The sequence below is a fragment of the Qipengyuania sp. NPDC077410 genome (assembly GCF_044543405.1).
Classification (GTDB): Bacteria; Pseudomonadota; Alphaproteobacteria; order Sphingomonadales; family Sphingomonadaceae; genus Qipengyuania; species Qipengyuania pacifica.
Genome location: NZ_JBITWB010000002.1, coordinates 56,089 through 102,628 on the forward strand (window position 1 = coordinate 56,089; position 46,540 = coordinate 102,628).

General features: G+C 58.8%; 50 protein-coding genes (1 of these 50 cut by a window edge). 35 read left to right on the forward strand and 15 right to left on the reverse strand.

Annotated features, from left to right (window positions below):
- The 5 genes in view from ACIGGE_RS08195 to ACIGGE_RS08215 are tightly spaced (at most 39 nt apart) and all read left to right on the forward strand, a layout consistent with a single transcriptional unit that may run on beyond the window.
- Positions 1-34, forward strand: the 3' portion of a protein-coding gene (locus tag ACIGGE_RS08195) for a hypothetical protein (protein ID WP_397490003.1). 350 nt of this gene lie to the left of the window's left edge; the window shows 34 of its 384 coding nt (coding positions 351-384); its start codon lies beyond the left edge, outside the window; its stop codon occupies positions 32-34.
- Positions 34-498 carry a DUF411 domain-containing protein gene (locus ACIGGE_RS08200; RefSeq protein ID WP_397490004.1) on the forward strand — a complete coding sequence of 155 codons (465 nt, stop codon included), beginning with the start codon at positions 34-36 and terminating at the stop codon, positions 496-498. The genes ACIGGE_RS08195 and ACIGGE_RS08200 overlap by 1 nt, the downstream gene beginning before the upstream one ends.
- A 39-nt stretch (positions 499-537) precedes the next feature.
- On the forward strand, positions 538-2,898 hold the full coding sequence (locus tag ACIGGE_RS08205; protein WP_397490005.1) for a heavy metal translocating P-type ATPase: 2,361 nt from the start codon (positions 538-540) through the stop codon (positions 2,896-2,898).
- Positions 2,899-2,900: 2 nt separating this feature from the next.
- Positions 2,901-3,317 carry an ion channel gene (locus tag ACIGGE_RS08210; protein WP_397490006.1) on the forward strand — a complete coding sequence of 139 codons (417 nt, stop codon included), beginning with the start codon at positions 2,901-2,903 and terminating at the stop codon, positions 3,315-3,317.
- Positions 3,318-3,944 (forward strand): DUF305 domain-containing protein, encoded by a 627-nt coding sequence (locus ACIGGE_RS08215; RefSeq protein WP_397490007.1) that lies wholly within the window; start codon positions 3,318-3,320, stop codon positions 3,942-3,944.
- A 375-nt stretch (positions 3,945-4,319) separates the two neighbouring features.
- Here the strand turns inward: ACIGGE_RS08215 and ACIGGE_RS08220 are convergent, their stop codons facing one another.
- The 5 genes from ACIGGE_RS08220 to ACIGGE_RS08240 are packed head-to-tail and all read right to left on the reverse strand — an operon-like array spanning position 4,320 to position 9,652.
- Complete coding sequence (locus ACIGGE_RS08220; protein WP_397490008.1) at positions 4,320-5,909, reverse strand: PepSY-associated TM helix domain-containing protein; 1,590 nt, start codon at positions 5,907-5,909, stop codon at positions 4,320-4,322.
- Positions 5,909-6,196 carry a hypothetical protein gene (locus tag ACIGGE_RS08225; RefSeq protein ID WP_397490009.1) on the reverse strand — a complete coding sequence of 96 codons (288 nt, stop codon included), beginning with the start codon at positions 6,194-6,196 and terminating at the stop codon, positions 5,909-5,911. The genes ACIGGE_RS08220 and ACIGGE_RS08225 overlap by 1 nt, the downstream gene beginning before the upstream one ends.
- Positions 6,193-6,486, reverse strand: a complete 294-nt coding sequence (locus tag ACIGGE_RS08230; RefSeq protein WP_397490010.1) for a hypothetical protein — start codon at positions 6,484-6,486, stop codon at positions 6,193-6,195. The genes ACIGGE_RS08225 and ACIGGE_RS08230 overlap by 4 nt, the downstream gene beginning before the upstream one ends.
- Positions 6,483-7,361, reverse strand: coding sequence for an alpha/beta hydrolase (locus ACIGGE_RS08235; protein WP_397490011.1), 879 nt, complete (start codon positions 7,359-7,361; stop codon positions 6,483-6,485). The genes ACIGGE_RS08230 and ACIGGE_RS08235 overlap by 4 nt, the downstream gene beginning before the upstream one ends.
- A gap of 14 nt (positions 7,362-7,375) precedes the next feature.
- Entirely contained in the window at positions 7,376-9,652 is a 2,277-nt protein-coding gene (locus tag ACIGGE_RS08240; RefSeq protein ID WP_397490012.1) for a TonB-dependent siderophore receptor, read from the reverse strand.
- 203 nt (positions 9,653-9,855) lie between these two features.
- Here ACIGGE_RS08240 and ACIGGE_RS08245 point away from each other — a divergent pair, with 203 nt between their 5' ends.
- Positions 9,856-11,526 carry a sulfatase gene (locus tag ACIGGE_RS08245; RefSeq protein ID WP_397490013.1) on the forward strand — a complete coding sequence of 557 codons (1,671 nt, stop codon included), beginning with the start codon at positions 9,856-9,858 and terminating at the stop codon, positions 11,524-11,526.
- A 244-nt stretch (positions 11,527-11,770) separates the two neighbouring features.
- On the opposite strand, the gene fixJ is transcribed toward ACIGGE_RS08245, so the two are convergent.
- Together fixJ and ACIGGE_RS08255 are read right to left on the reverse strand one after the other, a co-directional pair.
- Positions 11,771-12,394, reverse strand: a complete 624-nt coding sequence (gene fixJ / locus ACIGGE_RS08250; RefSeq protein WP_301642871.1) for a response regulator FixJ — start codon at positions 12,392-12,394, stop codon at positions 11,771-11,773.
- A complete protein-coding gene (locus ACIGGE_RS08255; RefSeq protein WP_397490014.1) occupies positions 12,384-13,931 on the reverse strand; it encodes a nitrogen regulation protein NR(II) in 1,548 nt (515 codons plus the stop codon). The genes fixJ and ACIGGE_RS08255 overlap by 11 nt, the downstream gene beginning before the upstream one ends.
- An 81-nt stretch (positions 13,932-14,012) precedes the next feature.
- On the opposite strand from ACIGGE_RS08255, the gene ACIGGE_RS08260 reads away from it, so the two are divergent.
- From ACIGGE_RS08260 to ACIGGE_RS08280, 5 genes are read left to right on the forward strand one after another with little or no spacing between them, the layout of a single operon-like run.
- Positions 14,013-14,702, forward strand: a complete 690-nt coding sequence (locus ACIGGE_RS08260) for an alternative oxidase (RefSeq protein ID WP_301642869.1) — start codon at positions 14,013-14,015, stop codon at positions 14,700-14,702.
- A 28-nt stretch (positions 14,703-14,730) separates the two neighbouring features.
- Positions 14,731-15,090, forward strand: a complete 360-nt coding sequence (locus ACIGGE_RS08265) for a histidine kinase (protein ID WP_301642868.1) — start codon at positions 14,731-14,733, stop codon at positions 15,088-15,090.
- 1 nt (position 15,091) lies between these two features.
- Positions 15,092-15,436, forward strand: coding sequence for a DUF1971 domain-containing protein (locus ACIGGE_RS08270; protein WP_301642867.1), 345 nt, complete (start codon positions 15,092-15,094; stop codon positions 15,434-15,436).
- Entirely contained in the window at positions 15,423-15,923 is a 501-nt protein-coding gene (locus ACIGGE_RS08275; RefSeq protein ID WP_301642866.1) for a group III truncated hemoglobin, read from the forward strand. Before ACIGGE_RS08270 ends, ACIGGE_RS08275 begins: the two co-directional genes overlap by 14 nt.
- The gene (locus ACIGGE_RS08280) at positions 15,916-16,392 is read left to right on the forward strand and encodes a hypothetical protein (RefSeq protein WP_301642865.1); all 477 of its coding nucleotides are present in this window, start codon (positions 15,916-15,918) and stop codon (positions 16,390-16,392) included. Before ACIGGE_RS08275 ends, ACIGGE_RS08280 begins: the two co-directional genes overlap by 8 nt.
- Positions 16,393-16,432: 40 nt before the next feature.
- Here the strand turns inward: ACIGGE_RS08280 and ACIGGE_RS08285 are convergent, their stop codons facing one another.
- The gene (locus ACIGGE_RS08285; RefSeq protein ID WP_048884282.1) at positions 16,433-16,915 is read right to left on the reverse strand and encodes an MgtC/SapB family protein; all 483 of its coding nucleotides are present in this window, start codon (positions 16,913-16,915) and stop codon (positions 16,433-16,435) included.
- Positions 16,916-17,099: 184 nt separating this feature from the next.
- A complete protein-coding gene (locus tag ACIGGE_RS08290) occupies positions 17,100-17,579 on the reverse strand; it encodes an Lrp/AsnC family transcriptional regulator (RefSeq protein ID WP_146029793.1) in 480 nt (159 codons plus the stop codon).
- Positions 17,580-17,721: 142 nt separating this feature from the next.
- On the opposite strand from ACIGGE_RS08290, the gene ACIGGE_RS08295 reads away from it, so the two are divergent.
- The 8 genes from ACIGGE_RS08295 (at position 17,722) to ACIGGE_RS08330 (ending at position 25,193) form a co-directional block, all read left to right on the forward strand.
- The gene (locus ACIGGE_RS08295) at positions 17,722-18,666 is read left to right on the forward strand and encodes a DMT family transporter (RefSeq protein WP_301642864.1); all 945 of its coding nucleotides are present in this window, start codon (positions 17,722-17,724) and stop codon (positions 18,664-18,666) included.
- Positions 18,667-18,758: 92 nt separating this feature from the next.
- Positions 18,759-19,082 (forward strand): META domain-containing protein, encoded by a 324-nt coding sequence (locus ACIGGE_RS08300; RefSeq protein WP_301642863.1) that lies wholly within the window; start codon positions 18,759-18,761, stop codon positions 19,080-19,082.
- The gene (locus ACIGGE_RS08305; RefSeq protein ID WP_301642862.1) at positions 19,079-20,815 is read left to right on the forward strand and encodes a mechanosensitive ion channel family protein; all 1,737 of its coding nucleotides are present in this window, start codon (positions 19,079-19,081) and stop codon (positions 20,813-20,815) included. Before ACIGGE_RS08300 ends, ACIGGE_RS08305 begins: the two co-directional genes overlap by 4 nt.
- 85 nt (positions 20,816-20,900) lie before the next feature.
- Positions 20,901-21,593 (forward strand): META domain-containing protein, encoded by a 693-nt coding sequence (locus tag ACIGGE_RS08310; RefSeq protein ID WP_397490015.1) that lies wholly within the window; start codon positions 20,901-20,903, stop codon positions 21,591-21,593.
- A gap of 423 nt (positions 21,594-22,016) precedes the next feature.
- Positions 22,017-23,459, forward strand: a complete 1,443-nt coding sequence (locus tag ACIGGE_RS08315; RefSeq protein WP_397490016.1) for an FMN-binding glutamate synthase family protein — start codon at positions 22,017-22,019, stop codon at positions 23,457-23,459.
- A gap of 395 nt (positions 23,460-23,854) precedes the next feature.
- The gene (locus ACIGGE_RS08320) at positions 23,855-24,157 is read left to right on the forward strand and encodes a hypothetical protein (RefSeq protein WP_301642859.1); all 303 of its coding nucleotides are present in this window, start codon (positions 23,855-23,857) and stop codon (positions 24,155-24,157) included.
- 158 nt (positions 24,158-24,315) lie between these two features.
- Positions 24,316-24,528: a DUF2945 domain-containing protein gene (locus tag ACIGGE_RS08325; protein ID WP_301642858.1), complete on the forward strand. Its 213-nt coding sequence runs from the start codon at positions 24,316-24,318 to the stop codon at positions 24,526-24,528.
- A complete protein-coding gene (locus tag ACIGGE_RS08330; RefSeq protein ID WP_301642857.1) occupies positions 24,528-25,193 on the forward strand; it encodes a DUF488 family protein in 666 nt (221 codons plus the stop codon). Before ACIGGE_RS08325 ends, ACIGGE_RS08330 begins: the two co-directional genes overlap by 1 nt.
- Here ACIGGE_RS08330 and ACIGGE_RS08335 read toward each other — a convergent pair.
- The 5 genes from ACIGGE_RS08335 to ACIGGE_RS08355 form a co-directional block, all read right to left on the reverse strand.
- The gene (locus tag ACIGGE_RS08335) at positions 25,148-25,357 is read right to left on the reverse strand and encodes a hypothetical protein (protein WP_301642856.1); all 210 of its coding nucleotides are present in this window, start codon (positions 25,355-25,357) and stop codon (positions 25,148-25,150) included. The two genes, ACIGGE_RS08330 and ACIGGE_RS08335, sit on opposite strands and share 46 nt — an antisense overlap.
- Before the next feature lie 77 nt (positions 25,358-25,434).
- Positions 25,435-25,836: a PRC-barrel domain-containing protein gene (locus ACIGGE_RS08340; RefSeq protein ID WP_301642855.1), complete on the reverse strand. Its 402-nt coding sequence runs from the start codon at positions 25,834-25,836 to the stop codon at positions 25,435-25,437.
- 59 nt (positions 25,837-25,895) lie between these two features.
- Positions 25,896-26,630 carry a uroporphyrinogen-III synthase gene (locus tag ACIGGE_RS08345; protein ID WP_301642854.1) on the reverse strand — a complete coding sequence of 245 codons (735 nt, stop codon included), beginning with the start codon at positions 26,628-26,630 and terminating at the stop codon, positions 25,896-25,898.
- Positions 26,623-27,594 carry a DMT family transporter gene (locus ACIGGE_RS08350; protein WP_397490017.1) on the reverse strand — a complete coding sequence of 324 codons (972 nt, stop codon included), beginning with the start codon at positions 27,592-27,594 and terminating at the stop codon, positions 26,623-26,625. Before ACIGGE_RS08350 ends, ACIGGE_RS08345 begins: the two co-directional genes overlap by 8 nt.
- 32 nt (positions 27,595-27,626) lie before the next feature.
- Positions 27,627-28,631 (reverse strand): rod shape-determining protein, encoded by a 1,005-nt coding sequence (locus tag ACIGGE_RS08355; RefSeq protein WP_301642852.1) that lies wholly within the window; start codon positions 28,629-28,631, stop codon positions 27,627-27,629.
- A 272-nt stretch (positions 28,632-28,903) separates the two neighbouring features.
- Between ACIGGE_RS08355 and rnk the strand changes: the two genes are divergently transcribed.
- Positions 28,904-29,326: a nucleoside diphosphate kinase regulator gene (rnk, locus tag ACIGGE_RS08360; protein WP_397490018.1), complete on the forward strand. Its 423-nt coding sequence runs from the start codon at positions 28,904-28,906 to the stop codon at positions 29,324-29,326.
- A 100-nt stretch (positions 29,327-29,426) separates the two neighbouring features.
- Here the strand turns inward: rnk and ACIGGE_RS08365 are convergent, their stop codons facing one another.
- The gene (locus ACIGGE_RS08365; RefSeq protein WP_397490019.1) at positions 29,427-29,561 is read right to left on the reverse strand and encodes a hypothetical protein; all 135 of its coding nucleotides are present in this window, start codon (positions 29,559-29,561) and stop codon (positions 29,427-29,429) included.
- A 598-nt stretch (positions 29,562-30,159) separates the two neighbouring features.
- Here ACIGGE_RS08365 and ACIGGE_RS08370 point away from each other — a divergent pair.
- The 15 genes from ACIGGE_RS08370 to ACIGGE_RS08440 all read left to right on the forward strand — a co-directional run bounded on the left by ACIGGE_RS08370 (position 30,160) and on the right by ACIGGE_RS08440 (position 46,313).
- Positions 30,160-31,377, forward strand: a complete 1,218-nt coding sequence (locus ACIGGE_RS08370) for an NnrS family protein (RefSeq protein ID WP_397490020.1) — start codon at positions 30,160-30,162, stop codon at positions 31,375-31,377.
- A complete protein-coding gene (locus ACIGGE_RS08375) occupies positions 31,374-31,823 on the forward strand; it encodes a hypothetical protein (RefSeq protein ID WP_301642848.1) in 450 nt (149 codons plus the stop codon). The genes ACIGGE_RS08370 and ACIGGE_RS08375 overlap by 4 nt, the downstream gene beginning before the upstream one ends.
- 23 nt (positions 31,824-31,846) lie before the next feature.
- Positions 31,847-32,572 carry a Crp/Fnr family transcriptional regulator gene (locus tag ACIGGE_RS08380; RefSeq protein ID WP_301642847.1) on the forward strand — a complete coding sequence of 242 codons (726 nt, stop codon included), beginning with the start codon at positions 31,847-31,849 and terminating at the stop codon, positions 32,570-32,572.
- Positions 32,573-32,705: 133 nt separating this feature from the next.
- Entirely contained in the window at positions 32,706-33,395 is a 690-nt protein-coding gene (locus tag ACIGGE_RS08385; RefSeq protein ID WP_397490021.1) for a Crp/Fnr family transcriptional regulator, read from the forward strand.
- An 87-nt stretch (positions 33,396-33,482) separates the two neighbouring features.
- Positions 33,483-35,159, forward strand: coding sequence for a cytochrome-c oxidase, cbb3-type subunit I (gene ccoN / locus ACIGGE_RS08390; protein ID WP_103022844.1), 1,677 nt, complete (start codon positions 33,483-33,485; stop codon positions 35,157-35,159).
- An 11-nt stretch (positions 35,160-35,170) separates the two neighbouring features.
- Positions 35,171-35,923: a cytochrome-c oxidase, cbb3-type subunit II gene (gene ccoO / locus ACIGGE_RS08395; protein WP_301642845.1), complete on the forward strand. Its 753-nt coding sequence runs from the start codon at positions 35,171-35,173 to the stop codon at positions 35,921-35,923.
- Positions 35,920-36,099 (forward strand): cbb3-type cytochrome c oxidase subunit 3, encoded by a 180-nt coding sequence (locus tag ACIGGE_RS08400; protein ID WP_103022846.1) that lies wholly within the window; start codon positions 35,920-35,922, stop codon positions 36,097-36,099. Before ccoO ends, ACIGGE_RS08400 begins: the two co-directional genes overlap by 4 nt.
- Complete coding sequence (gene ccoP, locus ACIGGE_RS08405) at positions 36,089-37,000, forward strand: cytochrome-c oxidase, cbb3-type subunit III (RefSeq protein WP_301642844.1); 912 nt, start codon at positions 36,089-36,091, stop codon at positions 36,998-37,000. The genes ACIGGE_RS08400 and ccoP overlap by 11 nt, the downstream gene beginning before the upstream one ends.
- Positions 36,987-38,597 (forward strand): cytochrome c oxidase accessory protein CcoG, encoded by a 1,611-nt coding sequence (gene ccoG / locus ACIGGE_RS08410; RefSeq protein ID WP_397490022.1) that lies wholly within the window; start codon positions 36,987-36,989, stop codon positions 38,595-38,597. The genes ccoP and ccoG overlap by 14 nt, the downstream gene beginning before the upstream one ends.
- Positions 38,594-39,043, forward strand: a complete 450-nt coding sequence (locus ACIGGE_RS08415) for a FixH family protein (RefSeq protein WP_301642842.1) — start codon at positions 38,594-38,596, stop codon at positions 39,041-39,043. The genes ccoG and ACIGGE_RS08415 overlap by 4 nt, the downstream gene beginning before the upstream one ends.
- Positions 39,016-41,169 carry a heavy metal translocating P-type ATPase gene (locus ACIGGE_RS08420; RefSeq protein ID WP_301642841.1) on the forward strand — a complete coding sequence of 718 codons (2,154 nt, stop codon included), beginning with the start codon at positions 39,016-39,018 and terminating at the stop codon, positions 41,167-41,169. Before ACIGGE_RS08415 ends, ACIGGE_RS08420 begins: the two co-directional genes overlap by 28 nt.
- Positions 41,166-41,351 carry a cbb3-type cytochrome oxidase assembly protein CcoS gene (ccoS, locus tag ACIGGE_RS08425; protein WP_103022851.1) on the forward strand — a complete coding sequence of 62 codons (186 nt, stop codon included), beginning with the start codon at positions 41,166-41,168 and terminating at the stop codon, positions 41,349-41,351. The genes ACIGGE_RS08420 and ccoS overlap by 4 nt, the downstream gene beginning before the upstream one ends.
- Positions 41,352-41,586: 235 nt before the next feature.
- Positions 41,587-42,897 (forward strand): oxygen-independent coproporphyrinogen III oxidase, encoded by a 1,311-nt coding sequence (hemN, locus tag ACIGGE_RS08430; protein WP_397490023.1) that lies wholly within the window; start codon positions 41,587-41,589, stop codon positions 42,895-42,897.
- A 2,114-nt stretch (positions 42,898-45,011) separates the two neighbouring features.
- The gene (locus ACIGGE_RS08435; RefSeq protein WP_397490024.1) at positions 45,012-45,734 is read left to right on the forward strand and encodes an HPP family protein; all 723 of its coding nucleotides are present in this window, start codon (positions 45,012-45,014) and stop codon (positions 45,732-45,734) included.
- A 186-nt stretch (positions 45,735-45,920) separates the two neighbouring features.
- Positions 45,921-46,313 (forward strand): MerR family DNA-binding protein, encoded by a 393-nt coding sequence (locus ACIGGE_RS08440; RefSeq protein WP_397490025.1) that lies wholly within the window; start codon positions 45,921-45,923, stop codon positions 46,311-46,313.
- Positions 46,314-46,540 lie beyond the last annotated feature (227 nt).

The window sequence follows — 46,540 nt, forward strand, 5'->3', positions numbered from 1 at the left end:
CGACGAAGACATGAAAGCAATGGGACACAACTGATGAGCTTCGACAGAAATCCGACCCGTCGCCCGCTTCTCCCCATACTTGGCACGATATTGCTCGCGGCCTGTACTGGCGCGGCGCAGGCGGCCAGTTTCACGATGTATCGCGATCCCAGCTGCGGATGCTGCGAAGCTTGGGCTGCGCACATGCGGCAGGGCGACCGACATGACATCATTACGGTCGATCACCCCGACATGGCGTCGGTAAAGACGCAGAACGGCATCCCCGATGACCTTCGTTCGTGTCATACCATGATCGCGGATGGGTACGTCATCGAGGGCCACGTACCTTCCGCCGACGTCGAACGACTGCTCGCGGAAAGGCCCGACTGGGTCGGAGGGCTCGCGGTCGCTGGTATGCCGCTCGGATCGCCCGGCATGGAAGCGGGGGGCAAAGTCCAACCCTATCAGGTCATCGCGTTCGGCAACGGCCGCCGCGAGGTTTTCGCGTCCTATCCCTGATTTCAATCATACGCAGCTGCGAAGCAGAGGAGGCACTCCATGAGCTGTTGCGACACGCACCACGCAAATCACGCGAAAGGTGACGCTATTGCCATCGACCCCGTCTGCGGCGTGAGCGTGACGATCGAAGGCGCTATGTATACCGCCGGGCACGTTGGCGCGAACCATTACTTTTGTTCGGCGCGGTGCCAGGACAAGTTCGTTGCCGACCCGGAGCACTATCTTTCGGGCGCGCATCTCAAGCAGGTCGATGACGTTCCCGAAGGGACGATCTACACCTGTCCCATGCATCCCGAAATCCGGCAGGTAGGACCGGGAAGCTGCCCCATCTGCGGAATGGCGCTGGAGCCCGAGACGGTAAGCCTAGAGGATGGACCCGATCCCGAACTCGTCGACATGAACCGCCGGTTCTGGGTCAGCGCGCTCTTCACCCTGCCGTTGTTCGTCTACGCGATGAGCGACATGGTGCCCGGGATCAGCTTCGATCGGCTGATCGAACCAGCGCGCGCGCAATGGGCGCAGCTGTTGCTCGCAACGCCCGTGGTGCTGTGGGGCGGATGGCCGTTCTTCGTGCGGGCGTGGCAGTCGCTGAAGACCCGCAACCTCAACATGTTTACGCTGATCGGTTTCGGTGTGGCGATCGCGTTCCTTTTCAGTCTCGTCGCGACGCTCCTGCCCGACATATTCCCGCCAGCCTTCCGCGATCACTCGGGGCACGTCGGCGTCTATTACGAGGCGGCGGCTGTCATCACGACGTTGGTTCTGCTGGGTCAGATGCTTGAACTCAGGGCGCGGGGCTCAACCTCGAGCGCCTTGCGCGCGTTGCTCGAACTCGCCCCGCCGACCGCGCTCAAGATCTTCGGAAGTGGCGACGAGCGCGAAGTCTCCCTCGACCAATTGGCAAGCGGTGACCTGCTCCGCGTCCGCCCGGGTGACAAGGTGCCGGTCGATGGCGAAGTGACCGAGGGGGCGAGCACGATCGACGAGTCCATGATCAGCGGTGAACCGTTGCCGGTCTCGAAGAAAGTCGGCGACCAGGTTATCGGCGGAACGGTCAACCAGACGGGCGGCTTCGTTATGCGCGCGGGCGCGGTCGGCAAGGACACGATGCTGTCCAAGATTGTGCAGATGGTCGCCGAGGCTCAGCGCAGCCGGGCACCGATCCAGCGTCTGGCCGATCAGGTCGCGGCCTGGTTCGTGCCTTCGGTGGTCGTGATCGCGGTCGCTACGTTTATCGTCTGGGCCATCTGGGGGCCTTTCCCGGCGCTGGCCTACGCTCTGGTCAACGCGATTGCGGTTCTCATCATCGCCTGCCCCTGTGCGCTCGGCCTCGCAACGCCGATGTCGATCATGACCGGCACCGGCAAGGGCGCGCAGCACGGCATCCTCATCCGTAACGCCGAGGCTCTTGAGACACTCGAAAAGATCGACACGTTGGTGGTCGACAAGACCGGCACGCTCACCATGGGCAAGCCTGACATCGTAGCCGTGACCCCTCGCGATGGCCTCGATGAAGCGGATTTCCTTTCTGCCGTCGCCGCGGTCGAAGCAGGAAGCGAGCACCCGCTCGCACATGCCATCGTCGAAGGGGCCAAGGCGCGCGGTGTGGCATTTGACGTTGCTTTGGATCTCTCGTCGACTACCGGCGAGGGTGTTGAGGCGCGCGTGGGACCGCAGAAGGTCGCTATTGGCAACGAGAAGCTAATGCGGCGGCTCGGTATCGATGATGCGGAGTGGCTCGCCTCCGCAGAAGCCGGACGCTCCCAAGGCCAGACTGTGATGTTCGTCGCCATCGATGGCGCACCGGCCGGACTTATCGCGGTCGCCGACCCGATCAAGCCGACCAGCACGGCGGCCATCCGGGCGCTGCACGAGCGCGGGATCGAAGTGGTGATGCTCACAGGGGATAGCCGCGCGACTGCCGAAGCTGTCGCACGCCAGATCGGTATCGACGAGGTCGAAGCCAATGTCTCGCCGGAAGACAAGCATCGCAAAATCGAAGCTCTGAAGGCTTCTGGCAAGCGCGTTGCGATGGCCGGGGATGGCATCAACGACGCGCCCGCGCTGGCGGCAGCGGACGTTGGAATTGCAATGGGGACCGGTACCGATGTCGCGATTGAAAGTGCCGGTGTCACTCTGGTCCGCGGCGACCTGACGGGTGTGCTCCAGGCCATCGTGCTGTCGCGCGCCACCATGCGCAACATCCGCCAGAACCTTGTGTTCGCGTTCGGTTACAATGCGCTCGGCATCCCGGTTGCAGCCGGCGTGCTGTTTCCCGCCTTTGGCCTCCTTCTCAATCCGATGGTTGCGGCAGCGGCGATGAGCCTTTCATCGGTATCGGTCATTGCCAATGCCCTACGGCTGCGCGGGCTAAAGCTTCCAACATTGGAAATGGGTTGAGCATGATAGCGGCAACGGCAATCGGCATTTCCCTCTTCCTTGCGTCATTGACCCTGCATCTCGCTATGCTGCGGCTCGCAAAAAAGGTGTCGCCACCCGGTGTCGCGCCGGCCGCTCTACGGCTGACAGGCGGATCGCTGCTCGTTCTCGTCAGCCACATGCTGGTAGCTGTGGTGTTCGCGGTCGGGTTCGCCTGGGCCGCGTCGCTGGGTCTCGGCGGGTTCGCCAAGGAACCCGCCATGTCGGCCATGGATTATTACTACTTCGCTTTGATCACGGTCACGACGGTGGGCTTGGGCGACATCTATCCGACCGACCACCTGAGGGTGATTGCGGGCATCGCGTCGCTGACAGGTTTCATCCTGATCAGTTGCACCGCCCAGTATGTTTACAAAACGATGAGCCAACAGGAGGATTGAATGGCCGACACCCACAATGGGGATCACCAGCAGCACCACGGTGGTGGGGGCAATTACTGGCGCTTTATGGCGATGGTAGCGACATCGACCGCGATCATGTTCGGCCTGATGTACCTCAACACCTATGAACTCAATCACGCGATGTGGAGCGAAACGCGTTTCTGGATGACCTTCGTCATGGGCGGCATGATGATGATCGTCATGCTTCTCTTTATGTGGGGCATGTACAAGGATAAGACCAAGAACTTCATCATCCTGGGCGTCGGAGCGCTGGTATTCGCGGTGGCGCTCTGGCTGGTCCGCAGCCAGTTGACTGTCAACGACGAAGAGTACATGTCAGCGATGATACCTCACCATTCGATCGCCGTTCTGACGAGTTCGCGAGCCGAGATCACCGATCCGCGCGTTCGCAAGCTGGCTGACTCGATCATTGAGGCTCAGGTCAAGGAAATCGCCGAGATGAAGATGCTGATCGAAGACATCGGGAGGAATGGTGAGATGGGCGACGGAACGCCGCTCCCCGCGCGAACAACCGATCTGACAGCGGAACTGCTCCAGGAAGCCGAACAGGCGGTCGAGCGTCCTATCAGTCCGGAAGTCCGTGACGAGGTTACGGTGGCCCAGTAGAGGTTTCAGTGAAGACTTATCCCGCAATTCACGGAAATGTGTATTTGCGGGATAAAAACGTGATCAGATGGCTTTGTGGAGTTGGTTCGCTGACCGTTTTTGCGGACGTGCATCGACGATGCCAAAGTTAGATTATTGCCACCGCGCAACTTTTTTCAGCGCAATTAGAAAACTGGCTCCGTCGGAGGCCGGGGGCCGCAATCAAGCCCGCAAGAATTTTGAGGTCGTCGGTTCAATGACTGATTTGGGGCCGAGAGCGGACTGTCGGCTTTGCAGATCAAATCGCTAAGAACTGCCTCTCGCGACGCATCGGCCCACGAACTGAATCTTCCGGCCCAAATTCTGCGAGAGTTAGCGTCATAACTCAAAAGTCAGTCAGCGGACTTCGCTGTTTGCTAATTGTGGCGATCCACCGTCTGCACCATTGAGGAACCAAACGCTGTCTCTCGGCAGGGCGCCAGCGCGCTTGCGTGCGGACACCCACATTACACAAGTGCCTAGAACTCCAATCACTGCAAGCATATCGACGAGCCAGACTGAGTTGGAAAAGCCTGCAGCGAACAGCATCGAGGCGGCAGGCACCGTGAGGAAAGACAGGGCCGTAACAGGAAGGAGTTCGATGGCAGCGCGTGCTCCCCCGCGGAACAGTGCCCAACCACTGAACGTGAAGAAAACGGCATAGTAGATCATACTGTGGATGTGCGGTTCCGCGGCAAGACCGAGCGGCTTAGCGGCAGCAATTGTCGCCGAAATGCCAGCCACGCAGCCCAACGGGACGCCCACCGTCAATGCGGCTAAAACGCGTGTAGCACGGGTCTGCGTTACCTGACCGTTCTTACGCTCGCGCTTGCGGCGGGATTCTATCCATAGGAGGTTGCCGGTATAAAACAGAAAGGCACCGGCCAGGCCGAGCAGGAAATAGGCCCAGCGAACTCCAGTTCCGCCGAAGTTGCCGAAATGAAGCGCGAAGAAGCTGGTTATCGTTGCGCCCCAGGCATCTTGCTTTCCAGGCATGTAATCCACTTCGGTGAACTCACCGGTGTAGGCGTCGAGTTCGACCATCCCGTAAGTCGGTGCGCGGTGGCCGTAGCGCGGATCGGTGCCGGATACGCGCGCATGTGTACTTCCATCTTCCTCGCGATGAAAATTGATCGATCTCACCGCGAAGCCCGGCGCTTGAATTTGAGCGCGGCGCGCCAGTTCGGCAGGCGAGAGTGGCTGAACCCCGACCTCTGGAGGCGGAGCAGTTGCTTCGATCGGAGGGCTCCGCTCCATATAGGTTGCGCCTTGCAGATCGTAGAACTGGTCATGGAATGCGAAGACGACCGCAGTGAGGGCCATAACGATATGAAACGGCACACTAAGAATACCGAGCACATTGTGAACGTCGAGCCACATTCGCTTCACATTCTTGCCAATGCGCAGCGCGAAGAAATCGGAAACAAGGCTGGGCAGCAACACGATAATGCCGGAGACAAGGGCGATGAAATACAGCAGCGAGATCGCTCCCATAATCGGCATCGCGATTTCATGCTCGAACGGCAGGCCGACCTGTTGATGAAGAACGTCCACAAATTGCGCGACGGGCGAAGGGCCTTTCTGCTCGATCTCAACCGAACCGTCAGGTGCCAGAGCGGCATAGAAAATCTCAGGCTCGGCATGGTCGCCACCGCGCACCGTCCAACTCATGCGCGCCGGGTTTTCGGGACCTGTGGCGAGGTGAATATCGTATGATCGTGCAGCTTCTGGATATTCGGCAAGGACTGCTTTGACAAGCTGAGGCGTTCGTTCGAGCGGGACCGGTTCGGACAGTTGGCTCTGCGGTGATGCCCATCGCTGTAGAGGCTCTTCGAACATGGTGATAGCACCGGCGTAAAAGGCAATGAACAAGGCCAGGCCAGAAACGATGCCAACCCAGCCATGGATTTCCTTGTACATCCTCACGATGTCGGTCCGGACCTTCATCACAGGCTTGCTAATAGGTATAGGGCGATCCAGAAAACCGCGGTCAGAGCGCCAAGCACTGCCCAGGCTCGCTGACCCGAGCGGAACAGGAAACAGAAACTCAGGATCATTGCCCATACAGGCGCCATCAGCCACATGGTCAGTTGACCTTGAAGCGAGAAATAAGTGTCCTTGAGTCCCATTGCTTCAGCAAGCAGGCCAGATATTCCAAGGGCAATGGCTAGGCCCAGGACCAGCCCCGCGCTGGCCTTACCGAACCAGTCCCTGCTCGTCAGTCGAGCTTTCATCTGGACCGTCCCTTCTTCGCTATCTTGCGATCGCCCTGCCTCCATGCTGCGGCCAGCGGCACAAAGGTCCAGACGAGCATGACGAGAGTAACGAGGATAAAGATGGCGGTCGCTGCACCTGCCCACTGCAGGAGCAAGACCAGGCTGGCAGAAGCGAATATCGTTCCGCTCAATGCCAGAAGTCGAGATGGCAATTGCCGGTCCCATAGCAACTGGTTCGGAGATGCGAGGTAAAGGACGATGCCCGAGAGCATTGCGATCGCCATGCCTGAAATACCCATCATGTTCATGGCACGGTTTTCCCGGCGGCTAACTGGACGGCCATGCCGATGCCCGAAAGCGCAGTCGCTGCATGATCTTCGCCGGTCGACACACGCTGCTGCACGGTCAAATCGCCAAACGCGCCCAACCGCTGAGCCAGCTCACGGGTTCGATCAACCATCCGTTTGGATTTAATGCGTTCGTTCTGCCCTAGAGCCGCAGGCCCCATGTCATTGGCCTCAGGTACCTCCTGCTCACGCGCCCCCACTGAAAGAGCGACTACACGCGGCCCTGAAACTTCAAGCCGGTCTGCGAGGCCTTCGAAGCCAGCTTCTATCGCCTCGTCTGCCAGCCAAATGGCCGGACTGGAGGCGGCGTAACTATCGAACAGGTCCGGATGCTGAAGCAGGGTGTCGATTACGAACAGGCCGCCATAGCTGTGGCCCCAGATAGTTTTACGGTCTTGATCAACGCAGAACTCCAAACCGATCGCCGGCTTGAGTGTGTTTGCCAGAAAACTGCGAAATGCATCTGCACCACCGGTCCGCCTCCCGCGCGGATCGAATTCAGCCGAGCCGACAGGCGTATAGTCGAAGGCGCGGCGCAAAGTGGAATCACCCGGAGGATATCCGATGGCGACCACGAGAACTCCCCGATATCCTTCATCGCCGCCGAAGCGCGCCATGCGTTCGGACGTTTGGGCAGCGACCGGAAAGCTGTCCTCACCATCAAGCAAATAGAGGACGGGATAGCCGGTTTCCGGTGCGGGTTCTTTTGGACGATGAATGAAGATGCGATAATGCGCGTGGTCTTCCGATATCATGTCGCGAACATCGGTCCTGTCCATGACGTAAGGCTCGGCGAGCGCCGATAAAGGTGTGGCCGCGACCGCCAAGGCCACCATAGCAGCCAGCCATCTTACCACTCGAAGGACACCCGCGCCGTAACGACCCGGCCCTGACCATAGTAGCATGATGCGGCAGACGTGCAGGTTACGACGTAACGTTCGTTCGCGAGGTTTCGTGCGTTGAGGGAGAAGGCAATACCCTCCATCGGACCGCGGGGGACGTCATAACGCAGGAACAGATCAAACAGCAGGTAGTCATCGATGTCGAACGTGTTGTTCGTATCGCCGAAGCTGCCCCCGGTATAGCGAGCGCCGCCACCGAAACCGAGACCTTCGAGGCCTCCGGTTTGGATACGGTGATTTAAGAAAATCGACGCCAGATATTCGGGCACCTGTGGCACATTGTTGCCGACAATCGAGCCATTAGTGTCCTCGGTAATCTCGGCATCCAAGTGCGAGGCCGAAGCAATCAGCGTCGTTCCCTGCGTCAAAGACGCTCGACCTTCGAACTCAAGCCCGCGCACGCGAGCCTCGCCAGCTTGGATCTGGCAGACAAGCCGCCCACACAACGTGCCATTCGGATCGCGGACAGGCACGTTCTGTTGAGTAATCTCGAAAGCGCCAGCGGTCAGATAGATGCCATTTCCAGCCTGGTACCGAAGACCGGCCTCATATTGCTCACCCGTTGTCGGTTCGAACAGCACTCCGCCCAAAGTTCCCGATGGATCGACAAGCTGTGGCAGGAAGCTTTCCGAATAACTGAAATAGGGCGCGAGGCCATTGTCGAAAAGATAAACGCCGCCTGCGCGCCAAGTGAACGCATCTGCACTATATGCGTTCGGCGTGTTCGTGATCAGATTTGTCGTGTCATCACTGGCCCAGTCGTACCGACCGCCGATCGACACCCTGAGTTTGCCGATAGACATCTGGTCCTGCAGATAGGCGCCGGTCTGTTCACTGATCGCACCGGTGTAAATTTGCGGACTGAGGTTCGCTTCATAATCGTCACTTCCTCGCGGCACCGGATTGAAGATGTCGAGCAGCGGGTCGACCTGTCCGCGCAAGGCATCACCGAGCCGGGGCAGGATCACCACGTCGCGATAGTGTTCGTAATCCGTATGGAAATAGTCGAGGCCGCCGAGGAGGGTGTGCTCGACCGGTCCGGTCGCAATATCCAGCTGCAACTGGTTATCGACCGCAAACCCATCGCTGAAGCCGTCTGCGCGAATGGCCCGGCGCCCGATTGTCTGACCAGAGATGCAGCCGGCTCCCGCCGCGACCGCAATCGGATTGGTGGCATCGGTACAATCGGTTACCGTATCGCCAGCAAGCACCGTGACCTCGTAGAAGGTTTCGATGTGCGTATAACGAGCATTGTTACGAAATGTCAGCGAAGGCGAAATATCCCATTCGAGGAAGGAGGCCGCGAGCAGCTGATCGCGTTCGAACGTGTTCCAGTCGTTTTCGCCCAGATTGGCGCTGACGTCGATATAGCCGCCATTAGTCTCGAAATAGGTGCCGGTTGCAGGCAGGAACTGGTAGGTCGCATCGCCGCCATCATGCTGATACTGCCCAAGCAACGTCCAGCTGAGATTGGAACTGGGTTCCCACGTCACGCTCGGTGAAACGTAATAACGCTCATTCACGACATCATCGATCTGCGTGCCGCCGTAATGTGCCAGACCCACGATCCGGCCGCTTAGTTCGGACGAAAGCGGCCCGGAAATATCCGCGCCTATTCGGCCCGAGAAATTCTTGAAGTCCGTGTATCCTTGCAACTGCGCAATGGCATTTGCCTGGAACGAGGAAGTCGGACGCTTCGTCACGAGGTTGACGATACCGCCTGGAGCGGTCTGGCCATATAGAACGCTCGATGGCCCCTTCAGCACTTCGATCTGTTCAATCCCGAAAGTATCGAAGCCAAAGCGGGAGAACTGACCCCCTATCGGCAGTCGCAGCCCATCGACGAAATTGTTGTTCGCCGAGAACCCGCCTGCCGAAAAGCCGCGCACGGCCACCTCGTCGGTTCGGCTATCAATGCCGAAGGGTTCGGCTTGGACACCCGCCGTATATGACAAGGCATCGGCGATCGTGCTTGCTGCCCGAAGTTCGATCTCGTCGCGATTGACGATTGAGATCGTCTGGGGTGATTCGATGATGGGCGCATCAGTTTTCGTGGTCGAAAGTGCGGTGGAAAGCCCCGTCGCGGTTACGACGATGGTATTGTCGGCGGGGCGAGATCGCTCTTCCGCGCCGCTTGGTGAAGAAGCGGCCTGTGCGCAAGTCATCGATGGAAATGCAGCCACGCCTGCGAGGAGGATGGCAGCGAAAGAGTTACGGTAATTCAATGGAGCCCCCGGATCCGAAATTGTAGAGCGGCGGCTAATGCGAGTCATTCGCATTTGCAACCCTTGTGTTAGACTTAGAGGTTCGAGCTCATCCAAAGAGGGCTGAGCTGAGCCCACTGCGAACCGCGATGCTCCTATGGCGCTGTAACCGGTTTCATGCTTAACTGGTGAAACTCAGGGGTTCACGCAAATGGGATTGGAAGATGAAACGGCTCGCATTTTTTATCGCGCTAGCACTCACAGGATGTGCATCCCTGCCGTCCGACCAGAAGCGGCTTGCCTTACCTGCTGCGACGCTCGACGATAAACGACCAAACATCATCTTCATCATGTCCGACGATCATGCGCAGACCGCGATCTCGGCGTATGGAACCGACATCGGCAGAATCGCGCCGACCCCCAATATCGACCGTATCGCTCGAAATGGGGCCCTGTTCGAGAACAGTTATGTCACTAACTCGCTGTGCGGGCCAAGTCGCGCCACGATGCTTACCGGCATGTTCAGCCACATGCATGGCTTCACAAAGAACGGACAGGCGCTCGACAACGCCTCGTGGAATTGGGTCCGCGAGCTCGGGAACTCGGGCTATCAGACAGCGCTGTTTGGCAAATGGCACCTCAACTACTCTCCCGAAGGTTCAGGCATCCAGACATGGGCCGTGCTTGACGATCAGGGTAAATATTACAATCCCGACATTATAACGCCGAAAGGTAGGCAGGTGATCGAGGGCTACGCCACCGACATCACCACCGATCTGACGATCGACTGGCTTACCCATCAACGCAAGACAGATCAGCCTTTCGTGCTTATGATGCATCACAAGGCGCCGCACCGAAATTTCATGCCTGCGATCCGCCATATCCAGAAATACATCGGCACCGAGTTTCCAACTCCCACGAATTACTTCGACCATTACGATGGTCGGCCCGCCGCAGCATCGCAGGAAATGACCATCGCGCAGGACATGTATGAGGGCCACGACCTGAAGATGACGACGAAAGAGGGCTCGGGCGAACTCCGGTTCAATCCTTGGACTAATGACTTCGACCGCATGACCCCGGCGCAGCGGAAAGCTTATTTTGGCGCACTCCAGCCCGGCAATGATGCGATGAACAGCGCCGACATGAGCGCGCGTGAGATGGCGATCTGGAAATATCAGCGCTACATGGATGAATACCTCGGCACCGTGGCCGCGGTTGACGAGAGTGTTGGACGTCTGCTCGACTGGCTGGAAAGATCAGGCGAGATGGACAACACGATCGTCGTCTACACGTCGGACCAGGGCTTTTACCTTGGCGAACACGGCTGGTTCGACAAGCGCTTCATGTACGAGCAGTCACTACGCACGCCGTTCCTAATGCAATATCCCGGTCATATTCCCGCCGGCACCCGAGTGGAGGCACCGATACAAAATATCGACTACGCCGCAACGTTCCTCGACTATGCCGGACTCCCGCCGCGCGCGGAAATCCAGGGTCGCTCGTTGCGTGCAGTGGCTGCAGGTTCGCCCCCTGCCGACTGGCGCGATGGGGTCTATTATCATTACTATGAATATGTCCGAGGGCCTGGGAATCACGCGGTAAGCGCGCACTACGGGATCAAGTCAGAACGCTACAAGTTGATCCGCTTCTACGGCCACGTGAACGCGTGGGAGTTCTACGATCTTTCGAGAGATCCAGACGAGATGCGCAACAGGATTGATGATCCGGCAATGCAGAATCAAATTGACGAAATGAAACGACAGCTCTCCGCGTTACGCTTTCGTTATCATGACGACACGGGGCCGGCAGTGCTCGATGCGCTTACTTCTCAATCGGCTAGAGTCCGGAGCAAACGCGATGCCGAGGCCGCCGCCGGCCTCCATCACCACTGAGAATTCCTATCTGCTCCGCCGATTTTCGCTGCAGTAGCGTAAGATTTTTCCGCGGACTTGAGGTTGCCTATTCCGGTCGTACAGATGTGATCCTGCAAGTTGAAATTCAAGCCAACCTTCAGAAAGCCATGCAGGCGTCAGCCTAAAATGCATGCTTCCTAATCGGTCCTAATCGGTCGCCGAAATTGGGCCGTTTACGGACCGTCCGCTTCCGTCCGAAATCCGGTGAAAGCAGACGAACCAGCTAGCCCAGCCGGGCAATCGTAACCATGCGCACGAGATCGGAGAGGGTCTTCGCTTGCATCTTCATCATCGCATTGGCGCGGTAGACTTCGACAGTTCGTGGGCTGATGTCGTGATCGAAGGCGATCATCTTGTTGGCCTTCCCTTCCACAAGGCCATCGACCACCTCGCGCTCCCGCGTAGAGAGCAGAGCGAGACGGTCGAGCACTTCGCGGCGTTCGTTTTGTTTCTGCTCATCTTCGGTGCTCTCGTTCAGCGCCTTGCGGATTGCCGCTAGTATGGCCTCGTCGTCGAACGGCTTCTCGATAAAGTCCGCAGCGCCAGCCTTCATCGCTTGAATGGCCAGGGGCACGTCGGCGTGACCGGTGATGACAATCACCGGCACCGCCGCATCGCGCTCCTTCAGCTTCTTGGCCAGTTCGACACCGTTTGTGCCGGGCATGCGCACGTCGGTCACCACGCAGGCGCCGGAAAGCGGAGGTGCGGATTTCAGGAAAGCATCAGCCGAGGCGAACGAGCGAACACGGATTTCGGCGACGTCGAGAAGAAACTCCAGCGAGTGCCGCACACTCTCGTCGTCGTCGACGACATAGACGATCGGATCACTGGCACTACTATTCGCCATCATATAGTTCCTCGCTTGCAACACGCTGGACCGTAAAGCCGAACTCCGCCCCGCCATCGGGAGCTGGCCGGCCCCAGATACGCCCGCCATGCGCCTCGACGATCGTGCGCGAAATCGACAGCCCCACGCCCATACCGGTGCGCTTGGTAGAGATGAAGGGCTGAAAAAGTCGGTCGGCGACTTCGGGATCGATGCCGGGACCGGAGTCGGTCACCGATACCTGCGCCATATCGTCGTCCGCCGGTTCGACCATGATCGTCAGCCTACGCGGCGAAGAGCCTGAGTCTGCCAGCGCGTCGACGGCATTTCGCACAAGGTTGAGCACGACTTGCTGAATCTGCACCTTGTCGACCAGCACCAGATCGATTGCAGGGCTGAACTCATACTGCACCCGGATGCCATGCTCCTTGGCACCCACGAGCGCGAGAGCGCTGGCCTCCTCGACGAGCTTCGGCAGGCTCTCGATCGTGCGTTCGGTTTCGCCGCGGGCTACGAAATCCCGCAGCCGGCGGATGATGTCGCCCGCCCTGAGCGCTTCCGCGGCGGCCCGCTCAACGGCTTCCGCTACGCGCTCGTGCTGGACCTCCTCTCGCATGAGCAGCAACCGGCTACCCTTGAGGTAATTGGCGATCGCCGAGAGCGGCTGGTTGATCTCGTGCGCGAGCGCAGACGCCATTTCACCCAAAGCGGTAAGCCGCGAGACGTGCACCAGCTCGCTTTGTAATTCCTGCAATCTTGCCTCGGCCTGCTGGCGCTCGGTCAGGTCCCGGATGAACCCGGTGAAGAAGCGCTGCCCTTCCGCCTGCATCTCGCCCACCGCGAGTTCGAGCGGGAAGGTCGAACCGTCCTTGCGCTCGCCGACGACCACGCGACCCTTGCCAATGATCCTCCTCTCGCCGGTGCGATAGTAGCGCTCCAGATAGCCGTCATGCGCGCTGCGGTAGGGATCGGGCATCAACACCTTGACGTTCTCTCCGGCCACCTCTGCCGCATGCCATCCGAACATCCGTTCGGCCGCAGGACTGAAATCGCGGATCAATCCGGATTCGTCGATGACGATCATCGCATCTGGCACGGTGTCGAGGATCGATTGCAGATGGGCTTCACGCCGCGCGAGAGCGACGGCGGCGGTTTCAGTTTCGATCCGCGCGCGTTGAAACCATTCGCCGCCGATGGCCACGGCCAAGCCGATAAGCACGAAGGCTGCGGCGGCAATCAGGCTTCCGCCCTCGATCGGTCCGCTCAGCGCGTCGCACCATAGACCCGCGGCAGCGCCGACCACAGCCGCAAGACTTCCGGCTCGAATCCCGGAAAGTGCGCTCGCGACAACCACGCCGGGAACGAAGAAAATGAACGTCGCGCGCTGACCGAGTTCGTCGGCCGCCAGCAGGCGGACCGCCACGCCCGCCGCTATAGCGAGCAGTGCCAGTAACAGCGCGGTCGAAAACGACAGGCGCGGCAGGAAGCGGCTGACAAAGCTGGTGCGCCCTACCTCCGGTAAGGCCCTTAGGGTGCTTGGCGTAGGGTGATCATCCAAATTTCGTGGTCCCGTGCATCGGCATAGAAGGAGGGCATCAGCGGCGCTCCAACAACATTTGCCGCAAGCGGAGAAGTTTCAATGACTGCACCCTTCATCGATCTCGGTGTCCACCACAACCCCCGCGGCATGTCGGATCGGATTGCCTTCGGCTTCACCAAGGCGCTGCGCTGGTGCGCCGATACTTTCTTTGCCGAGCGTTACGGCCACCGTGCCGTTGTGCTCGAAACGGTTGCGGCCGTGCCGGGCATGGTCGGGGCGACGATCAACCATCTCGCCTGCCTGCGCCGCATGTGCGACGACAAGGGCTGGATCAAGACGCTCATGGACGAAGCCGAAAACGAGCGCATGCACCTCATGACCTTCATCGAGGTCTCGCAGCCCACACGGTTCGAGCGAGCGGTGATCATTGGCGTGCAATGGGTGTTCTACCTGTTCTTCTTCGCGCTCTATCTGATCAGCTCGAAGACCGCGCACCGTGTCGTGGGCTACTTCGAGGAAGAGGCGGTGATCAGCTACACGCACTATCTCGCCGAGATCGATGAGGGTCGCAGCCCGAACGTGCCCGCGCCGGAGATCGCCAAGCGCTACTGGGGTCTCCCTGAGGATGCCACGCTGCGCGACGTCGTGCTGGTGGTACGCGCCGACGAGGCCCACCATCGCGACGTCAACCACGGTTTCGCCAACGAGCTTGCGGGTCTACCGGTCGGCCAAGTCGCCGAATGCCCGCCGCACGTGACGCTTGAACCCAACTGGAAGAAGGCCGCCTGATCCAGGCTGCTGGCGAGGAGGACGGAAGATGGTCGATCAAGCCAAGATCCTGTTGCTGGTCGAAGATATCTCCGTCTTTTCCGCGCTGCGTTTCTCGCTCTCGGTCGAAGGGTTCGAAATCGCCAAGGGGATTGCGAAGGAGGGCGACCTTTCCACGGCGGCCGCGCTGGTCATCGACGAACGCTACGCTGGCGACGGTCTTAATGCTCTCGATGGGTTGAAGAGACAGGGCTGCTGCGCGCCAGCGATAATCCTTGCGACCAATCCTACTGTTAAGCTGCGAGCCCGTGTCGCCGCCGCAAACGCAGAGCTGATCGAAAAGCCGCTTCTGGGCGACGAGTTGAGCAGTGCGATCCACGCCATCTTCGAAACACGAAAGGCGGCCTGACGTGACCACCCATCTTCCCGACGGCATCAAGCCATACAAGCGCACGGCAACTTTCAGCGAAGACACTGTGCCGGCAGGTCTGCTGGCTGAGCATTCCACCAAGGACGGCGTCTGGGGTCTCATCCAAATCGAGGAAGGCAAGTTGAGATACGTCGTCACCGATCCGCGCCGCGCCTCGACCGAATTACTGCTCACGCCCGAATGCGAACCCGGCGTAGTCGAACCGACAATCCTTCACCGTGTCGAGCCGGTCGGAGCGGTGCGGTTTCATGTGCAGTTCCTGCGCGTTGCAGACGCAACACCTTTCGCCGACAAAGACGAGGGAGGCGCTCATGACCAGCGCTAACATCCCTTCGCATCCGGCCGATCCCGACACCCGTTCCTTCGCGCAGCAAAAACGCGCTGAAAAGCGCGCAGCGGCCGAGGAAATCGGGATTGACGCGGCGTTTATCGATCGCCTGGTCGAAGCATTCTACGCTAAAATCCGTGAGGATGACCTTCTCGGCCCGATCTTCGCCGAACGCATTGCGGATTGGTCGCCGCACCTAGCCAGAATGAAGGGTTTCTGGCGCTCGGTTCTCCACAATAGCGGCGAGTTCTCGGGCAATCCCATGCTCAAGCACCTTGCTATTCCGGGCCTCGAACTCCGGCATTTCTCGCGCTGGCTCGAGCTCTTCTACGAAACGCTTCGGGAAGCAGAAGGGAATCCTGCCGCGACCGATCTCGTCGGCGCACGGGCGAGGATGATCGCCGACAGCTTGCTGACTGCCATAGAAATGCGCCGAAACGGACTTGCCGGAGGGCGCGCAGGAAAGGACCTACCCCATGCCTGATACCGTTCTTCGCACGCAATCCGCGGCGCCACTGCCGGAGTCTCTCGATGCACTGCCCGATGTGCTGGTTCCGATTCCCGCGCTCGAGGCCAACGACAACGAAGCGCCGAGGCAAGCACAGCAGCCCGAATCCCGAATGTTCGAACTGCCCGCATCGGTATGGCGGGCGATGATTGCCTGCTACGCGATCTTCCTGATTGCCCAGCTTGGTGCGACCGGCGGCGCTCACGCCGCGTTCGCGATCGCAATCTCGGCGATCTACGTCACCATGTTCTTCGGAACCGCCCGTGTGATGCTACGGCAAGCATCGTCGCAACCGCGCAGCGTTCTCGATCGTCCGGGCACTGTCCTGCAAACTGCCTACGGACCGCTGGCGCGCAAGGAAGTTTATGGCCAGGTGCTCATAGTTCCGGCAGCCGTCGCCTTTTTCGGGATAGGTATCAGCGTCATTAGTGCGGTCGTAATGTAGGAATATCAGCCGACGTATCGCAAAAAACCACTGCCTGCTGTTACTTCTCCTTGCGAACTTCGTCGCTGCCATCCTCCTGTTCAAGATGACCGAAATGCTTCAGCGGCGCCATGATCCACAGCGTCGCGACGGTTATGACAGAAAGCATGATCGCAACATCAAGGCTGCCAAGACCAACTGCCGCGCCGATAGCACCGGTAATCCAGAGGCTGGCGGCCGTGGCGGTGCCCTTGACCGAATCCTTGAGGCGCAGAATGGCCCCGCCACCGATAAACCCCATGCCGGTTATCAGACCTTCGACAATGCGGGCCATCGCCTCCGGAGTATCTGCAGTCATCGATTCCGCTGCCTGGATAAACCCGCAACTGGCAACAGCGACGAGCGGGAAGGTCCGAAGCCCCGCACTCCTTTCCGATTTTTCCCTGTTCCAGCCGATCGGGAACGCCAGAAGATAGGCCAGGCCAATCGCGACCAGGTGAGGCATGATGTCGAAATGGTCAGGCCCCAGAAACTGTTCAAACATCCCAAACTCCGCAGCATTTTAGGAACTTAATTAAAATCAGCGAGGAGGTTCCGCGCCACGATCATACGCAAGGAATTATGTTCTAAGCCCCAGGGCGTGCCTCTCGGGCTCCGGGGCCAACGGAACATGGTTGAACCGGCGGTGCCATTCATCTCGGAGCCTGCACTTGTCTTAGACGCGAGGGTCAGGTCGCTCCTAGAGGAACGCCCACCCATCCTTTTATCCGGCGCATTACGGCCACGGTTCTTACGGTCTCGATCTTGAGTTCTCCATCGGCCAACTCGTCTGCTAGATTGGTCCAGAACTCCATGTCCGGAACCAGGAAACGAACCAGAAAATCGTAGCTCCCGCTCACCTGATAAGCCTCGATTGCTTCGGGGATGTCGGCAAGCGCCTGTTCGATCCTTCGCGTGCTTGCAGGATCGTGTGCCGAAGCAACAATCTCTGCGAACACGGTAAGATTAGGACCCAGCTTGGCTGCATCGACCTGGGCCTTGTAGCCCGTGATGACCTCTTCTTTCTCCAGCCTGCGCAGGCGCGCGAGACAAGCACTCGGTGAAAGAGCCACCGCCTCGGAAAGACGCTGATTGGAAATCCGGCCATCGCGCTGAAGGATATCGAGGATTTTGCGGTCGATTCGGTCAAGCGAGGGTTTCTGCGGCACGCTCGTCTCCTTTCCGCAGATTCTATTGTGCAGGGGAAAAACTTTGAAGGGAAATACGGTTTTCCAGCCTCTATATTTGCAGTCGAAGCGCCGCAAGATCTGCGGCGCTCGTTTTTTTTGGCTAGCGAGACAGGAAGTCGGCATGCAGCGACTGCACATCCCCCGTCGTATCGTTCCCGAGCTCGCTCTGCTTGCTGCATCGGTGCTTTGGGGCGCGAGCTTTCTCGCGACCAAGATCGGCATGGAATTTACAGGGCCGCTCGGCTTTGTCGCCCTACGCTATCTGATGGCAACCGTTGCCTTTGCGCTGGTCCTGCCGCGTGCGACCCGCGAAATTGGTGCCACCGAAATGGTTGCCGGTATCGTCGTCGCTGCCACTGCGTGCATCGCATATGGCGCACAGGCCTATGCGCTGCAAACCACGGACACTGGGCGCGTAGCATTTCTTTCCGCACTCTACGTGCCACTTGTTCCTGTGCTTCAGCTGCTGTTTTTTCGCCAACGCGCAGCTGCCGGGATCTGGATCGGAGTTGTCCTTGCCTGTCTCGGTGTAGCCATCATGTCGGGCCTGTCGCCAGCCGACATCACCCTTAGCTACGGCGATACACTTTCGATCGTTGGCGCCGTTGCAATCGCGGTAGAGGTTGTCATCCTTGGATATTACGTGCGCCGGGCCGATCCTGTGCGGATCGCGTTCGTGATGATGGTCACCACCACGCTGCTGTGTGCTGCCTTCGCGCTCGCCACAGGGGAGCCAATGCCGGTTGCTTCGCCGACACTGTTCTGGGTGGTCGTGGGCTATGGTATCGCTACCGCCTACATCCAGTTCGCGATGAGCTGGGCCCAGGCCCGGGTCGATTCCTCGCGTGCCGCAATTATCTACGCGCTCGAACCAGTCTTCGGTGGGTTGTTTGGCTATGCGGCGGGCGAAATCTTCGGCCTGTCCGACGTGGTCGGTGCGCTCGTTATCTTGGCCGGCGTGATCATCGCTTCATTGCCACGGCTGGTGGACAGGCTTCTTATGCGCAGACCGGTCAGGACGTCTGTTCGATTGGCCGATCGGCCCATGACGGAAACCTCGCCATGATCTCGTCTGTGAGAATGGTCGGCATCACAGCGATGTTTTATATCTCCGGGTGCGCGGGCCTCCCGAGGTCAACGGAACCGCTCGTCGGAGCCTTGATCGTCGAAGACATCGCCGGGCGCGGGATCATCGATTATTCGCGTATCGAACTGGTCCTGGAATATGACGAGCAGCTTTCTGGCTCGACAGGATGCAATCTCCTTCTCGGCCGATACCGCGTCGATGGCTCGGCCATGACGATCGACATCGCAATGACGACGCGTAAAGTCTGTCCTGAAGCGCTGATGTATCAGGAACGGGTCTTCCTAGGAACCATTGAGTCGATCGATAGCTACCGCTTCGACCCGACCGGTGCCTTCGTGTTGCAGGACGGCAACCAGCCATGGGTTTTGGCGCAATCCCACAAGAGACGACCATGAAATCCACCCCAATTTGTTCGATCTTGCGGCGTTTCCTTAGTCACGCAGTCGCGGTCATGGCTCTTCTTGTCGGGGCGACAGTTGCGCAAGCCCAGCTTCCGACGCCTGAGCCTTCCGAAACAGCGCAAACCGAAGCTCCCGTAGACACATTCGAAAGGCAAACTCCGCGCTCCAGCGTAACAGCGCTGCTGAATGCGCTTGCCGCCGAGGACTACGAACGGGCCGCGCGCTACTTCGCCGGCACTCCCGATCCGGCCACGCTGCCCCTAGACAATGAAGGCTCGCAAGCGACCGACGCGTCGGAAGGACTGGCTCAAGGTGCAGATCTCGCTCGAAAATTGAAACTCGCGCTCGACAGCGGGGGGATGCTTCGACCCTTTGCCGTGCTTTCCAACGCTCCCGATGGCGACTTGGAAGACGGACTCGATCCTCTCCTGGAGCAAGTCGGCACGTTCCAGCTCGAAGATTCCGACCAGCCCATTATCCTCCAGCGCGTCGCCGTAGGGGAACGGGACTTACTGCAATGGCGAATTTCGCCGGAAACAGTGTCGGCTCTCGAAGATTGGACACCTTCGCCTGAGGTCGCGGAACAAAACGAGGAAAAGGCGATCGAAGTCGCCGGCGCGCCAGTCCTCGACTGGCTTTTGTTGATCGGCGTAGCGGTCGCGCTTTTCGCAGCGCTACGCCTGCTCGCTGCTGCAATTATCTCGGTCCTGCGGCGACTCATTCCCGAACACAGCAGCAGCACCGTCTTTCGTTTGATCCACGCCGCTCTCCCACCGCTCGCGCTCTACGTGGCGACAATCGCCTTCTTCTATGTTGCAGGCACCATGGAGGCCTCGATCATCGCTCGCCAGCAGCTGCTGCGCGGCGCAGGTATCGCGGCCTGGCTTTCCCTTGGCTGGTTTTTGTTCAGGCTGATCGATGCTGTCGCGCGGATGGCGAGCGAACGGATGAACCGCGCGGAGCGGCGCCAGGCCGCATCGGTCATCACGCTGTTGCGGCGGATCGCCAAGCTCACATTGCTGGTCATGATCTTCATTGGCGTGCTCGACACGTTCGGTGTCGACGTAACCACCGGTATCGCTGCTCTCGGCATCGGCGGGCTCGCCTTGGCGCTCGGCGCGCAGAAAACGATCGAGAACCTGGTCGGGTCTGTCACGATCATCGGAGATCATCCGGTGCAGGTAGGCGACGCTGCCCAGATCGGCGATACGTTCGGCACGGTCGAGGATGTCGGCATGCGCTCGACCCGTGTGCGCACGATCAACCGGACGCTGGTAACGATCCCCAACGGATTTCTTGCCGGCGAGAAGATCGAGAATTTTTCCGCTCGCGACCAGTTCCTCTTCAAGCACGTGATCGGGGTCAGCTACGACACGGATGCCGAGAAGATGAGCGAGGTTCTGGCCGCGTTCCGGACAATCCTGGCGGAAAACGATCATGTCCTCGAAGAAGATGCTCGCGCACGCTTCATAGGTTTCGGCGAAAGCGCACTCAACATCGAGATCTTCGCATATTTTCGGACTGCATCGTTCGCGGAGTCACTCGAGATGCAGGAGGTTCTGCTCCTCGCGCTGATGCGGAAACTGAAAGAACTCGACGTGGAAATCGCCTTCCCCACTCGCACGCTTCACATCGACGCTTACGGCTCGGCCAACGGCCGCTCGGCGCCGATCTCAACCGCCCGCCCAAATCAGGAGGGTAACAGGGAGAATGGCGGTGAAATGTAACTTGCTGTTAGCATCGGCTGCCCTCGCCATGAGCCTGAGTGCCTGTGCCACCATTCAGCCCGCTGCAGAAAGCAGTGAGGTCGTCATGGTAGAAAGAATTACCGGCGCACTGTCCTATCGCGAGCGCATCGCGCCGCCCCCCGAAGCGCAGGTGGAAATCGTTGTTTCCGACATCACCCTCGGTCGCAACCAGGAGCTCATCCTCTCGCGCACGATGAACACGATCGGACAGGCATCGCCGCCGATCCCGTTCTCGATTGACGTGTCGAAGCTGAATTTGAGCGACGGCCCGCTCTACGGCCTGCGAGCCTTCATCCGCGAGCCCGATGGCACAATCCTGTTCCGCACCAGTGAACCTTTCCTGCTCGATCTTCGCAGCGACACCGTCGATATCGGCGACATAAGGGTATCGATGACATTGCCAGACGATCCCGGCCTTGCCGGTATTCCTGACCTGCAGGACGGCGAATGGCGTGTAACCCAGATCGGCGGCGATGTCGTGGCGCAGATCTCCGCTCCTACGATGACCTTCACGGCCGATGGTCGCTTGTATGGTTCCACCAGCTGCAACCGCTGCAGCAGTTCATATGGCCTCGATGGCAACTCGCTCGAGGTTGGCAATGTCGCTGCGACGAAGCGCGCCTGTGAAGCCGGATTGATGCAGCAAGAGCGCCGTTTCCTCGATGCCCTTTCTCTGATCGAGAACGCATCGCTCGAAGCTGGGGGTTTTCTCGTCCTCTCCGGCAATGGCCAGCGCCTTGTCGCAGTCCTCAACTAAGGATTATCCGATGTTGAAGAAATTCCGAAGTCGCGCCACTTGAAATTACCATGTCGAAATCGCACTACCTTTTTATGACACTGGTCGATCATGGTCTCGGGGTGATGGTTCCAGCAGGCAGCAGCACCGCGCGCCTGTATCCCTAGAGCGCTTCGGGCGTTCTAGGGATGTGCGCCACGCTGCAACTTCCAGCATCGATGTTTTCCAAGCCCAAGGCGATGACGAGCCCGAGGCATGCTCGCTTCATTTGCGAGACCGGAGCCAACAGTGTTCTTCTCCCGCTTTACCGTGCTCGGCCTCTGTCTGGCTGGCCTCCTGTTTGCTCTCACGAGGCTTAGCGACGCATGGGCATTGCCAGTTCTCGCAATTTTCTCGTGTCTATGTCTCTTGGGCGTCATCGACCTTATCCAAACGCGGCATGCGGTGCGCCGGAACTATCCGATCATCGGACGCCTGCGATGGGCTTTCGAGAAGATAAGACCAGAAATTCGTCAATACCTGATCGAAGGCGATGACGATCAGACGCCCTTCTCGAGGGCGCAGCGCTCCTTGGTCTATGCTCGCGCAAAGGACGAGGTTAGCGACCGTCCGTTCGGAACGCTCTCTGACGTCTACAAGAACGGCTACGAATTCATTTCGCATTCCACAAAGCCCAAGCCGTTGGCAGATCCCGACAGCTTCAGAGTGCCGATCGGGGGAAGCGACGCGCGCGATCCCTACATGGCCTCGATCTTCAACATCTCCGCGATGAGCTTCGGCTCCCTGAGCGCCAACGCTATCCGGGCGTTAAACGAGGGAGCCAAACTCGGCGATTTTGCGCATGACACTGGCGAGGGAGGGATCAGCCCCTACCACCGTGAGAATGGCGGCGACCTTATCTGGGAAATTGGCAGCGGCTATTTCGGTTGTCGAACCGAAAAGGGACGCTTTGACCCGGTGCGCTTCGCTGACAATGCTGCCGACCCGCAGGTCAAGATGATCGAACTGAAGCTGAGCCAGGGTGCCAAGCCCGGTCACGGCGGCATCCTTCCCGGCGAGAAAGTCAGCCCCGAGATCGCTGCTACACGCGGTATTCCGGTAGGCGTCGATTGCATTTCCCCTGCCGAGCACTCGGCATTTTCCACACCGCTTGAGATGATGCACTTTCTCGCTCAGCTCCGAACCTTATCGAAAGGCAAGCCAGTCGGTTTCAAGCTGTGCGTCGGACACCCATGGGAGTTCATGGGAATGGTCAAGGCGATGCGCGAAACGGGGATCTTTCCCGACTTCATCGTCGTCGATGGCGCAGAAGGCGGAACCGGGGCGGCCCCGGTCGAGTTCGCCGACAACCTCGGCATGCCGATGCGCGAGAGCCTCCTGTTCGTCCACAATACACTCGTAGGTGCCGGGGTTCGTGACCGGATAAAAATCGGCGCGGCCGGCAAAATCGTCAGTGCGTTCGACATCGCTGCGGTCCTAGGGCTGGGTGCCGACTGGACCAATGCGGGGCGCGGCTTCATGTTCGCGCTCGGATGCATCCAATCGCTTTCCTGCCATACGAACCGCTGTCCGGTCGGCGTTGCCACGCAGGACCCCTTGCGCCAGCGGGCCCTGGTCGTGCCTGACAAGGCAGAGCGGGTCCGGCGCTTTCATCGCAATACGTTGCGAGCGCTCGCGGAAATGACTGCTGCTGCCGGTCTCTCGCACCCATCCGAGCTTGGACCGCACCATCTAGTAAGACGTGTCTCTCTGACCGAAATCCGGCTCTTCTCCCAGCTTCACATTTTCCTCGAGGACGGCGAGCTGCTTTCAGGAACGCATGACCGGGATTTCTACAGCGCCGCCTGGAAACTCGCACGCGCCGACCGGTTCGAGCTGGTAGCCTGAAACTGATTTTCCATTTCCTGACGGCTGTTCTTGCAGCCCTTCTTCACTCACAGGGTGCCGCAGCGGATCAAGGTGGCACCGCGCGGGATTCGACCGCATGGACCATATCGCAAGCTACCGCCTGTTACGATACCGGTCCTGGGCGTGGTGCCGAACTCTCGGCAGATACCGAACTGGGCGCTTCGGCCGATGGACCCGCCGGACCGCGCGGAGTGCTGGCCTTGGTTCGTCAGGCGCACGCATGGGAACGCAATGAGGAGGTCCGGCAATCCTACCACCGGATGGCCGACGCACCTGCGCAATGGTCGCTTCCCCCTCCGACCGGCCCTCCATTTTCCTGACACTCTGGACCTTTTTAGCGGACTTTCGTCCGCATCCAACAGTCAGGACATTCAATGGAAACCGAAATGCAACGCGGTGCGATCCGCGACGAACGGCGTGCATACGCCAAGGCCTTGTCGGCCCGATACCCCGACCTGCCGATTGATCAGCTCGACGATCTTCTGCGATGGTCCCGCAAGGAGGCAAGCGCGCTCGATGCCGGATTGATTTCGATGGATGACGAGGTGTCGCAGCAATATGCATTGTTGAAGCGCGACGAACTCGATCGGTTCGCGATGCCCGATATCGTCTTCATGCTGCTGTTCTGGTCGGCGATGTGCGCCATCATCGGCGGTATCGGTTATCTGGGTAGTTGATATGTGGAAGGGCCCGAAGCGAGAATCCCTTCGTTCCGGGCTCATACCCCGTCGCCAGATCCTGCCAGCTAACAAGCCATTGCAGCCCCTTGCGAAACGTTCCTGTCTATGCCCCGTTTGATAGGAAGAACGACATCGTCCCAACGCAGGAGCGCATCATGGCGAAATACGCAGTCGGAGATCATGTCAGCTGGAATTCCGAGGCAGGAAGAGTCAGCGGAACAATCTCCAAGGTTCACGAATCGGATTTCGACTACAAGGGTCATACGCGGCGTGCCTCGAAGGACGAGCCTCAATACGAGATCGAAAGCGACAAGACCGATCATGTGGCAGCCCACAAGGAAGATGCGCTGACAAAGCTGAAAAGCTGATGCCAACCGTTTTCACGATCGGCCATTCCAATCGGGATGCGGACATTGTCATTGCCATGCTGAAAACAGCAGGAGTGGACATGCTGGCCGATGTTCGGGCTTTCCCCCGCTCCCGCGCCAGTCCCGCATTCAACATCGATTCCTTCCCCGATCTGCTCGATGAGCACGACATCGCCTACGGACACTTCGATAAACTCGGCGGCAGAAGGAAACGACAAGATGATGTGGATCCGGCGCTGAACGGATACTGGTGCGTCCAGAGCTTCCATAACTACGCCGACTATGCGTTGAGCGGCGACTTCCAGTCGGCGATCAAGGACCTCGTTAACCTAGCGGATAATTGTCGCGTGGCGTTGATGTGTTCCGAGGCGGTCTGGTGGCGATGCCATAGGCGTATCATCGCCGATCATCTCATGGTTCGCGGTCATGAAGTTATCCATTTGATGGCTCCCGATCGTCAGGAACGGGCAAAGTTGACGGATGGAGCCGTTGTCAGCGGATCAACCGGAGTCGTCTATCCAAGCTCGGAATACCGTGAGGAGCCGAACGAGCATATCCCATTATGCCGATACGAAAGGCTCGCGACCCGCGAGAACGAACTTCGTGCGCGTCACGTGGATCAGTCTACCCGCTCGAGCAGCTCCTCCGACGAGACGATCTGGTAAAGATCTCTGTCGATCTGTCGGACAGGCTCATCATCGGAAGTTCGCCAACCGATGGCGCCCACACGGCGACGCTCGCCGCGCTCAGATTTCGAAATGGCGATGTGGCGATACTGGATGACTTCGACCGGCCTGTCCGCATCGCCGCGGCAGGACATATTGGACATTGTTTCTTCAATTACATCGGCTTCGGCGGGCGTTGAAGCAGTCGGAAGCTGACTTGCCGGCTTGCTTCGCTCGATCGTCACAGAATCTGCGCATCCGGAAGCGAACCGATATCTTCCATCGTCATCTCCGACGAAAGATCGGTGTCATTGCCACGGGTCGTCACGGTCAGACCGTCAATCGGTATCGCGACGTAACGATCAGGATCGCTGTCCTCGACTTCTATAAGAAGTTCGGTCGCATTGCCGTCGGCATCTTTCGTCACGGCTTCCACGTCACCCAATTTGGTTCCGTCGGCGGCCAGGATTTCAGCATCGAGCAACTGGCGTTCGGTCAGACCGAGTGCCACCGGGGTGTCGCCGGACTCCTGCGCGCTCTGCTCGGCTTGTTCTTCAATACGGTCTTCGACCTGGTCTTCCTGATCATTGCAGGCGGAGAGGAGGAGAGCGGATCCGAAAAGCAGGCGGGCGAACTTGTTCATGTTGATCTCCATTATTATCTATCCGTCACGCTAAAGAATGCGGCTGCTCCTGTGTTCCGTTAAGGGTTCGCGATGAGCGCCAGCATCGAGGCTTCGTCGGGCCGTGCGGCGACACGAATATCCATTCCTTGCTTCCCCTCGAAAGGAGCCGCGGCTGCATCGGAGATGCAATAGACGATGCCTCTGAAAGGCCGGGATGTCCGTTCCAGGCAGCGCTTCACCACATGACCAGCGCGCGGCGAGTGGATCAGAATTCCGTTTATCTCGTGCGGTGCTGGAAGGGATGCCAATAGCTTCGCGACAGCGACATCGCGGGTCTCATAGACCGGCTTTCTCGTGGCGAGATAACCCTTGCGGCGAAGGTTGCCGGTCAGGTCTCCAGCCGGCCGGTGGGCGGAAAAGTGCAGAAGCCGACTCCCTCGCGGGAGGGACTGAACGATCAGGCGCTCCAGATCGAGAACATCCCCAGCCGCCGAGACAACATGGGTATATCCAGCGTGGGCGGCACTCGCCGCTGTCCTGTCGCCCACCGCGAACACTGGAATATCGAGAAGTGCCGGGCAGATAGAATGATGGCGCACGCCATTTACCGACGTGAACACGATCGCATCGGGCGGCTCGTCCAAAGCTTTCTCAGGGAGACCTTCCACTCGCAGAACGGGCACAGCCAGCGCATCGAACCCTAACCGCCGCAAGGCGCCCGCAGTCTTTTCGTTATCCGGCGACGTGCGTGTGACCCAGATCGTCGGCCCGAATGCGGGATCCTTCGCGTGTGTCGGGAAACGGTCACTCACTTTCATTTCGTCGTTCGATATTGTCTGTCTTCGAAGAAACGACAGCTCCCGCCAGAGGCTTGCTACCTCGGCCAGCGAGAAGAATGCCGCCAACTATCAGCGCCATTCCGATCGCATGAAAGCCTCGCAAATGTTCGCCTAGAAAGATAATCGCAAGCCCCGCGCCCATAACTGGCATGACGTTCATATACATCCCGGTTCCTGCAGACCCGATGAGTTCTACGCCCCTGTTGAAGAAGAGGTAGGCGAGGATGGAAGGAAAAACCGAAACATATCCGATCGCCAGCAGGCTTTCCTCCTGCAAAACGATATAGCGCCCCGAATTGAGCTCCAGCGCATAGAACGGCGCGATCACGATTATGCCGACGATCAAGGTCACTGCAAACAGGCTTAGGGGATGGATCGCAGGGCAGCGCCTGAGCATTACCGCATAGACCGCCCACAGACACACGGCGAGGCCGATGATGAGGTCGCCTTCGTTGAAATTCAGGGTGCCGAGAACACCAAAGTTCCCGCGAGCGATGATCCAGAGCACACCAGCCAGCGCGATGGCGGCACCGACGATCTGGCGCAGTGCCGTGCTGTCGCCCATGAAAATCGCGCCAAGAAACAGAATGAGGGCGGGTTGGCCCGACTGCAGCAACATGGCGTTGAGCGCTGTGGTCTGTTGCAATCCGCTGTAGAGCAGGGTGTTGAAGGCGCCGATGCCGAGTGCGCCAAGCACCAGCAGCATCCTCCAGTTCCCTCGGATGACGGGAGCATTCCGCCGCAAGTGGCGCCATGCAAATGGCAGGATGATGGCCAGGGCAATCGTCCATCTCCAGAACGCCAAGGCGACGGGAGGGACCAGCTCGCACGCCGCGCGCGCAACGATTGCATTACCGGCCCAAAACAGGGCGGTGAACGTAAGGAGCACGTAAGCGCGCGACCACAGGCTTGCAAAGAAGCGGGACTTGTTTTGCATGTTCGACCCGGACGAAACGCTGCCGTCGAGAGTTAGGCAGCGCGCTCCTCCATCAACCGCATCAGGCCGCGCGAGACGCAACCGGAGGGATCGTTGGCGATGGTCACGGCAACACCGCATTCAGCGGTGATCGCCTCAGCCAGGAATCTGGCGCAGATCCCACCGCCCGTGGCGACAACGCGCTCGCTCAACAGGTCGGCGGCAAGATCGGGAGATATTTCGCCGACCACAAGCTTGGCGGCATCTGCAAAACGACCGAAGTGTCGCTGCAGCACGGGGTGAAACTCGGAAACCGTCAAGGTCAACGTTCCTGGAAGACCATTGTGCAGTGATCGACCTCTGATTTCCACTACCGCGTCCTCGGCACCTTCTGCCGCGAGATGCTTCTTCAGCGTCTCGGCGGTGATTTTGCCTATGAGGAAGTGATGCCGGAGATGAAGATGTTCGGTAATCGCCTCGTCGAGGCCGAGACCGCCCAAACGCACGGAGCGCGAACGACATTGTCCGTCGATCGAGAAGACCGCAACCTCGGTCGTTCCGGCGCCGCATTCGACGACCATGGACGCGCGGGCTTCGCGGACGGGCAGGTCTGCCCCAATAGCCGCTGCAAAAGGCTCGCGCACCAGTTCGATCCTTCCGAAGCCGGCATCGTCCGCGGCAGCGAGCAATGCATTCGCCTCTGCCTTCGTGGCGTCCGCCGGAATACCGATCATGGCTGGGGGGCGTCCTCTACGCTTCCTGCCAACCACCGACGAGAGACCATGAGCAAGCAGTGCGGAAGCTGCGTCCATATCCTGCAAAACACCGCGGGCAAGGGGACGGCGGACCACATGGGTTCCGGGAACCCGATCGACCATCGCCAGAACGTCCCGGCCAGCTGCAATCAGTTTCATCTGACCGGCCGTCTTCTCGTAATAGCACAGGGATGGTTCGTCGAAGACCACGCCTTCGCCTCGCACCATGATACGCATGTTGGCAGTGCCGAGATCGATGGCGAGATCTGGTCCGCGTCTGGAGCCGAAAGAAGGAAAGTTCATCATTTCCTTCAGATAGGCCTTCCGGACATGAAAGTCTCGAAATAGTCGATGAGGCGATTGGTCTTATGCCATTTGACTAAACCGAAGATCGCGCCCACATGTGGCTCATGGTCTTTTCGCAACACATCGACCGACATTTCGCGCACGCAGGTCAGCTGCCCGCACGGGCGCACGCCTCGTCTCGACGGCCGTGATCCGGTCCGGGACGAGGCTCCCGGACGATCTTCAGCCCAGCCGAGATTCTCTTGCGGCTCTCTAGCGAGTTACGAAAAATGACCACTTCCCAAAACGGCCAAAAGCCGATCATTCATGTTATCGATACCGAAGCGGACGCGCTCTACGAACTGGCGATGTCCATCGAGGAGCGCAGTCCGGATGTAGCTGGAAAACTGTACGAGGAACTGGATCGCGCTAATGTCGTGGCAGCCGAAGACCTACCTCATGACGTTGTGACCATGCAATCCGAGGTCGAATTCGTCGACGAGCGATCGTGTGACCGGCGCAAGGTTCAACTGGTATGGCCGCGCGATGCGAACCTGGACCAGAACCGTCTCTCCGTGCTGACCCTCGTGGGCGCCGGTCTCATTGGAATGCAAGCCGGTTCTGCGATCAACTGGCCCGATCGTTCTGGCAAGGAACGCTGCCTGCGGATCGTCGACGTGCGACAGCCGGAAAGGACGGACCGGGCAGCCTAGCATTGCGGGATATTCGTGTTGTTCCCGGGGCTTCCGTTATGAGAAGATCTCGATATGACCGGGAACCTCGAACCTGCTCTGGCGGCCGGATGAGGTGGATCTATGCTCCGCTGATCCAGATCGCAATCAGCGATACTCGAGCAAGCACGATCAATGACAAAACCACCGTAGTAATCACTTTGGGACCGGCATTCCCCAGATTGCGCACACCCACGCCTAGGCCCAGTGCAGCCATGGATACCTCCGTCAGCAGCGTTGCCACGAAGCTTAAGGGGGCGAGCGCAAATTGAGGTAGGAGACCAAAGGATCTGGCCGCATCGCCGAACGCCTGTCGGAGTATTCACCGTTGTCGGCGGACGGTGCAAAAAGAGGGGCGACGGTCAAGCACACGGACCGCATCGCGGTGTTGAGGCATCATATCGATGACCTAGCGAAAGTCACCGACTTGGTAGCAGGGGATATTTTACTGGCATCCGCGCTCGTCACGTCATCACTGGTCCCGATGCAATTCAATGCGCCTTGGTCCAGACCTTCGATGTCTTAAGATCATTTGCGGACCTCTCGCCCTTCGTGGCTTCTCGACACTGATGATAATACTGGCTGGCCATCACGCGATTTGCCCACTCTCTAGTGCCCCCCAGTATTGTCGGTTGCGCGTGTCATCCCGCGCTTTCCCATCACCTGAACCGTCCTAGCAATCGATGCATTCTAGGAGCGAAGGTGGAAGCGATCGCGAGCAATTCGGTTCGACGTTTTAGCGAAGTTTGAGGTAAATCAAGTTGTCCGGCGGGGTGTAGTGCTATCGGTGACCTAATCGAACAAGGTCGCCTCGTATGCCGACAAATTCTGAAAGACTGGAGCTGCGCCGCAGACGAATGGCGAAAAGCCCGCCGATCCTGCGCGGCGGCTTCAGACCATTCTTCCTCGGTGCCGCAGCTTGGGCCATATCCGCCCTAGCGGCATGGCTGACCGTGCTTTTTGGTTTCGTGTCGTTCGACCTGCTCGACAATCCACTCGCATGGCACCGTCATGAAATGCTGTTCGGCTTTGTCGGTGCAGCGATCGCAGGATTTGTGCTGACAGCAGTTCCGAACTGGACGGGGCGGCTGCCCATTGCAGGTGGTCCCTTAGCCGCCCTTTTCGCAGTGTGGCTCTCCGGGAGACTTCTTCCGTTCGTATCGCCCGACAATAATCCCATGCTCATTCTCGTCGATGGAGGCTTCTATCTCCTTCTGGCATTCCTCCTCGCACGCGAGATAATCCAGAGCAGAAACCGCAATCTGCCTGTCGTCGCGATCGTGCTCCTCTTTGGAGCTGCCGGTATCCTAGACCGGCTTGAAATGGCAGGTTCGTTAGATTCGTCGCTGGGATGGCGAGCCGGACTCAGTCTCGTCGTCTTGTTAATCGCGATCATCGGAGGACGAATTATCCCGAGCTTTACGCGTAACTGGCTCAGCTCCATCGGCGCTCGTGAACGATTGTCCACGCAGCCTCGCACCTTGGACAAAGTGATAATCGCCCTGACCGCCGCCGCACTGCTGGCGTGGCTAAGCGCACCGTTCAGCTTGTTGAGCGCGGTGCTCCTATCGAGCGCTTCCGTTGCCCACTTTCTTCGCCTGTCGAAATTGCATGGCTGGCGGTGCAGCGCCAATGCTCTGGTGTGGATTCTGCATCTGGCATACCTCTGGCTCCCGGTGGGGCTCTTGCTTCTTGCCGGTGCCCAAGTCGAGATCGTTCCGGAGACAGCGGGTATCCACGCCTTTTCGACAGGCGCGATGGCAACGATGATTCTCGCAGTCATGAGCAGAGCCAGCCTCGGCCATACCGGCCGGGCGCTCTTTGCCAGTCGGGAGATTGTCGCCTCGTATATTCTCATCACGATTGCGGCTGTCTTGCGGGTTCAGGCAGCTCTCTCCATCGGCGACGGACAGGCGGCGCTGGCGGTTGCTGGAGCAGCTTGGCTCGGAGCATTCGGCCTCTTTCTTTTCCGATACGGACCGACCCTGTGTGCGCCGCGATCCGATGAGAACACGAAGGCAGGTCAGGCATGACAAACCGTTCAGCCCTGAGAACCCTAGGGCTTGCTGTCGCTGTTCTTGCGACGCTTTTCTCTCTGTCGTTCATCGCGACGCCAGTAAAATTCCTGGCAGCCGACGTGCCGATGTCTCATTTACTCGCGGTGGGGCGAGAGACCTTCCGGGCGTCCGTCGCGATCGAGAGCATTCTGCTGTTTGCCCTTTTCGTTTCGGCACGAGGAACATCGCGCCGTTTGATAATCGTAGCAATCGCGACAGTGGCTCTGCAGTGGATCGTAATCATGCCGGAATTGGACGACCGCACGATGGCGCAGATCGCAGGTGCGGCGGTCGGACCAACATCGCTGCACGATTGGTGGATCGGGCTCGATGTCATGCGCTTGGCGATCTATGCCTTCGTCGTCCACACGTGCTCGCGCCATCTTCGTAAAACTGTCCGGACGAACGGGTTGGAAAGCTAAGCATGCAGGGCTAGACGGTGGCCATGCAGGCCGAAGATCCAACAAATGAAATCAATTTCTGTCAGGCTTGCTCCGTCCGAAACCGCGCGATCTGCGCCGACCTGGACGATCATGAAATAGCGTTGTTGAACAAGATCGGGCGCAGAAGACGTCTGGCGCCTGGAGAAACCCTTTTATGGGAAGGCGACGAAGCCGTCTTTGTCGCCAACGTGGTTTCTGGTGTGCTGAAGCTCTCCACCCAGAAAAGTGATGGCCGGGAACAGATCCTCGGGCTCGCCTATCCATCCGATTTCCTCGGTCGTCCCTTTGGCGAGGTTTCTCCCTACAGCGTAGAAGCTCTGAGCGAATCGATCGTCTGCGTTTTTCAGCGATCGGATTTCGAGCGCTTTGCCGAGGAGCATGGGCGGCTGGAGCACAAGTTACTTGAACGAACGCTGGGTGAACTCGACAGAACCCGACGCTGGATGCTGCTTCTAGGGCGGATGAACGCAGAGGAAAAGCTCGCAACTCTGCTTCTCGAAATCGCCTCACGAACAGTCTTGGCGACCTGTGAGAATACGGGATGGAAAGTGCCTGACGAGTTCGAGCTTCCAATGTCACGCCAGCAGATCGCGGATATTCTCGGCCTCACTATCGAAACAGTCAGCCGCCAGTTTACGAAGTTCCGTGAGGAAGGCCTCATTGAAATGCGAGGCCGTCGGGACGTCACCATTCGTAAGCGTGACGCTCTCGAGATGCTGGCTGCATAATCGCGCCTTATACCTTGTCGCCAAACCCGATGCGTCACGTTTAGAAATATTCTAGCCGTTTGATCTGCCTCAAAGACCTGATGGAAGTTCAACTGCACATGTCGATCCGGAACCTATTGCGGAGCTCCGGGCCTTGTCCGACAACGATCTTCAGCGCCTTTTCGCTGCCTTACTCCATTTGGACCTGCCAAAGTCCATGGCATCACGCCTTTGCGCGTTGGGCGGCGACGTAGACATCAAATGCGGCGCAGTTGCGGAGCTCGACGACCCCGCTGTCAGATTTATTGTCTTCGTTGCAGAGGGTGTTGCGAAGTTTGTCGGACATCTTGGTAATGATCGAGAACAGGTCGTTGCGTTCTTGCTGGCGAACGATCTCACAGTGTTTCCGCGGTCAGACGCCGTGCCATACTCGCTACACGGCATCACCGACTGTCGCCTCCTTGCTTTTCCGGCAGACGCCTTCATTCGAACCATCGCGGCAGATCCCGATTTAGCGAAGGCGGTTTGCGAACACATGTTCGTCGCATTTGATCAATCCCGAGACATGTCGGTGCTCCTTGGCCGCAAGACCGCGCAGGAACGTGTTGCGACTTTCCTAACATCGATGGCCGAACGCATTGGAAAACAAAATGATGACGGAGTATCGCTCAGTCTTCCGATATCTCGACGCGAAATCGCTGACAGCTTGGGGCTGACCATCGAAACAGTCAGTCGGCAATTCACCGAGCTGCGGGAACTTGGCATCATAGATACCAACGGCAGATCCGACGTTACGATATTAGACCGGCTTCGAATTCGGGAGGTGGCTGCGCTTCCTTGTTGAGAAGCAAAATTTTTCGAAATTTGATCCAGGTCAATGCGGTTGTGCGTCCAGCCGCATAGAGCCGTGAAAAAGCGATCGGAGTAATTGATGCAAGCTGAAGCTGCACTGGGGCGGGTGGGCCTCTGGTTATTGATCATGGTCCTATCTATCGTGATGGTTGCGACAGCGGCCGATAGCGGGATGGCGGCGCACGCGACCATAATCGGAGTTATCGCGTTCGTGATGGTCTGGGTGACCGCCGCTGGTTTCGATTCTTTAGGAAAAGCGCAGGGCTTCTTCAAAATGCCTGAAGGGCCGTCGCGATATGACGACGACCCTATCCGCTGGGGCGTCCTGGCCACCATGATGTGGGCTCTCGTGGGTCTACTCGCTGGCGTGTTCATCGCCTCGCAGCTGGCTTTTCCGCAGCTCAACATCGAGCCCTACTTCAATTTCGGGAGGGTTCGTCCGCTGCACACCTCCGCAGTAATCTTCGCGTTTGGTGGCAACATCCTGATCGCGAGCAGCTTCTACGTCGTCCAGCGCACCTGCCGCGCGCAACTCGCGTTTCCCGCTCTCGCCCGGTTTGTGTTCTGGGGATACCAGTTGTTCATCGTGCTTGCGGCATCGGGCTATCTGTTCGGCGTCACGCAGAGCCGCGAATACGCAGAGCCGGAATGGTATGTCGACCTGTGGCTAACCATCGTTTGGGTGGCCTATCTGATCGTCTTCGTTGGCACGCTGGCGCGCCGGACCGAACCGCACATCTACGTCGCGAACTGGTTCTACCTCTCGTTCATCATTACCATCGCGATGCTGCATATCGTCAACAACCTGGCGGTGCCTGTCGCGTGGAACGGATCGCTTTCGTTCTCCGCCTTCGCAGGCGTCCAGGATGCTTTGACCCAGTGGTGGTATGGACACAATGCGGTCGCGTTCTTCCTGACTGTGCCGTTCCTCGCCATGATGTATTACTTCGTGCCCAAACAGGCCGAACGACCGGTCTACAGTTACCGGCTCTCCATCATCCATTTCTGGTCGCTGATCTTTCTCTACATCTGGGCGGGACCGCACCACCTGCATTACACCGCATTGCCCGATTGGGCGCAGACGCTGGGTATGGTTTTCTCCGTGATCCTGTGGATGCCCAGTTGGGGCGGCATGATCAACGGACTGATGACGCTCAACGGCGCATGGGACAAAGTCCGCACCGATCCGATCATCCGAATGATGGTCATGGCGATGGCGTTCTATGGCATGGCCACCTTCGAAGGGCCGATGCTCAGTATCAAGGCGGTCAATTCGCTGTCCCACTATACCGACTGGACCGTCGGGCACGTGCATTCGGGCGCTCTCGGCTGGAACGGGCTGATCAGCTTCGCTGCGGTCTATTTCCTTGTCCCGCGACTGTGGAAGCGCGAGCGCATGTATTCGCTGCGCATGATCAACTGGCACTTCTGGCTCGCGACGCTTGGTATCGTCTTCTACGCAGCCAGCATGTGGGTGGCAGGTATTACCCAGGGCCTGATGTGGCGTGAATACGGCCCGGACGGCTATCTCGTGAACAGCTTCGCCGAAACGGTGGCCGCGCTGCACGAACTCTACATCATCAGAGCGCTGGGCGGTGTCATGTATCTCAGCGGCGCCATTATCATGGGCTACAACGTCTGGATGACCATTGGTGGCAAGCTGCGAGAGGAAAAGCCGATGGGTGCCATGCCCGCTTACGACCCCGACAAGGACCGGCCCATCGCAGGCTCGGCATCCCCCGAACCCGCAGAATAGGATAGATCGCCATGGGTCTCGCTACCCAGCACAAGAAGCTGGAAAAGAACATCAACTTGCTTGCGATCGGTTCCTTCATCGCGGTGGCGATCGGCGGCATCGTGGAGATCGCTCCGCTGTTCTGGATGAATAACACGATCGAGGAAGTGGAGGGGATGCGTCCCTATACGCCGCTCGAGCAGGCCGGTCGAAACGTCTATGTGCGCGAGGGCTGCTATTCCTGTCACAGCCAGATGATCCGACCGTTCCGTGACGAGGTAGAGCGCTACGGGCATTACAGCCTCGCCGCCGAAAGCATGTATGACCATCCTTTCCAGTGGGGTTCGAAGCGCACCGGGCCAGACCTCGCGCGCGTCGGTGGGCGCTATTCAGATGAGTGGCACGTCCAGCACCTTGAGGATCCGCAGAGTGTCGTCCCGGAAAGCATCATGCCAAAATACTCGTTCCTTGGTGACACACCGCTCAATACCGACCATGCCGCTGCTATGCTGGTCGCCCTGCGGCGTGTTGGCGTTCCTTATTCGGATCGTGACGTCGGCGAGGCGATGGCGGACATGATCCTTCAGGCCGATCCCGACAGCGGAGGCGATGTTGAAGACTTCCAGCAGCGCTATCCCAAGGCACAGGTCCGCGACTTCGACGGTGATCCGAGCAGACTGACCGAAATGGACGCACTCGTTGCCTACCTGCAGATGCTCGGGACTTTGGTCGACGTCGATAGCGCTGCCGCACAGGAGCGGTTGGCCGAGGAGAAAGGCCGATGAGCCTCTACGACCAGTTGCGTCACTTCGCGGACAGCTACGGACTTGTCGCCCTCCTGATCCTGTTTCTCGGCCTTTGTCTCTGGGTGTTCCGGCCCGGGGCAAAGCAACAAAACCAAGAAGTAGCGCGTTCGATATTCAAGGACGAGAAAACCGGGGAGCGCCAGGATGGCAAATAAGCGCATCGACGAGCCGACCGGAACGGAGACTGTAGGACACGAATGGGACGGCATCGAGGAACTCGATACGCCTATGCCGCGCTGGTGGCTGTGGACGCTATACCTGACGATCATCTGGGGCGTGGTCTACGTGATCCTCTATCCGGCTTGGCCATTGGTTAACAAGGCTACGGAAGGCGTGCTTGGCTGGTCCAGCCGAGGCGAACTTGCCGAGGAGATGAGCGTCGTCGACCAAGAGCGCGCGACCGTTCGCGAAGAACTTGCTCGAATTCCTATCGAACGTCTGCCAGAGAACAGCGAACTGTTCGCGCAAGCGGTGGCTGGGGGAAGATCGGCTTTTCAGGTCCATTGCTCGCAGTGCCATGGTTCGGGAGCGGCCGGAAGCCAGACACTTGGCTATCCCAACCTCAACGATGATGATTGGCTGTGGGGTGGCGATCTGAAGGCCATCGAATACACGTTGGTGAACGGCATTCGCGCACCGGGCGTTGACGATACCCGCACGAGTGTCATGCCGCCATTCGAAGGCGTTTTTGAACCAGCTCAGATCGACGGACTGGTAAACCATGTGCTTTCGCTTAGCGGCAAAGGTGCATCAAGTCGGACGGGTGCGCAGCTCTACCAGGACAATTGCAGCGTCTGTCATGGCACCGCTGGCGAAGGAAACCGTGAACTAGGAGCACCGCGTCTGAACGATGCGATCTGGCTCTACGGCAGCTCTCGCGAACAGGTCCGCGACCAGATCCTGACCCCCAAGATGGGCCGCATGCCGCACTGGAGCGAACGTCTCGACCCGGTCACGATCAAGATGCTCTCGGCCTATGTCTGGTCTCTGGGTGGCGGCGAGGAATTCGTCGAGGTCGCCGAAGATTCTACGGTAGAGGTCGATGAAGAACCGTGACCCCGGCCGCGCGTCGAGCGCTCCTTCTCGCCGAGAAGGCGAGGAGCGTGACTGGTCGGTTGTTGTCGAGGACGGGCGAGCGAAGACCAACGAGCCGGTCTCGAGCGCGGTAGCCGAGCCGGAAGCGACGACGCTGCGTCATGAGCCGCACGAGCCGCCGCGTCACCAGCTGCCGACTAAGCTGTTTGAGAAACGCACCAAGGTCCACAACAAGCGGATCGACGGACCCTTCCGCCGGTTCAAGTGGTTCGTGATGTTCGTCACTCTGGCGATCTATTACGGCACGCCCTGGATCCGTTGGGATCGCGGTCCTTATGCTCCCGACCAGGCAGTGCTGGTCGATTTGGCCAATCGCCGTTTCTACATGTTTGGCATCGAGATCTGGCCGCACGAATTCTACTATGTCGCCGGCCTGCTGATCATGGCGGCGCTCGGGCTCTTCCTCGTGACGAGCGCGGTCGGACGTGCCTGGTGCGGATATGCCTGCCCGCAGACTGTCTGGACAGACCTGTTCCAGCATGTCGATCGCTTCGTCGATGGCGACCGCAATGCTCGCATGAGGCTCGACGCGGCGCCGATGGGACCGAAGAAATTCGCAAAGCGGAGCTTCAAATACACGATTTACCTCGTCATCAGCTTCTGGACCGGCGGTGCATGGATCATGTACTTCGCCGACGCGCCGACCTTGGTGCAAGACTTCTGGGTCGGCGATGCGGCACCAGCCGCTTATATCACAGTGGCAATCCTGACGCTCACCACGTTCACGCTCGGCGGGTTCATGCGCGAGCAGGTCTGCATCTACATGTGTCCCTGGCCACGTATCCAGACCGCGATGATGGACGAGAAGTCGCTGCTCGTGACCTACAAGGACTGGCGCGGTGAGCCGCGTGGGAGTGTCAAGAGGGCGGAAAAGAACCCCGGCAAGTTCGGCGACTGTATCGACTGCCTCCAATGCGTTGCCGTTTGTCCGACCGGTATCGACATTCGCGAAGGTCCGCAGGTTGGCTGCATCACCTGTGGATTGTGCATTGATGCCTGTGACAAGGTAATGGCCGACGTTGGCCGCCCACGTGGTCTGATAGACTACGCAACGCTCGAGGATTGCGAGAAAGAAGCGATTGGAGAACCCACGCGCTCACCTTGGAGAGCACTGCTTCGTCCAAGGACCCTCGCTTATTTCCTGATCTGGGGCAGCATCGGTTTCGCCATGCTGTTCGCATTGGGCGTGCGCAACCATGTGGGCCTTTCGGTATCCCCCGATCGCAATCCGCCTTACATCCTCATGAGCGATGGATCGGTGCGCAACTCCTACACGCTCAAGCTGCGTAACATGGAAAGTCGACCGCGCGAGATGAAGATTGCTGTCGAGGGCCTTCCCGGCGCGCTAATGTGGACGGATACAATCGGGAGGGACGACGCTGCGCGCACCCAGGTCAAAACAGTGCCTGCCGATCAGGTTCTCTCGGTTCGGGCCTATGTGGTTGCGCCCGAAGGAACCTCTACGCAGGATTTCAGCTTCAGCGTGACTTCGCGCGATGAGCAGCAGGAAACAGCGACAACGGAAACGCGGTTCGACACGCCGGGAGGCGAGGAATGAAACGCGAATTCACAGGTAAGCATGCGGCAGCAATCATCGTCACCGGGTTCGCCATCATCATTGCGGTCAACCTTTTCATGGCTACGCTCGCCGTGCGCGGCTTCGGCGGTGTGATCGTCGAAAACTCCTATGTCGCAAGCCAGGAGTTCAATGACTGGCTCGAAGCTGCCGAAGAGCAGGAGGCGCTGGGCTGGTCGGTCGAGATGACGCGAAGTGAGAACGGGCACTTGCTGATCGACACCACATCAGTGCCCGATGGCGCGACCGTGACCGCAGAAGCTCGCCGACCGCTGGGGCAACCGGAAAGCAAGAGCCTTAGTTTTATCGAAGCGACGCCCGGGAATCACGTATCGCTCGAACCACTCGATACGGGACGCTGGATCGTGCGCCTGAAAGTCGCATCTCCCGAGGGAGAGGCATGGTCGACCGAAGAGCAGTTGCCGTGAACGCGCCTACGGCAATCGAAACGCTTGAGCGACCCGGCCTCGTCGATAGCAGGTTCACCGTGCCCGGCATGCGCTGTGCCGGTTGCATCGCCAAGATCGAACGCGGTCTACAAGAGATCGACGGTATCGAGGCTGCGCGCGTCAACTTTTCCGCCAAGCGTGTCGCCGTCCGGCACGACCGGGAGTTCGACGCAGAAGAGCTTGTTGCAGCCATCGGCAGGATCGGCTTCGAAGCGCAGGTCGCCGATGCAAACCCCCTAGGCCAGGACGATGCCGAAGCCCGCATGCTCCTGCGCTCGCTTGCCGTGGCGGGGTTCGGCATGATGAACATCATGCTGCTCTCGGTCAGCGTCTGGTCGGGTGCGGGCGGTGTAACCCGCGAACTGTTCCACTGGCTGTCCGCGCTGATCGCACTGCCCGTGGTGGCCTATGCCGGACGCCCTTTCTTCTCGAGCGCGGCCATGGCCCTACGGCATCGTCGGACAAACATGGACGTGCCGATCTCGATCGGTGTCCTGCTCGCTACCGGGCTCAGCGTCTACGAAACAATCATCGGCGGCGGGCATGCCTATTTCGACAGCGCGGTCATGCTGTTGTTCTTCCTACTTGCCGGCCGCGCGCTCGATGCGACGATGCGGAACAAGACCCGCGCAGGCATCGGTGCACTGCTGTCGCGTATGGGAAAGTCAGCTCGCGTCTTGGCGGAAAATGGTTCCAGCCGAACGGTCGAAGCGGACGATCTTGAGCCGGGAATGCTCATGCTTATCGCCGCGGGCGAGGCGCTTGCGGCGGATGGTGTGATCGAGGACGGACGAAGTTCGATCGACAATGCGATGCTCACCGGCGAAAGCACCCCTCAACCTGTCGGTGTTGGCGATACGGTTCATGCCGGAGCGATCAATCTCGGCGATCCCATCCGCGTGCGCGTTACCGCCGCCTCGTCCGATACAGCGATTGCCGAGATCGCTCGGCTGATGGATGAGGCGGGGCAGTCGCGCAGTCATTACGTCCGTATCGCTGACCGTGCATCGCGCCTTTATGCGCCAGCCGTCCATACTCTTGCGCTGCTGGCGTTTGCTGGATGGATGATTGCCGGGGCCGGCTGGCACCAGTCACTCGTGATTGCGATCGCAGTTCTTATCATTACCTGTCCGTGTGCCATGGGGCTGGCAGTTCCAGCTGCTCAAGTGGTTGCTTCAGGGGCGCTCGCCAGGAGAGGCATGCTGGTCAAGGATGGAAGCGCGCTCGAACGATTGGCCGAAGTCGATACCGCACTGTTCGACAAGACCGGAACGCTGACGCTGGGCGAGCCTGTTCCAAGCCTCGATCATCTCACGAATGACCAAAAAGCTATCGCGCTAGCCCTCGCGCAGTCTAGCCGACACCCCTTGAGTAAGGGCATCGTGTCCGCGCTCGGAGCGGAAGGCGTCTCACCTGCATCGCTCACTGAGATTACCGAAACAGGAGGACAAGGCATAAGCGGGATGCATGGCGAGATCCCCGTCTCATTGGCTCGTGGTGCTTTGGATCAAACGGGGGTGGCATCGACCCTGCACATTGGTGAGGAAAAAATTGCCATCGTTTATGCGGATCCAGTGCGGGCCGATGCCGCCCAGACGCTCGCCGCACTGGATGCAAGCGGCTTGGACAGCAGGATCGTCTCAGGCGATCGGCATTCTCCCGTCCGCGCACTCGCAGGCGAGCTTGGTATTGAAGGCGAAGGCGAAATGCGTCCCAATACCAAGTTGGCCCTGCTCGATGCCTTGAAGGCAGACGGACATCGCCCACTAATGGTCGGTGACGGTATCAATGATGGCCCTGCGCTGGCAGCGGCCCATGCCTCCATCGCGCCCGGCACCGCTAGCGACGTGAGCCAACAAGCCGCAGACGCGGTGTTCCTTGGCAAGGGGTTAATGCCGGTTGCGCTGGCGATCACCATCGCCCGCCGGACGATGCGCATCGTCCGCCAGAACTTCGGATTTGCGATCGGCTACAACGTGGTTGCAGTGCCGCTCGCGCTCGCGGGTCTCGTGACACCTCTGATCGCCGCCATAGCCATGTCGCTCAGTTCATTGGTTGTCGTTGGAAACTCCCTGCGGCTGGCGCGCATGAGAAACGCACCTTGAACGTGCTGGTCTTCCTCATCCCGGTCGCGCTGTTTCTGGGCGGTGCCGGGTTGGTCCTGTTCTTTTGGGCCATGCGCGACGGCCAGTTCGAGGATCTCGACGGCGCGGCAAACCGTATTCTTATCGATGACGAGGATGATGGCCGGAATTCAACCAACGAAGATGAGGAAGGGTGCCGATGAAGACGAGGTTCGCCTTTCTGGCCTTGCTTCCGGCATCATTCGGACCGGTTCCTGTTGCTGCTCAGACCATCGAAACACGTCTATGCGGCGGCGGTGTCCTCAGCATTCCGATCCCGATGCGCGAATCGCCTCCCACGGCGCCCTGTCATAGCGAGGGTTGCCACGCGTCCTGTTCCCGTAAGCGAATTGATCCAGCGCAATGAATACGATCTCGAATACGAGCAACGAGCCCGCCATGTGGCCCTATCACCCCGATCTGCTGGCGACTCCGGTTCCCCGCTATACCAGCTATCCGACTGCGGCCGAGTTCGGCCCCTTGTCAGCCACCCATTTTGCCGAGGCTCTTGGCAATGCGAGCGGCGCCGTTTCGCTCTACGTCCACATCCCGTTCTGCGAGAAAATCTGTTTCTACTGCGGGTGCAACACGGGCAAGTCTGGCAAGCGGCAGCGGCTCGAATCCTATCTTGATGCGCTGGGCTGCGAGATAGATCTCGTTTCCGATATGTTGCGGAGCGACGCACATGTGCGTCGGATCGCGTTCGGCGGCGGCAGCCCAAATGCGATCAGCCCAACAGAATTCCTATCGCTCGTCGACTGCCTGATCGCACGCTTCAAGATCGATGATCCCACATTTTCGATCGAGCTCGACCCCCGAACATTTTCGGCGGAATGGGCGCAAGCGATCGGGAGTGTCGGGATCGAACGTGCAAGCCTCGGTGTGCAGACCTTCGCTCCACACTGCCAGGAGGCGATCGGCCGGGTTCAGCCCGAAGGCCTAATCGAACGCAGCGTAGACCTTCTTCGTCAGAATGGGATTACCTCCCTGAATTTCGATCTGATGTATGGTCTCCCGCACCAATCGCAGGACGACCTCCATGACAGCTTACAGCGCACGGTCGCCATAGCACCGGACCGCATCGCGCTCTTCGGTTACGCTCATGTTCCGCATCTGATTGCGCGACAGCGCGTCATCGACGGCAACGCCCTTCCAGATCCGGAAGAAAGGTTTGCTATGGCTCAACTCGGGCATGCTTACCTGACCGAGCAGGGCTACCGCTCCATTGGTTTCGACCACTTTGCCAAACCCAGCGATCCGCTCGCCCAAGCATCTGCGACGGGAAAGCTGCGGCGAAACTTTCAAGGCTTCACGGACGATCAGTCACTGGTCCTGATTGGTCTCGGCAGTTCGGCAGTAAGCAGTTTCCCAAAGCTGCTTGCCCAGAACGAGAAGAATAGCGGTCGCTACAGGATGCAAGCCAGCCAGAGCCGATTGACAACGGCGGTGGGCATCGCTCGGACCGACGACGACCGAGTGCGCGGGGAAATAATAGAAGCACTCCTATGCCGTGGCAGCGCGACGATCGACCCTGTGTTGGATGAGCCTGTGCTCAACGCCCTTCGCCCTTTCATCGAGCTCGAGCTTGCAACCCTCGATAATGACCAATTATCCATTACAGCGAGCGGGTTGCCCTATGCACGCGTGATCGCTGCCTTGTTCGATACCTACCGTCCGCAGTCCGTCCGTCGTTTCAGCTCGGCTGTCTGAGTTCGGTCCGAAAGGAGTTTCTTCAATGCCGTTGTGGTTCCTTCCTGCTCTCATCGCGCTTTTTGCAGTCGTCAGCTTGGGCGCGGGCATTTGGCTCTTGCTACACCTGCGCGATGTCGCTCGCGTGTTCCGCGGGAATAGGCCGGGTGAATTGGTGCGCGGGCCAGGAAAACGGAGGGCAACACCGGCAGCGGTGTGGACAGCACTTATCATATTCAACGCGGGGTGGATCGCCTGCATTGTTATCTGGATCTTCGTTCTAGGAGGGGAGGCTAATACGGTCGTGGACGCCAAAAGCTGACAGTTTCGAGCTTGTTTCTACACCCCTATGTCCACTCCTGTCGCCCTGCGTCTCACGACCCCAGCTAGCCGAAGCGAAAACGCCGTGCGCTGACTGAGTCGCGTCTCCGTCAGCGCAGCGAACCACATTGCGTCCATCAGCCTTCGCCTTGTAAAGCGCAGCGTCCGACCTTCTCAACAATGAGAAGAGATCCTCATCGCTTCTCAGGCAACCAACTCTATTCGATGGCAGAAAGCTGATGGCCTTCGCAATGTATCCTGTGCACCAGAGCAGCAGACCGACTGAGAACAAACCGCTACCGAGCATTACAGCAGACCAGTATAAACCAGCACTTCTAGCAGCCTGTTGCACAGCATACTCACTCGAAAAGCTGTATAGGTCGTTGCCGACGTTGGCATAGGCGAGCGATGCAATGAGCGTGATGCACAACCCTATCGCCATAGCATAGGCGCTCCCTGTCATTAGCCCCTTTCCATCAGGCCGCTCATCCACAGCGTCAACTTCGACCCTACAAACATGATTGGCCATCGCGGTTTCATCGCCAGTCGTGCCGCAAGCATCGCATCTAATCATGAGTTCCCCCTCTGAACAATTTCGTCGGGAGTGATGGCTCGAAACGCAATTGAAGGCAATGCGGAGCCATTCAGAAGCTTTCAGGGAAAATGCCCTGCCGCCAAGGGAAGCTTGAAACGGCAGGGCTACACTTTCAGTTTGAATCGAAGAACTGAAAGCGCAGAGCCAGTTCATACCAGCCCATCAATTGGCTATCATCGGCAAGTGCTTGTTTCTAGAAAGGCTTAGCGACTCATGCGGGGGGCACTGTTGCTATTCCGAGGGGTACTGGCGCCCAGTCGCTCTTAGGAGGTAGACAAGACTGGGTGCACCATTTGAACGGGTCAAAGGCTCTATGGCGCAAGGCGCACGAAACCGCCTCACCAGCATCGCTTTGAACAGCCGTTCCTGCACAATGTTCCTCAGCATGCCTGCTGAGTGCTCGCTTCAACTAGAATTCGTGGTGCTGGTGCCCTGTCGCTCTATGAAGGCAGATGCGACAGGGCGCATCATCGAACGGGTCGCTAGTGTCGATGATGCAAGGCGATTGGGACAACCCTACCAGCATTACCTGAACAGATGTTCATCTAGTCAGTTCCACAGCGTGCCTGCTGAGCGCGTGCATTGGCTAAATACTGCCATGGCAAATAAAAATCCCCCCACGACCAAGGCGAGCTTGCGAAACAGACTCTAGTAGAGCGCCACGATGGCATCACAAAGGCTGTCGATGGCCGCCTGGCCCACATGCAGCACACTAAGCACGGCGAACTCATCGGCAAACTGTCTGATGAGGATTGGCTAAACGTTCTCAATCAAACAATTTGTAGCGATTACCCTCGTGGGCGTCGGTCTCATCGGAACGCAAGCCGGCGCTGCGATCGACTGGCCTGATCGTTCTGGTAAGGAATGCTGCTTGCGGATTGTCTAAGTGCGACAGCCGACACTGAAGGACCGAGCAGCTTAGCTCCATGCCTCATAATCTACAAAGTGCAAAAGCCCTTTGGGATTACCGTTGATCGAAGCAAATAGCTTCAGGGCATGATTTGAGCAATCTGGAATCGAAGAAAGCGCGCCTTGAGTGTTGGCGGTGAGAATAGGGAACAAAGAGACAGCGCTCGTGATTGCAAGGCGAATGGTTACCGTGATGGTGCGCCACGCTGCCGGTAGATAGTGCGTCTATCAGTATGATTGCGAATTTTGCCTCGTTTCCCGGCATTGGGTACCGCATTGGCGCCAGGCGATGACATCAAAACAGGCTACCATGCGACGCATCTTCGAACCAATACTTGCTGGAGCCACTTTTCGCGATCGCATGCTGGCGTGCGCCGGTGGTCTGACGGGTATCGCTCTTACAAGCTTCATCACGTCGTGGATCCTGAACGATAGCGCGATCCTACCTTTCATCGTCGCTCCGATGGGAGCGTCGGCCGTGCTCGTCTTCGCCGTTCCCGCGAGTCCCCTAGCTCAGCCTTGGCCGGTTATAGGCGGCAATGCGATTTCTGCCTTTGCGGGCGTATTCTGCGCGCATCTTTTTGGTTCGCCGCACGTTGCAGCCGGTTTCGCTGTAGGACTTGCCATCCTGGCGATGTCGCTCACGCGCAGCCTGCATCCTCCCGGGGGAGCAGCGGCGCTCACGGCGGTCATCGGCGGAGAAACCATCGAAGCCCTTGGATATAGCTTCGTCTTTCTGCCCATTGTTTTCAATGCAGTATGTCTGGTGATCGTCGGTGTCCTATATCATAGGATTTCCGGACACAACTATCCTCATCAGGCGCGATCAATCGGAGCGCAGGCTATACCACAGCATGAGCCTACTGCGCCACATTCCGACGATATCGAGGCCGCACTGAGAGATTTGGGAGAAACTTTCGATATCGGGGAGGACGATCTGGAGCTTATAGTGCGCCAGGTGGAATTTCATGCCGCGCGGCGCCGCAGGAAAACAATACACCGAAGCTTTCGCTCTTCGAGAAAAGCTCGTTAGCGAATGCTTCGGTAAGTGACGTTCATCACCGACATTGGTCGATGTCGGAACGCGTAGTCGAGTTGGTTTGATCGGCGAGACCCTCTATCTCCTCGCCCGAAATCACTTCGACCCGAATCGAGTCATACTGAAGTCGCCGCCCGAGCCTTCTGACCCGGACAGGATCAAGCGATTCTTAGAGGCGAATTGACAAGGTCCACCGACACGAAGGCGGAGACGATCCGCTATTACGAGCGCGAGGGCATCCGGCCAGCAGCCGACCGGACCGATATTGTTTATCGCGATTACTCCGGCGAGCATTTGGCGACTCTAACCTTTTTGCGTCGCACGCGCGAACTCGGGTTCAGCATGGCGCAAGTTCGAGAACTGCTCGCGCTATCCGATCACGATGCAAAGCCGTCCCAGGACATCGATCAGCTGGTCTCACAGCAATTGGCCGAGATCGATCGCAAGAACGTTCATCTCGGCGCTCCGCAACGAACTTTGACAGATGTTACGATCCTGCCAGGCGGACAAGATCCGCGAATGCCATATCATCGGAAGCCTGGGGCGACTTGCCGTAGCGCGAGGGCGCAATAGACGTCCGCTTTCGGGCGTTTCGGGCAAGAAGTGGAACGGCCGAAATTAGGGCGCAAGGCTGACGTATATAAACACCGGCAGCGATGAATTTTTTTCGCGCCGAAAGGGCGTCGCTCCGGCAGCAGCCTCCGCGCCGAAAGGGCGTCGCTCCGGCAGCAGCCTCCGCGCCGAAAGGGCGTCGCTCCGGCAGCAGCCTCCGCGCCGAAAGGGCGTCGCTCCGGCAGCGG

Coding starts and splice junctions, on each gene's coding strand:
- ACIGGE_RS08420 (WP_301642841.1), top strand. CDS start 39,016: ATGGTCGACCGAAGAGCAGTTGCCGTGAACGCGCCTACGGCAATCGAA.
- ACIGGE_RS08200 (WP_397490004.1), top strand. CDS start 34: ATGAGCTTCGACAGAAATCCGACCCGTCGCCCGCTTCTCCCCATACTT.
- ccoP (WP_301642844.1), top strand. CDS start 36,089: ATGGCAAATAAGCGCATCGACGAGCCGACCGGAACGGAGACTGTAGGA.
- ACIGGE_RS08335 (WP_301642856.1), bottom strand. CDS start 25,357: ATGTCCAATATGTCCTGCCGCGGCGATGCGGACAGGCCGGTCGAAGTC.
- ACIGGE_RS08370 (WP_397490020.1), top strand. CDS start 30,160: ATGCCGACAAATTCTGAAAGACTGGAGCTGCGCCGCAGACGAATGGCG.
- fixJ (WP_301642871.1), bottom strand. CDS start 12,394: ATGGCGAATAGTAGTGCCAGTGATCCGATCGTCTATGTCGTCGACGAC.
- ACIGGE_RS08260 (WP_301642869.1), top strand. CDS start 14,013: ATGACTGCACCCTTCATCGATCTCGGTGTCCACCACAACCCCCGCGGC.
- ACIGGE_RS08340 (WP_301642855.1), bottom strand. CDS start 25,836: ATGAACAAGTTCGCCCGCCTGCTTTTCGGATCCGCTCTCCTCCTCTCC.
- ACIGGE_RS08280 (WP_301642865.1), top strand. CDS start 15,916: ATGCCTGATACCGTTCTTCGCACGCAATCCGCGGCGCCACTGCCGGAG.
- ACIGGE_RS08355 (WP_301642852.1), bottom strand. CDS start 28,631: ATGAACTTTCCTTCTTTCGGCTCCAGACGCGGACCAGATCTCGCCATC.
- ACIGGE_RS08320 (WP_301642859.1), top strand. CDS start 23,855: ATGGAAACCGAAATGCAACGCGGTGCGATCCGCGACGAACGGCGTGCA.
- ACIGGE_RS08330 (WP_301642857.1), top strand. CDS start 24,528: ATGCCAACCGTTTTCACGATCGGCCATTCCAATCGGGATGCGGACATT.
- ACIGGE_RS08325 (WP_301642858.1), top strand. CDS start 24,316: ATGGCGAAATACGCAGTCGGAGATCATGTCAGCTGGAATTCCGAGGCA.
- ACIGGE_RS08230 (WP_397490010.1), bottom strand. CDS start 6,486: ATGAACATGATGGGTATTTCAGGCATGGCGATCGCAATGCTCTCGGGC.
- ACIGGE_RS08400 (WP_103022846.1), top strand. CDS start 35,920: ATGAGCCTCTACGACCAGTTGCGTCACTTCGCGGACAGCTACGGACTT.
- ACIGGE_RS08225 (WP_397490009.1), bottom strand. CDS start 6,196: ATGAAAGCTCGACTGACGAGCAGGGACTGGTTCGGTAAGGCCAGCGCG.
- ACIGGE_RS08305 (WP_301642862.1), top strand. CDS start 19,079: ATGAAATCCACCCCAATTTGTTCGATCTTGCGGCGTTTCCTTAGTCAC.
- ccoO (WP_301642845.1), top strand. CDS start 35,171: ATGGGTCTCGCTACCCAGCACAAGAAGCTGGAAAAGAACATCAACTTG.
- ACIGGE_RS08210 (WP_397490006.1), top strand. CDS start 2,901: ATGATAGCGGCAACGGCAATCGGCATTTCCCTCTTCCTTGCGTCATTG.
- ACIGGE_RS08350 (WP_397490017.1), bottom strand. CDS start 27,594: ATGCAAAACAAGTCCCGCTTCTTTGCAAGCCTGTGGTCGCGCGCTTAC.
- ACIGGE_RS08365 (WP_397490019.1), bottom strand. CDS start 29,561: ATGGCTGCACTGGGCCTAGGCGTGGGTGTGCGCAATCTGGGGAATGCC.
- ACIGGE_RS08295 (WP_301642864.1), top strand. CDS start 17,722: ATGCAGCGACTGCACATCCCCCGTCGTATCGTTCCCGAGCTCGCTCTG.
- rnk (WP_397490018.1), top strand. CDS start 28,904: ATGACCACTTCCCAAAACGGCCAAAAGCCGATCATTCATGTTATCGAT.
- ACIGGE_RS08245 (WP_397490013.1), top strand. CDS start 9,856: ATGAAACGGCTCGCATTTTTTATCGCGCTAGCACTCACAGGATGTGCA.
- ACIGGE_RS08265 (WP_301642868.1), top strand. CDS start 14,731: ATGGTCGATCAAGCCAAGATCCTGTTGCTGGTCGAAGATATCTCCGTC.
- ACIGGE_RS08375 (WP_301642848.1), top strand. CDS start 31,374: ATGACAAACCGTTCAGCCCTGAGAACCCTAGGGCTTGCTGTCGCTGTT.
- ACIGGE_RS08435 (WP_397490024.1), top strand. CDS start 45,012: ATGCGACGCATCTTCGAACCAATACTTGCTGGAGCCACTTTTCGCGAT.
- ACIGGE_RS08215 (WP_397490007.1), top strand. CDS start 3,318: ATGGCCGACACCCACAATGGGGATCACCAGCAGCACCACGGTGGTGGG.
- ACIGGE_RS08415 (WP_301642842.1), top strand. CDS start 38,594: ATGAAACGCGAATTCACAGGTAAGCATGCGGCAGCAATCATCGTCACC.
- ACIGGE_RS08275 (WP_301642866.1), top strand. CDS start 15,423: ATGACCAGCGCTAACATCCCTTCGCATCCGGCCGATCCCGACACCCGT.
- ccoN (WP_103022844.1), top strand. CDS start 33,483: ATGCAAGCTGAAGCTGCACTGGGGCGGGTGGGCCTCTGGTTATTGATC.
- ccoG (WP_397490022.1), top strand. CDS start 36,987: ATGAAGAACCGTGACCCCGGCCGCGCGTCGAGCGCTCCTTCTCGCCGA.
- hemN (WP_397490023.1), top strand. CDS start 41,587: ATGTGGCCCTATCACCCCGATCTGCTGGCGACTCCGGTTCCCCGCTAT.
- ACIGGE_RS08220 (WP_397490008.1), bottom strand. CDS start 5,909: ATGAAGGTCCGGACCGACATCGTGAGGATGTACAAGGAAATCCATGGC.
- ACIGGE_RS08285 (WP_048884282.1), bottom strand. CDS start 16,915: ATGTTTGAACAGTTTCTGGGGCCTGACCATTTCGACATCATGCCTCAC.
- ACIGGE_RS08235 (WP_397490011.1), bottom strand. CDS start 7,361: ATGGTGGCCTTGGCGGTCGCGGCCACACCTTTATCGGCGCTCGCCGAG.
- ACIGGE_RS08380 (WP_301642847.1), top strand. CDS start 31,847: ATGCAGGCCGAAGATCCAACAAATGAAATCAATTTCTGTCAGGCTTGC.
- ACIGGE_RS08205 (WP_397490005.1), top strand. CDS start 538: ATGAGCTGTTGCGACACGCACCACGCAAATCACGCGAAAGGTGACGCT.
- ACIGGE_RS08310 (WP_397490015.1), top strand. CDS start 20,901: ATGGTAGAAAGAATTACCGGCGCACTGTCCTATCGCGAGCGCATCGCG.